A 43,932-nucleotide genomic window follows, 5' to 3' on the forward strand; every position below is an offset into this window, starting at 1 on the left:
CGGTGTGGGACCGGCGCCCTTGAGCTGCAGCTCCCACCGCTCGCCGGCGGCGTTCACGACTTCTCCGAGCGACATGGCCCGCCCGTCGCCCAACTGACCGGCCCAATTGCCGAATTGATGCCCGCCATAGCAGGCGGCGTACGGTGCCATCCCGGGAAGGAGCTCGTTTCCGCTGAACACCCGCGCGAAGCTGGGCGCTAGCACGTCCTGTTCGGCGATACCCAGCAGCTCCGACACTTCGCGCGCGTGGGCGACCAGGCGGGGGTCGGCCACGGGTGTGGGTGCGACCGCGCTCCACGCGGCGCCGAGCACCTGCCGGCGCCGGTTCGTCTGGTCCGGGTCTCCCGGCAGTTCGTTCACGAAGCGATTGTCGAAGCGGAGATTCTGCACGTGTGTAAGATAGGCCACCGCGCCGGTCACGGTACACCGGAAGCGGGCACTTCGGGCACCCATTTCGTGTATATCCTCCACTATGCCTGACTACATCAAGCCTCCTGCAGACGAGCTGGCTCGGACGCTTACGCGCGAGCAGTTCACGGTGACCCAACAGTCGGGAACCGAGCCGCCATTCCGCAATGAATTCTGGGATCACCACGAAGACGGCATCTACGTCGATATCGTGAGTGGCGAACCGCTGTTCTCGTCTCTCGACAAATTCGACTCCGGTTGCGGCTGGCCGAGTTTCACCAAGCCGGTGGCGCCGCAGGTGCTGGAGACGGTAGACAGCACACACGGCATGCGTCGAGTGGAAGTGCGATCGAAAGACGCCGACTCGCACCTCGGTCATGTGTTTCCCGACGGGCCCAGCGATGCTGGTGGGCTCCGCTACTGCATCAACTCCGCTTCATTGCGTTTCATTCCGCTCGAGCAGCTCGAAGCGGAAGGGTATGGCGAGTTCCGCCGGTTGTTCGCATGAACGCGAAGGAGACCGAAGTCGCGATTCTGGCCGGCGGATGCTTCTGGGGAGTGGAGGAGATTCTGCGTGCCGTACCCGGTGTGCTTGAAACCGACGTAGGCTACACCGGCGGCTGGCTCGAGCATCCGGTGTACGACGACACTCACGAAAGCGCGTCGGGACACGCCGAAGCGGTGCGGATCGTGTTCGATCCAACGGTGCTGAGTTTCGAGTCGCTGCTCGAGAACTGGTTCTTCCGATTGCACGATCCGACCACGCTGAACCGACAGGGCAACGACGTCGGTACGCAGTATCGCTCATCGATCTTCTATACGACGCCCGAGCAGCGTGAGACGGCAGAGTTGGTGAAGGCGCGCATGGCGCAGTCGGGGTTGTGGAAGCGACCGATCACGACCGAGATCGCGCCTGAAACCACTTGGTGGACGGCCGAAGGGGAGCACCAGGATTTTCTGCAGAAGAATCCGTACGGGTACAACTGTCACTACATGCGGTAAAAGCCGAGAGCGAAGAGTAAACTGCAACAACAACAGCCGGAACACGGATGACGCCGATCGACAGGAAACAACACGGATAAGCCAAGAGCGTTTTGCTTATCCGTGTTGTTTCGGTGAAATCGGTGGCATCCGTGTTCTGGCTGTTCGCTTTTGCGGCCTCCGCACACACGAGGGGCATGGACGCCACGGGACGGAATCGCCACATTAGCCCACCATATGATCTCCACGGGCAACCGATGGTCGTTCCCCTCCTCCTGCTGATCCTCTCCATGTCCAGGACACTGCACCGACGCGCCGCTTCGCTCATGGCGCTCACGTACCTGTGTGCACCAGTTGCCGGCCAAGCGCAGAACGCGCCTGCGGCTACACCCGTGGCGCAGGAATTCGACAAGTTGCATTTCCGGTCGATCGGACCCGCCACGATGTCGGGGCGCGTATCTGATCTCGCGATCTACGAGGCCAATCCGGCTATCTGGTACGTTGGCACGGCCCACGGTGGCGTGTGGAAGACCACCAGCAACGGAGCCCTCTTCACGCCGCTCTTTCAGGATCAGGGACTGATCGCAATCGGTGATGTGGCCGTGTCGCAGATCAACCCTGATCTGGTGTGGGTGGGCACCGGCGAATCGAACAATCGCCAGAGCACGTCGTGGGGTAGCGGCATCTACAAGTCGACCGACGGTGGCAAGACGTTCGCGTTGATGGGACTGCCACAGTCGAAGCACATCAATCGCGTCGTGATGCACCCCACCAACAACGACGTGGTGCTGGTGGCGGCCACGGGGCCGCTGTTCGGTTCCGGTGGTGAGCGCGGTGTGTACAAGACCACCGACGGCGGCAAGAGTTGGAAGCAGGTACTCAAGGTGGACGACGAGACGGGTGCGAACGAGCTCGTGATGTCGGCGACCGATCCGAACATCCTGTTTGCATCTACGTATCAGCGTCGTCGCACGGCCTGTTGCATGAATGGCGGTGGCCCCGGTAGCGCGCTGTGGAAGTCGACCGACGGCGGCGAGACGTGGATCAAGGTGACCGGCACGGGATTCCCCACTGGTCCCTTGGGGCGCATCGCGGTGGACGTGTTCCGTCAGAGTGCGAACATCGTGTACGCTACGGTGGAAGGTCCGGCGCCGAGTGCGCAGCGTGCGGCGGCCGCCACGGAGAACATGGAAGCGGCACCGGCGGCACCGGCAGCACCGCCGACGCGTGGTGTCGTGGCGGGCGTGTCGGGGCTGTACAAGTCGACCGACGGCGGCGCCACGTGGACCAAACAGAGCAACACCAATGCGCGTCCGATGTACTTCAGCCAGCTGCGCATCGATCCGGTGAATCCGGAGCGGATCTACATGGGTGGCGTGGGCCTGCACCTCTCGGTGGATGGCGGACGCACGTTCGAAACCGATGCGGCCCTCGTGACGCACGACGACGTACACGGCATCTGGATCGATCCGAAGAATCCGGATCATGTGATCCTCGGCAACGACGGTGGTCTGGCCACGTCGTACGACATGGCTCGCACGTGGCAATTCATCGAAAACGTGCCGGTGGGATTGTTCTACCACGTGGCTTTCGACATGGAGACGCCGTACAACGTGTGCGGCGGCATGCAGGACAACTACAACTGGTGTGGACCGAGCGCGTCGCGCATGAACCGCGGCATCTTCAACTACGACTGGTTCCAGATTCTTGGCGGCGACGGCTTCGTGGCCATTCCCGACCTGCGTGACTCGCGCATCGTGTACACCGAGTCGCAGGACGGCAACATGGTCCGTCGGAACAAGGTGACGGGTGAGTCGAAGTCGATCCGCCCCACTCTGCAGAACGTCGTGAACGCGACGGCGGGCGAAGCGTATCGCTTTCATTGGGACACGCCGCTGATGCTCTCACCGAACGATCCCGGTGTGCTGCTCGCGGCGGCCAATCGCGTCTTTCGCAGCACCGATCGCGGTGATTCGTGGACGGTGATCAGCCCCGATCTCACGAAGAACGAGAAGCGCGACAGTCTCGTGACGATGGGCCTCAAGGGCAGCGACATTGCCATCTCGCGCAATGACGGCATTTCTCAGTGGCCGACCATCGTGGCGCTGGCGGAGTCGCCGAAGCAGAAGGGCGTGTTCTACACCGGCACCGACGATGGTACCGTGAGCTTGTCGAAGGACAACGGCATCACATGGCAGAATATCACGAAGAATCTGCCGGGCTTCCCGGCGGGTCACGCGTTCGTGTCGGAAGTGGTGCCGTCGCGCTTCGAGTCGGGCACGGTGTACATCACTGTCGACAATCATCGCTTGAACGACTACGAGCCGTACATCTGGGCGAGCACCGACTTCGGGGCCACGTTCAAGTCACTCACCGCGACGCTCAAGGGCGAAGTGGTGAAGACGCTCACCGAAGACACGCGCAATCCCGACGTGCTGTACATCGGCACGGAAACGGGCATCTTCCTCACGCTCGATCGCGGCAAGACGTGGAAGCGCTTGAAGGCGAACTTCCCGACGGTGCGTGTGGATGAACTCACGATTCATCCGCGCGACAACGCGCTGCTGGTGGCCACGCACGGTCGCGCGCTCTGGATTCTCGATCACCTCGAGCCCATTCAGGAGTTCAACGCGGCGCAAAAGCTCGATGCCGCGCTGTTCACGCCGGGTCCGTCGCTGCAGTGGAAGGCCAAGGACGATCGGAACGACGAGTTCTGGGGACATCAGTTCTTCACCGGTGAAAACCCGCCCACGGAAACGGTGCTGCAGCTGCATCTGAAGAAGGCAGTCACGAATCCGCTGCTGCGCATCAGCGACGCGAATGGTGCGCTGGTGCGTGAACTGGCCCTTCCGGCGGCGAAGAACGTGGCCGGCCTGCAGACCGTGTGTTGGGATCAGCGCGTGGAGCCGATCCGTGATGCGGTCGCTGGCGGCGGCGCACCGGCAGGCGGTCCGCCGGGTGGCGGTGGTAGTGGGTTCCGTGGCCCGATCGCGGGCTTGCCGACGCCGTTGCCAACGGTCGGCTATCGGCCGGAGAATCCGTGCGCGGCGACCGGTGGTGCCGGCGGCGGTGGATTCGGTCGTGGTGGTGGTGGAGCCAATCAGGGGCCGCAGGTGTTGCCTGGCATGTACACGGTGGCGCTGGTGGTCGATGGAAAGTTGGTGGACTCGAAGAAGCTCACGATCGTCATGGATCCGTTGGTGCAGTTCACGCTGGCGGAGCGGGTGGCTTACAACGGCCTGGCTATCGAGCTGCACGCGGCGCAACAAGCAGGCGCAGCGGCGGCGGCTCCCATGACTGCCCTGCTGGCGGAAGTGCGGAAGGCGGCGGCCAAGATGGATTCCACGCCGACACTCGCCGACAGCGTGAAGACGCAATTCGCGGCCTTCCGCAAGGATTTCGACGTGGTTCGCGCCAAGCTCGGCGTTGGGGCACCGGCCGGTGGACTCGGCGGATTTGGTGGCGGTGGTGGCGGCGCGGGCTTCGGTGGCACCGATGCCAACGTCATGGCGCGTCTGGCTTCGGTCAAGAGCGGCATGCTGGGTGTGTGGGAAACGCCGAGCGACGCGGTGCAGAAGCAGGCCACTTCCGCCAAGGCGGCGGTGGAGGCTGCCGTGGCCGAGTCCATGATATTCATGGTTCGGGCACGAACTATAAGTGTGATACTCGCGGCGAACGGCATCACGCTGACAGTGCCGGCCAACTGACCGTTCGGTACAAAACTGATTGAAGACACGAGGGGCCGGCCCGCGACGGACCGACCCCTCGTGACCTATCAAACTGCGAACGCCTTACGGGCGCTTGGCCACCAACTCGATCTCCACCTGCGCGTTCAGCGGCAAGCCGGCCACGGCCACCGTCGTGCGGGCCGGGAACGGGGCCGAGAAACGGGTGGCATAAGCTGCGTTCATGGCTGCAAAGTTGGCCATGTCGGTGAGGTACACGTTGCACTTGATCACGTCGTCCATTGAGAGGCCGGCGTCTTCCACGACCGCCTGCAGGTTGTCGAACACGCGGTGCGTCTGCGCCGTGACGTCGCCGTCGATGAGTCTGGACGTGACCGGGTCGATGGGCGTCTGGCCGGAGCAATACAGCAGGTCGCCGGCCCAGACGGCGTGCGAGTAGGGGCCGATGGCGGCGGGGCCGCGCGGGCTGAAGGCAGCGGAACGGGTCATGGCGGTTCGGGCGAGTGGTGGGCTGATGGAATCCATGGGGTGTGGCGATGCCAGATTGTATCGACCGGCGCAAGACCGGTCTACGAGGTGCCGATACTCCGGGTAATGCCAGCTAACGCCCAGCACCTGCAAAGCGCACCCTCCGACCCTGAGGAATTGCCCGTTCGCGCGCGGATGAGTCGGATTCTCGACGGCAGCGACTTCCCGGCGTTGTCGAAGCAGATCATCGAAACGATCTCGGCGCTGGATGACGATGCCAGCTCGCTGCAGCGTCTGGCCAATGTGGTGCTACGCGAATACAGCCTCACGCTGAGTGTGGTGCGCACGGCCAACAGCGCGCACTATCGGCGCTCGGGACGGTCCATTCAGAGCGCTACGCACGCGATGATGATGCTGGGCGCGAAAACCGTCCGTCAGCTGGCCAGCAGCTTGCTGCTGTTCGAGAACTTTCATCGACGCTCGCCCGCGCTGAAGGAGCTGATGCTGCAATCGCTGCTCACGGCAAATCACGCACGCGAGGTGGCGAAGAGTCTGGGCATGCAGGAGCCTGAGGAAGCGCACCTGTGCGGCATGTTCCGCAACCTGGGTGAAGTACTCATCGCCTGTCACTTCGGCGAAGACTACGCGCGCATCCAGACCATGATGCACGACGAAGGCAAGTCGGAAACGGGCGCCACCAAAGTCGTACTTGGCTTCGGCTATGCCGATCTGGGCGCCGAGGTGTCGCGACATTGGGGCATGCCGGAAACGGTGGTGCAGGGGATGCGCGCGCGGGCGTCCACGTCGGTGTCCCTGTCGGCGGCCGTGACCGCGTTCAGTCACGATCTCACGGTAGCGCTCTACAGCCAGGATCACGCGCCGGAGGGCGTGGGTATGGCGCTGGAAGCGGTGATAGAACAGCACCGTGCGAAGATCAAGCTCAGTCGGGAGCTGCTGCGCGAAGTGATTGCGTCGGCGCTGAACGAAACGCGCGAACTGTTCTCGAGCTTGCACATTCCCAGCGATCGTCAGCGCTTCAAACAGCTTTCCGAATCCGCACGCTCAGCGATCGGTGTGGCCGCGTTCGAAACCGGCGAGTGGATGGCGGTCACGCCGGAGCTCAGTGAAGACACTGCGGTGCAGTTACGCGATCGATTGCGTCAGGAGCTCGAAAGTGCGGCCGACGCGCAGTCGGGCACCGCGCTGGGTGAGGTGTTGCTGCTGGCGCTCGAAGGCGCGTTGCGCGGCGGCCCGTTCGATCGCGTGATCGTCTGCATTCTCGATACCGATCGCGGCCGATTGGTGGCGCGCTCGGGGCTTGGCGAAGGGATCGATGCGTTGCTTCCGCACTTCGATTTTCCGATGAACATTCGCGGTGGTCCGGTGGTTACGGCGACGCAGCAGCGCGCGCCGATTTATCTGCCCAATGATCGCGCCATGAACGCCACCGAAGCCCGGTGGGCGGGCACACTGCGCGTCGCGCAGTTCGGCGTGTTTCCCATCGTGGTCGCGGGAAAGATCGTGGGGTGTCTGTACGTGGATCGCGCGATGGACGGTGCGATGGCGGCTATCAGCCCTGATCGCGCGACGCTGCGTTACGTGAAGTTGCTGAGTGACATCGTGGTCACCGCCATCGCCGCGCGGCGCCGGTTGTCGGCGGTGAATGCCGTGGCTGCGCCTGCGCGGGATACGCCGGCGGGCTCGGTGTGTGCGGCGGCGGTTTCCGCGCCGGTGGCAGAGACGGCTGCACGATCAGGGGCGGACCGCGTGGCGCTGGTGTTGCAGCTGCTGCAGGGCACGTCGAGCGAGCAGGTGTCGCAGGAGAGCGGTGTGCCGGTGGCGCAGCTCGAGACCTGGCGGGCGGAAGTACTGGCGGCAGCGGCGGCGCGGTTGCAGTAGGGGAGCGCGCGCTCCTACCGCGCGCCCTTGTACCGCCGCGCCGCCAGCACCCCGGCAATGAATCCACCCAGATGTGATTGCCAACTGATCCCTACCTGACCTGGGGCAATGCCGAGCACGAGCCCGCCCCACAGGACGGCCACGAGAATGCTGAGCGAGATGCTCATGAAGCTGCGCGCATACCAGCCACCGAGCAGCAGAAAGCCGAAGTAGCCGAACACGACGCCGCTGGCGCCGATGTGCACGGAGCCGGGCGCACCGAGCAGCCACGCCATCAGTCCTGAGCCCAGCATCGCGAACAGCGTGACGGGCAGGAAGTGACGCGCGTCGCGCAGCATGACCAGCCAGCCCATGGCCAGGAACGGAATGGTGTTGGCAATGAGATGCTGCATGTTGGCATGCAGAAACGGCGCGAAGAAAATACCACGAAAGCCCGTGAGCGTTCGCGGAATCACGCCATACTGCATCAGTGCACCACCGGCGAGGCCGTTCACGACGAACGCGGTCCACGTGGCACCGACTGTGGCGGTCAGCGTGGTGACTTGCGCCTTGAAGGTGCGGGTCACGCGCTTCGCACTCTGGACAATCGGTGACTTGGGCATGTCGCGTGTCATACCGGAGACCCGACAAGTTTGCCGATCAGTGCCGTGCACACCATCGCGAGCGCGCCCCAGAACGTGACGCGTGCAGCGCCGCGTAACAGCGAGGCGCCGCCAAGTTGAGCCGCGAGCATGCCGAGCGCACCGAGGGCCACGATGGTAGAGCCGAACACGAGCGGCGTGAGAATCGCCGTGGGTGCCAGGAACACGAAGAGCACGGGAAGCCCGGCGCCCACGGCAAAGGCGGCGGCCGATGCCAGCGCCGCTTGAATGGGACGCGCGCGCGTGTGGTCGAAAATGCCCAGCTCGTCGCGCGCGTGCGCACCGAGGGCGTCGTATGCGGTGAGTTCGACGGCCACTTTCTTCGCCAGCTCCGGGCTGAGTCCGCGCGACACGTAGATGCCGGCCAATTCGGCGAGTTCGTGCTCGGGCTGCGTGGCCAGTTCCATCTTTTCCCGCGCCAGATCCGCCGTTTCCGTATCAGACTGCGAGCTCACCGACACGTATTCGCCGGCGGCCATCGATAGGGCACCGGCTACCAGTCCGGCCAGTGCCGCCACCACCACCGACGCGCGATCCGGCTGTGCGGCGGCGACGCCGACCACGAGGCTACTGGTCGAGATCAGTCCATCGTTCGCACCAAGCACAGCGGCGCGCAGCCAGCCGATGTTCGCGCTCTTGTGCGTTTCCTTATGGAGAGCAGCAGACATGGGCGGACCTGAGAGAGACACGATGAGATTGGCCCAACAGCAACAGCAACAGCTGGAACACGGATAGGACTGATCAACGGAAACTACACGGATAAGCAAACGGCGCTTTGTGCTTATCCGTGCAGTTCCGCGTCATCCGTTGTCATCCGTGTTCTTGCCTTTGAGCGGTGCCGAATAGCGCCCTAGATAATGTTTCGCTCCACCAGCGGGGCATTCGCGGCCAGCCTCTCAAGTCCAAGTGGCGCAAGATCCAGCGTGTGATACGCCCCCGTGGCCATCAGCTCGGCCATGCCACGCCCGATCGCCGGCGCCTGCTGCAGGCCGTGTCCCGAAAAGCCGGTCGTCACGAAGGCGTTGCTGATGCCGGGCAGTCGGCCAACGAGTCCGTTCTGGTCGAAGGTGTTGTACTCGTAGTAGCCCGCCCATGAGCCGGTCACCCGCAGGGCGTCGAACTGCGGCACCCGCTCCGCCAAGCGCGGCCACAGCCACTCGTCGAACAGGCCGTGGTCCACCTGATCGAGTGGGGCATTGTCGAGATCGACGCCACGCGGCGGCGCCCCGCAGAGGAACTGTCCGGTGTCGCCATCGGGACGGAACCAGAAACCGCTGGGGTCGATCACCAGCGGACACCCCGCCAGCGGCGCGCTGGCCTGCAACGAGAACACGTCGCGCTTGCGGGCGCGAACCGGAAGTTCGAAGCCAAGTGCCGCCGCCACGGGTGACGACCAGGCGCCGGCGGCAATGAGGACCGCATCGGCGTCGATGCGCTCGCCCTGCGCCGTGATCACCGACTGCACGGCGCCATTCCGCATGTCGAAGTCGATCGCCTCGGCCTCGACGAAGCGCGCACCGTTCGCGATGGCGTGCTGTCTAAAGGCCTGCAACGCGCGGTATCCGTCGAACCAGCCTTCTCCACTGAGCGCCGACGACAGCCCCAATGCCCCAAGGGCAATTTGCTCGGTGGAAAGCCATGGGAAGCGCTCGCCGAGCTCACGGGGCGAGAGCAGGGCCACCGCTGCGCCGCACTGCGTCTGCAGCGCCTGATTCTCCGTGAGCACTGGCACGCCTGCGTCGGTGGCGAGGAACAGGTATCCAGGCTCCACGAGACCGATCGTCGGCGCGTCGTGACCGACGGCCAGCTGCCGGCCGATGTCGCGATAAAACAACAGACTCTGTTGCGAGATCCGGATGTTGATCTCGGTGGAGAACTGCTGCCTGATGGCGCAGGCCGACAGCGCACTCGAGGCCCGGGTGTAGGACGTGTCTCGCTCGAGGATGGTGGCATGAATGCCGTAGCGCGTGGCGAGAAACGAGGCGGTGGCCGCGCCCATTACTCCACCACCGATGATCACGACTTTCATCAAGGGGTCCGTCTGCTGGTTCCGCAATGCGTCTCGAGACATAGAATCCCAAGATGCTGCCGTACCATTCTGCCGAACAAGTCCACGCGGCCCTGCCGTGGTATTTGCTGGTGTCTGCCTTACGCGACGCCTTCGCGGCCGGGGCCACCGTGCCGCGCCGTCATACACACGCGCTGAGCGAACGGGACTCGCTGTTGCTGATGCCGGCGTGGAGCGATGAGGCCCTTGGTGTGAAGGTCGTGACGGTGATGCCCGACTCCCACTCGGCCCGCACGGTGCAGGCGCTGTACCTCCTGCTCGATCGACACACCGGTGAACCGCGGGCGGTGCTCGATGGCGAGGCGCTCACCGTGCGTCGGACGGCCGCTACCTCGGTGTTGGCCGCCAGGTATCTGGCGCGCCAGGGCGCGAGCGACCTGTTGGTGATCGGCACGGGCACGTTGGCGCCGTACATGGTGCGCGCCTACTGCGCGATGCGCCCGGCAATCGCGCACGTGCGGATCTGGGGACGTTCGGCCTCACGCGCCGCCGCCTTGGCGACCACGTTGGCCGGCGAAGGACTACCGGTACAATCATGTGGTGACGAGCCCGATGCCTTGGCCAACGCCGTCGCGGCCTCGCAGATCGTGTGCGCCGCGACCACGTCACGCACGCCGCTGGTGCAGGGCGCCTGGCTGTCGCCCGGTACGCACGTGGATCTGGTGGGGGGCTTCACGCCGACCATGCGTGAGGCTGATGACGACGTGGTGCGCATGAGTCGCATTGTGGTGGACAGCTATGACGGGGCGCTGACCGAAGCCGGCGATCTGGTGGATCCGCTGGCGCGCGGGGTGATTGAGCGCGGGCAAGTGGTGGCCGAGCTGCGTGAGCTGGTAGCGGGTACTCACGTGGGGCGCACAGATAGTGCGCAGATCACGCTGTTCAAGTCGGTTGGACTCGCGCTGGAAGATCTCGCGGCAGCGACGCTGGTGTGCGGCGCGTAACAGGCATGGTATGACATTCACCACACTCCCACCGATCATGACTTTCTTCTCATCCGCCCGTCGCGCTGCGCTGCTCGGTGCGGTACTCGCTGCGCTTCCCCATGGCGCAGCATTGCACGCGCAAAGCGCCGTCGACGTGCTCATCACCGGTGCGATGGTCTACGACGGCACGGGAGCGCCAGGGCGTGTGACGAACGTGGGCATTCGCGGCGATCGGATCGCCTTTGTCGGTGCCATTCCTGCCGGTACCACCGCCGCACGACGCCTCGATGCCACGGGGCTGATCGTGTCGCCGGGGTTCATCGATCCGCACACGCACGCGCTGGAAGGTTTGCCGCGACTGAACGCCGAGCGTCGGTTGAGCGCGTCGTCGCTCATGCAGGGTGTCACTACCGTCACGATTGGCCCCGACGGGCGTGGGCCGTTCGATGTGAAGCGTGTCTTCGACGAATCGGAGAAGCTGGGTCTTGGCACGAACGCCTATGCTACGGTGGGTTTCGGCACCGTGCGCGCGAACGTGATGGGTGCGTCGTCGGCGCCGGCGTCGAAGGCACAGATCGACTCCATGCGCGCGCTGATCACGAAGGCCATGAAGGAAGGCGCCTTCGGTGTAGGCTCGGGATTGTTCTACGCGCCGCAAAGTTATGCCAGCACCGAGGAAGCGATCGCCGTGATCTCCGCCGCGAAGCCGTTCGGCGGTGTATACGACACGCATCAGCGTGACGAATCGTCGTACACGATCGGCGTGCTGGCGTCGGTGCGCGAGACAATCCGCATTGGCTGCGAGTCGGGGCTGACGGCGAACGTGGGACACATCAAGACGTTGGGTGTCGATGTGTGGGGGAAGGCCGACAGTGTGCTCGGCATCATGCGCGAGGCGCGCGCCAATGGATGCGTGGTCACAGCGGATCAGTATCCGTGGACGGCAAGCGGCACGGGCCTGAGTGCGGCGTTGCTCCCACGCTGGGCGCAGGCCGGCGGCAATGATTCGCTCAAGCTGCGCATTGCCGATGCGGCGCTGCGCGAGAAGATGCTGGTGGAGATGCGCGACAATCTGCGTCGCCGTGGTGGTGACAGCACGTTGCTGCTCACGGGTGGCAGCGCGGCGGCCAAGCCGTACATCGGTCTCACGCTCAAGCAGGCCGCCGAGCAGCGGAAACTGCCGGCGGTGGAGACGGCGCTGGCGATGATCAACGAAGGGCTCGATATGAGTGTGGCATCGTTCAACATGACCGAGGCCGACATCGAGACGTTCATGAAGGATCCGTACGTGATGACCAGCTCCGACGGGTCAGGCGGGCACCCGCGGCTCTATGGCACGTACCCGCGCAAGATCCGTCGTTACGTGCTCGACAAGCCGGTGATCACGATGGAGCGCATGGTGCGGGCGTCGTCGGGGCAGGTGGCGGAGACGTATCGCATTCCTGATCGCGGCGTGCTGCGCGCGGGAGCGTTCGCCGATGTGATCGTGTTCGACCCCAAGACCATCCGCGATGAAGCCACTTACCTCGATCCGACTAAACTGTCGAGCGGGATGGTGTGGGTGTTCGTGAACGGGCAGGCGGCGGTGCAGGACACACAGATGGCGAATGTTTTTGCGGGACGTGCGCTACGTCGGTGAATCGTTTCATGAGCGCACGCTTCTCCAACGTCTCGACCGCCTGTTTCGTATAGTTTGCAGTTCGTCCCGCTCGCATTGCGTGGTGGCAGGCTGTGTCGCACAGGCGATGCTGCCTGCCGCTGTGTTTTGGTCAGCAAGATCCCCTCGGAGGAAAGATGGTCCCTCGCTTCGCCGCGCATCTGATGCTCACGGCTTCACTGGTGTTCGGCCTCGCCGGCACTGCGGCACTTCACGCGCAGGATACGGCCCCGGGCCGCGTCATGGGTGTCGTGTCCGACTCGGTCTCCGGACAGCCGCTGCAGTCGGTCCAGCTCTTTCTATCGCGTGGCACCACGCGTCTCGAAGCGCGCACCAATACAGACGGTCGCTTCACGTTTTCCGCCGTGCCCGCCGGCTCGTATGGCCTCGAGGCTATTCGACTTGGCTATCGCCGTGTCGTCCGCGCGGGCATCGTCGTGTCGGCCGGGGCGACGCTGACGTATGACGTCACGATGAACGTGGCCGCGCTCAACCTGCAGGCCATGGTGACCACCGGTGTGGTGGACCCCGCCTCCGGCACCCGCGTGCCGTTCTCCGTCGGCCGTGTCTCGGCGGAAGACGCGCCGGTGCCCGCAACGAACGCCCTGGAGACGATTCAGGGCAAGATCGCCGGTGTGAGTGTGATCCCCAGCGGACAGGCCGGTAGCGGTACGAACATTCAGCTGCGGACGCCGACATCGATCAGCAAGAGCACCTCGCCACTGGTGGTGGTTGACGGTGTCATCCAGTCCGCGTCGTTCGACGCTGCCAGCGCCGATCTCCAGTCGATGGACATCGAGAGCATAGAAGTCGTGAAGGGCGCGGCCGCCGCCTCACTGTACGGATCCCGCGCAGGGTCCGGTGTGATCCAGATTCGTACACGCCGCGGTACCGGCCTGGCCGAGGGTACCACAAAGTTCACGCTGCGCACGGAGTACGGAAACAACGAACTCGCTCGCAAAGTGAATTGGGCGCAGCAGCATTCATTCCTGTCGAATGAGCAGGGCGAGTTCCTGAACGTCGCAGGCCAAGTGGTTCCCCGCGAGCTGCGCGTGCCGGATCCCATCTACGCGCGCTTTCAGGACAACCCCTTCAAGGCGGGGACGTTCTACGATCAGGTGGATCGCTTTTTCAATCCCGGCGACTTCGCGCGCAACTCGCTGAACATCGCGCAGAACGGTGGCAAGACCAACTGGTTCTTCTCCTACGTGAATCAGAAGGAAGACGGCGTCGTCCTCAACAGCGGCCGCTACGATCAGAACGACTTCCGACTGAATCTCGATCATCGTCCGCGCAGTGATCTCAGCATCGGTGTCAGCGCGTACCATAGTCGCTCGACGCGCCTGAACCTGTACGACGATACGTTTTTCGACCTCATCAATCAGGCGCCCGATGTAGACCTGCGTCAGCCCGATCCGGACGGCACGCCGTTCATTTTCCAGCCCGATTTCGAAGGACGGGAAGAGAATCCGCTGTACGTGCTGTCCACCGAAACGCGCAATCGGAATCGCGCCCGTACGCAGGGGGCCATGGAAGCGCGCTACGCACCGCGGTCGTGGCTCACCGTGGACGGTAACCTCTCCTACGATCGCTCCGATCGTTCCACCGACTTCTTCCTCGACCAAGGTGTGAAGACGGAAGGTTTCGGTAATGGTGGTCCGGGTGAAATCTCGCGCTTCAACGGTGTGACCAATGCGTTCAACGCGTCGCTATCAGCCAACCTGCTCAAGCGCGTCGGCAGCGTCACGTTGCGCAGCACGGTCCGCGGTCTGATGGAACGCGAGACGAACGACCTCGTGAATGCGAGTGGTCAGATCTTCTCGACCCCGGGCGTGAACAGCCTGAATAACGCGACCGTGCGCTTCGTCAATTCGACGAGCGAGACGATCCGGACCAACTCGTTCTTCGCCAGCGCGGCCGCGGACTATCGCGGAAAGCTCATCGTGGACGGTCTCGCACGTATGGACGGCAGTTCGTTGTTCGGTCCCGAGGAGCAGCAGAACTGGTACTATCGCGGTTCCGCCGCGTACCGCCTCTCCGAAGAAACGTGGTTTCCGCTCAAGAACGTCTTCAACGAGTTCAAGCTGCGCGCGTCGCAGGGTACGGCTGGTGGCCGCCCCGACTTCAACGACCAGTACGAGACCTTCAACTTCATCGAAGGCGGCGGCCTAGTGAAGCAGAACCTCGGCAACAAGTTCCTGAAGCCCGAGTACTCGAAGGAGACCGAAATCGGCATCGACGCCATCGTGAAGAATCGCTACTCCATTCAGCTCTCGTATGCCCGGCAGGTGACCTCCGATCAGCTGTTGCTGATTCCGCTGGCCGGCTATTTCGGCTACGCGAACCAGTGGCAGAACGCCGGTACCGTGACGGGCAACACGCTCGAAGGCACGATCGAAGCGCAGATCGTGCGCAAGCCGAATTTCACGTGGCGTGCCGGGCTCGTGACCGATCGGTCGCGCAACAAGATCACTGAGTTCAATCGCCCCTGCTTCACCACCAACACAGTGGGTTTCCGGTGTGCGGGTGAGACGCTCGGCAACATGTACGGGTTCCGATTCATCGGCGACACCAAAGATCTGCCGGCCGGCGCGCAGTTGCGCGCGAACGAATTCGCGCGCAACGACGAAGGCCTGCTCGTGTACGTCGGTGCCGGTAACGCGTACACCGATGGCGAGACGAAGCGCCTGTGGGGTACGCCGGCGGTGACGATCGGCAGCCAGTCATACCAGTGGGGCATGCCGGTCCGCGCCATCGACTCGACGGGCAACGCGGCCGTGACACGGATCGGCGACGGCAACCCGGATTTCCGTTTTGGCCTGTCGAACACGATCGGCTGGCGCGGCGTGCAGTTGTTCATGCTGTGGGACGCGCAGGTTGGCGGCGACGCGTACAACCAGACCAATCAGCGCATGTACCAGTGGCAGCGCAGTCGCGATGTCGACCAGGCCGGTAAGGTGCAGGAACTCAAGAAGCCCATCGAATACTACGTCTCGCTCTACTCGGCCAACGACCCGACGAGCTACTTCGTCGAGGACGCGAGCTTCGTGAAGCTGCGTGAGGTGTCACTCAAGTACCGCTTGCCGACCAGCTTCGCCCGTGCGCTGGCGCGTCTCGGTGCCGAACAGGCTTCGGTGTCGCTCATTGGTCGTAATCTGGTTACGCTCACCAGCTACAAGGGGTACGACCCCGAAGTAGGCAGTGTGCTCAGCCGCCTCGACAGCTTCTCGTATCCGCGCTATCGCACGGTGACGGGCAGCTTCGAAATCACCTTCTGATCGGCGAGTCTCAACACATGAATTCGACTCTCAAGAACATCGCTCTGCCGATTGGCCTCACCCTCCTCGCGGCGTCCTGTCAGGACCTCGATGTGGTGAACCCGAACCGGCCCGATGCCGAGCGCGCCACGGCGCAGCCGGTGACCACCGAATCTTTCGTTGCCACCTCGTTCCGCACGTGGTGGCCTGTGGCGGGCCACGATGACTATCCGTCGTGGGCATTCAGCACGATGGCGCGCGAGATGACGTCCGGCTTCGCGGACTTCGGACAACTCGAGCTCTCTGCCGAGCCACGTCAGTCGTGGAATAACAGTCCGGTGAACGCGCGTCGGCTGGTGAACGAGCAGCCGTGGTTTCAGTTGTACCGCACCATCTCCGCCGCGAACGATGTGGTGGGTGCGATCGATCGCGGACTCGTAATCGTGGATGCGCCGCGTACGGCACGGGCGAAGGCGATGGGCAAGTTCATGCAGGGTATCTCGTACGGTTATCTCGGTCTGTATTTCGACAAGGCCGCGTTGGTTGACGAGACCACCAAGCTGGACACGCTCACTGGTGTGGCGCCGAAGTTCAGCGACTACAAGGTGGTTACGACGTTCGGCATCACGCAGATCGACGTTGCGATCGCGACGTCGAACGCGCAGCCCACGATCACGTTCCCGGTGGACGGGTGGCTGTATCAGGCGCTCACCAAGGACCAGTTCGTGCGACTCGCGAACTCCTTCGCCGCGCGACTGCTGGTGTACTCGGCCCGCACGCGTGAAGAGCGTGCCGCGGTGAATTGGGCGGAAGTGATTCGGCGCGTCGATGCGGGCATTCAGACGGACTTCGCGCCCTCGGCACAGCCCGATGTCTTCTTCGACGACTGGAAGCGTTTGCTCGCGCGCCTGCGCACGGCGGGACGTCCGTCGGATTTCGGTCGCCCGAGCTACTGGCTCGTGGGCCCGTCTGATTCGACGAACGGATGGCGTAGCTGGGTGGCCACGCAGAACGACAGCCGGCTGCCGTTCCGCATCACCACCAAGGACCGTCGCATTCAGGGTCCGACGGGACCGACATCGGTGGGCAAGTACATGGGCTACAACCTGAACAACATCTTTCAGGCCGCCCGCGGTACATACCGATTCTCGCATTACTACTACAAGCGCAACGGTGTCGACCTCACCTACCAGTCGGGACCGCAGGTCGCAATGACGGTGACCGAGATGGATCTGCTCAAGGCCGAAGCACTCATTCGCCTGGGTCGTGCGGCCGAAGCGGTGCTGCTGATCAACAAGTCGCGCATCGCGAACGGCGAACTGCCTGCCGTGACAGTCGATGGCCCGCCGAACGAGGCGGGTTGCGTGCCGCGCAAGGAGAACGGCGACTGTGGCAGTTTGTGGGACGCGCTTCGCTACGAGAAGGGCATCGAAGGCGCCGGTGTGAGCGGCGTGGTCGCGTTCTTCGACGCCCGCGGCTGGCGTACGCTTCCGGAAGGCACGCCCGTCCACTTCCCGATCCCGGGTCGTGAACTGCAGACGCTCCGGTTACCGCTGTACACATTTGGCGGCCCGGGCGGTCAGGGCAGTGCACCGGCACGTGATCCGGAGCGGTGCCCGCTCGCGTTGGCGCGGTGTGCTCCGTAAGTCGATGGAGCGCTTGTTGACGTGATGCTGAACTGATCACGCGGAAACGCAAAGGGCGCAGAGTTCGCAGAGAATCGTTTTCTCTGCGTCCTCTGCGCCCTCTCAGTTCTCTCTGCGTGATCAGTTCAGCGATCTCGCCAACCCACCACGTCACCCACCGTAGTGCTTCCCGATCTTCCGTCCGTAGTACCCACCGACCGCCGCGAGCAGAATGCTCACGACGAAGGCCGTGAATACGCCGAACGGTACGCCTGCGGCCCAGCCAGCGTAGCCACCGATGGTGGCGCCGAGAAAGGCCAGCAGGCGTGTCATGTGAAACGGACTATGCGCCCAGCAGCTGCGTAACAGTCGCCGTTACGTTGTCGGCGCTGATGCCGAACTTCTCGTACAGCGTGGGGGCCGGTGCACTGGCACCGAAGGTTGAGATGCCGACGATCGCGCCCGTGTCGCCTACCCACTGGTACCACGACATCGGATGCGCCGCCTCCACGGCCACGCGCGGAACGCCGGCGGGCAATACACTCGCACGATAGGACGCGTCCTGCTTGGCGAACAGTTCGAGACTCGGGCAGCTCACCACGCGCGCGTTCACACCATTCGCGGCCAGCTGCTCACGCGCCGCCAGCGCGATCTCAACTTCCGAACCGCTCGCCAGCAACACCACGTTCGGGACGCCATTCGTATCGGCCACCACGTAGGAGCCACGCGGCACACCGGCACGTGCCCGTGCCGGCTCGCCAAAGTACGACAGTTTCTGACGCGTGAGCACGATCGCCGACGGACCGGTGCGATGTGCGATCGCCACGCGCCACGCTTCGCTCACTTCATCGGCATCGGCCGGACGCAGCACCAGCAAGTTCGGAATGCAACGCAACGCGGTGAGCTGCTCGACGGGCTGGTGCGTGGGGCCGTCTTCGCCGAGTCCGATGGAATCGTGCGTGAACACGTAGATCGCCTGCAGGCCCATCAGCGCCGCCAGGCGGATCGCCGGACGCATGTAATCGCTGAACACGAGAAACGTGCCGCCGTACGGGATGATGCCGCCGTGCAACCCCATGCCGTTCATGATCGCGCCCATCGCGTGCTCGCGAACGCCGAAATGAAAGTTGCGACCGGCGGCTGCGGTGGGCGCGTAGTACGTGGCGCCCTTCACGTTGGTGAGGTTCGAACCGGTGAGGTCGGCGCTGCCACCAACCAACTCGGGCGCCGCCAAAGCGATGGCGTTGATGACGACACCACTCGCGGCGCGGCTGGCTACGTTACCGCTCTTCGTATCAAATACAGGAAAGGCGCTGTCGAGCGCGGCGGTCAGCTGGTTCGCGTTGCGACGCAGCAGCTCGGCGGCGAGCTCGGGGTGCGCGGCTTGGTACGCCGCCCACCTGACTTTCCACTCACCGTGCAACGCGGCGCGCGTGGCCACACGCTCGGTCCAATGCGCGCGCGCCTCATCGGGTACGAAGAATGGCTCCGTGCTCGGCCAGCCGTACGCAGCCTTCGTAAGCACGATCTCGGCGGCGCCCAACGGTTCACCGTGCGCCTTGGCTGTGTCCTGTTTGTGGGGAGAGCCGAAGCCGATGTGGGTTTTCGTGATGATCATCGTGGGACGCTGCGCGTCGGCCTTCGCCGCGGCGATGGCGGCGTCGATCTCGTCGAGATCGTTCACGTCATGCACATGCAACACCTGCCAACCGTACGCGGCGAAGCGCTGCTCGGCGTTGTCGCTGCACGAGAGATCGGTGCTGCCGTCGATTGTGATGCCGTTGTCGTCGAAGAAGCCGATCAGCTTGCCGAGCTTGAAGTGACCGGCGTAGCTGGCCGCTTCGTGCGAGATGCCTTCCATGAGGCAGCCGTCACCCGCCACGAAATACGTGTAGTGATCGACGATGTCGTGACCGGGGCGGTTGAACGTGGCCGCGAGATGCGATTCGGCGACGGCGAAACCGACGGCGTTGGCGACGCCCTGTCCAAGCGGACCCGTAGTCGTTTCCACACCCGGCGTGTGGTGCACTTCGGGATGGCCCGGCGTGAGACTCTGCCATTGACGGAAGCGCTTGATCTCGGCCAGTGGGAGGTCGTAGCCCGCCATGTGCAACGTGCCGTACAGCAGCATGGACGCGTGGCCGACCGACAGCACGAAGCGGTCGCGGTCGGCCCACAATGGTGCCGATGGGTCGTGGCGCAGATGACGCGTGTACAGCGCGTACGCCAGCGGCGCGAGCGCCATTGGCGTCCCCGGGTGTCCAGACTCGGCGGCCTGGACCGCGTCCATGGCGAGGGTACGGATCGTATCGATCGCGAGACGCTCGGTCTCGGTTACGGCAGCAGCAGCAGAGGGCACAGCGGACACGGACATCGCTCCGGAATTTCGGTCAGGTGAGGCGCGCCACTGGCGTGGGCGCCGCAGATCTGAAATCTAGCGAATTCCGGGGGCCGAAATCGGACCGTACGATCAGCGCACCAGATACCGCTCGCGGGTGAGATCGAGGTGGTGCGCGAAGTGCCCGGCAATCATCCACGCCAGCGCTCGTGCGGAGACTGGATGTCCACTGGCGACACCGACTTGGCTCCACGCCTGTTCGTCCAGCGACTTCACCAGCGACAGCGTGGCCGCGCGCACGGTCTGAATTTCGGTCAGAATGTCGTTAAGCGGGCGTCCGGCTGTGCGACTTTCCGGCACCCAGGTATCCTGGTCGAACCCCGGAAGCGGTGTTATGTCGCCGCGGGCGATCCGCATCAGGCGGTATGAAAACACCCGCTCCGTGTCGGCCACGTGTACCAGCGACTCGCCCAGCGTCCACTTTCCAGAGCCATACGAGTAGTCGGCCAGCGACGGGTCGACGGCGTCGAGCAGTTCCAGCAGCGCCGTGGGCTGCGCGACCAGTAGCGACCAGAGCTGGTCCGTGCCCGTCGCGGTGAGGGCGTTGGCGGTGGCGTCGATATAGGTCGAGGCGAACGGCGCGTGTTCCGAGAGCGAGGGTCGCGTGATCTTCATGCGGACAATTCCTGTGTGGTTGCGAGAAAGCCAAGGGACGCGAGTACGACCGGCAGCTGCGACGGATCGGGGACAGCGCCCTGTGCGAGACGGGGCGAGCCGCCGCCACGACCACCAACGGCTTGCAGGGCGGCACGGAGTCGCTGTCCCGCATCGATGCCGGTGTCTTCCGCGGTGGCCATCAACACACCGCCCACGACGGCATTGGTCACCAGTATCGCGCAACACCCGAGGGCCACCAGCTGCTGGGCGAGCGGTTCGGAGTCCTTCACCGCGCCAGCGGTTGACACGACGATGCGCCGCACGCCGTCGCCGTCGGGGATACACGCCGTCCACATGGCCGTGGCTTCATAGCACGCCAACTCACCGGCCAGACGTTTCCGCTCACGTTCTCCCTCGGCGAGTCGCTGCTGCTGCTGTTCCACGAGTCCTGGCAGCTCATGTGGTGCGGCCGACAGGGTGCGTGCCGCCTTCGTAAGCAGTTCGGCGTCGAGTCTGGCACGGGACACGGCGCGATGGCCGCACACGAACTCGATGCGCGTGTGGCCCTTGGTCTTCTCGGCGCGACGCAGCAGCATCGCGCCAATCTCGCCGGTGAAGTGGACGTGGGTACCGCCGCAGGCACTGCGGTCTATACCGTCGATGGTCACGATACGCAGCTCGCCCGCACGGTCGCTCGGCTTGCGGAGTCTGGTGGCCTCGGCGGCGTCTTCGAAGGACACGGTGACGCGCCGATTCTGCACGATCAGGGCATTGGCGCGGCGCTCGAGGGATGCGAGCATCGTGGGGTCGAAGTCATCGCAAGCCACGTCGACGGTGTTGCTGTCATCACCGAAGTGCACGCTCAGCGTAAGCCAGCCGAATTCGTCGGCGAGGAAGCCTGAGAGCAGGTGCTGGCCGGTGTGCTGCTGCATGTGATCGAAGCGACGCGTGGTATCGATCTGTCCCACCAACATCGACTCTACGGAAACGCCGATCGGTTCTGCGAGGCAGTGCGCGATCCGCTCTTCCTCGTCGATCACGTCGACCACCGCGATGCCGCCCAAGGTGCCCAGGTCGTGTGGCTGTCCGCCCGAGGTGGGATAGAACGCGGTGCGGTCGAGCACCACGCGACGACCATCGTCGGCGATATCGAGCACCACGGCGGTAAACCGGTCTAGGCGCGCGTCAGTGTAATACAGGCGTTCGGTCATGCGGAGGCGAGTCAGTATATGGGAAGCGTTGTGCAACAAGGAGGGGCGCCGATGGTATCTTGTGCAATATGCTGATTTCGCCAACTCCCCGGATGCTCGGGCGTGTCGCCGCACGTGCGTCGCTGGCGATTCTCGCATCGGCGAGTGCCGGCTGCAGCAGCAGCTTCTTCAGGATGACTCCGGATTCGGGTGTTGGTGCGCCGGCGCCGGGGGGGAGTACGCCGAAGGCGTCGCCCAAGGCATCTCGACCGGCGCGTCACGCAGCAGCGGCACCGACAATGGCGGCGCCAGTTCTGGCGGCACCGGCGGTGGTTGATACGCAGCTCCCTGAGCCGGACCCTGCCCCCTCTGATTCGGCGGGCGTGGCCCGGTTGCGTCAGTTGCTGCAGGTGTGGCATCTGGCGTCGCTCTATCACCCCGCCGTGATCGAACGTGGCGCACCGTGGGATTCCGCGTTCATCCGCGCGGCGACGGTCGTACGTTCTGCGAACGATCCAGAGCAGCTGGCCAGTGCGTATCGTCGCATGCTGTCGGTGCTGCAGGACCCGCTGACGCGCGTCGAACTCACGGACAGCGCGGGGACGACGGCCACGGTCGTGAACGATGCCGTCGGATATGAGCACGGCAGTGAGCGTACGCGTGACAGTGTGCTGATCCTGCGCGTGCCGTTGGGTGCGGCACAGCGTGCGCTGTTGACCGACAGCGCCGCCGCGATGGTGAATCGTTTGCTTTCCACGGCGCCCGGGCGCGTGGTGCTCGACCTGCGTGGATCGGGAGTGCCGCAACACACGACGGTCGACCGCATTGGTGATGATCGCATCGATACCGTGGTCGATCGGTTTGCGATCAGCGCCGGACTTGCGACGCAGTTGAACAGCATGCTCACGATCGCGAGTTCGGAGCGGACGCGTCGTGTAGGTGGCGCGCGGTATGTCGATGGGCAATGGCAGCCCGATGACGCCTGGACGGTTCGCACCGGACGCCCGGTGTTCGCCGGTTCGTCGTCACCACGTCGCGTGATGGTGCTGGCAAATCGTGCCACGGTGCTTCCGCGCGCGCTGTTGTCACTGGTAGCCAGTGGGCGCGCCACGCTGCTTGCTGAAGAGGGCGTGGACGATACCCCGTTGGTGTCGAGTGTGGTGCTGCCGATCACCGATCGCACGGCGGTGCGCATTCGCACGGGTGAGCTGGTGCATGCCGACGGCACTACCGGGCTTGTCGCCGACACGGTGCTGCCGCGTGCGGCACAGCCGCTGGATAGCGCGCCGGTGTTGCGCGCGGCGCTGTCGCTGCTGCGCACACATCGCGTGGTGCGCGTATCTCGTGAGCCCGTGCGTCGTCTGCCAGCGGTGTTGCCGAATTACTACGGCCGCGATCCGTATCCGTTCATGGGCGCTCGATTGTTGGCGGCGGCGCAGCTGTGGAGCGCCATTCGCGTACGTCACGTGCATCGCGACCTCTACGATGAGGATATGGATGCGTTGCTCGTGCGCACGATCCCGAAGCTCGAGGCGGCGCGTGTAGCCAGCGAATACGCGGCGGCATTGACGCCGATGGTATCGGCACTCGATGACGCTCCCGCAAACTTGCGAGGGCAATCGGCCGACACAGTGCGCGGTACGGCATCGGTTCCGTTTCGCCTACGCTGGATCGAGGACCGCGCCATCATCACCGATGTGGTGCGCGATTCGGTCACGAAGGCACTCGGTATCGAAACGGGTATGGAAGTCACGGCCGCTGACGGCTTCCCGATGCCGGCGTGGATCATCGACCATCGTACGGCGGTGTCCGCGCCGAACACGTGGTCGCGCCTGCGCGCGCTGATGCCACAAGTCGCACTTGGCCCAGGCGGCGGTGCACTGTTTCGCTTGCGCGACCTGACCAATCGTGAATGGCAGTTGAACATTCCGCGCAGTGCGGCGTATGTGGCGCCACTGGTGTTGGCGGAACGACCGGGCATGAGCGCCGTGCGTACGTTGCCGGGTGACATCGTATACCTGGATGTAGAGCGCCTGCCGCACGACTCGATCGCGGTGATCCTCGCGCGCTCGCGCGGCGCACGAGCATGGATGCTCGATCTGCGCGGCACGCTCGGCACGGGTCGCGCCGAAGCCATCATCGCCGCCGTACGCAGCGTCCCCGAAGCGGTCACGGCGCGTGAGGTGCGGCGCTACGAGAGCGAACCCTGTGTCACGCCTACGCTGCGTGAGGCGCGACATTTGTGTGCACAAACACGGGAAGCCCGATCGCGCGTGAGTCGCGGCGACACGGCGGGTCATTATGCCGGACGTCTCGTGGCGTTGATCGATGAACGCACCGAAGGCGACATGGAACGACTGGCGATCGCGCTCGATGCCGTGGCGCGCATCACGTTCATCGGCTCGTCGAGCGCGGGTGCTCCCGGAGAGGTTATGGATATCGCGTTGCCCGGTCTGCTATATGTCGCACTTCCCATCGTGGAGCTCCGCCAGTCGGATGACGGTCAGTTGCAGCGCGTAGGGATCACGCCGAGCGTAGAGGTACGACTCACAGTGCGCGGCGTGCGCAGTGGCTTCGATGATGTGATCGAGCGCACGCAGCAGTGGCTTGTGCAGCAGCTCGATCCGCCGTCGCGTCGCCGCCGATGACTCGCCGCCGATAGCCCGTCGCTGTGCCAGACACCACCACTCTTCCCATCGACGAGATCATCCCGTCGTTGCGCGCGGCGCTGGCCACGCGCACGGTCGCGGTGCTCGAAGCGCCCCCGGGCGCCGGTAAGACCACGCGCGTGCCGCTTGCCTTGGTGCACGAGCCATGGCTGGCGGGCGCGAAGCTGGTGATGCTGGAGCCACGGCGGCTCGCGGCACGCGCCGCGGCGTCGTACATGGCGTCGATCCTCGGCGAAGATGTCGGTCAGACGGTGGGCTATCGCGTACGCGGCGAGACGCGCATTTCCAAGCGCACGCGCATTGAAGTGGTCACCGAGGGCGTGCTGGCGCGCATGCTGAGCAGCGATGCGGCACTCGAGGATGTCGGGATGGTAATCTTCGACGAGTATCACGAGCGGTCCCTGCACGCCGACCTGGGGCTGGCGTTGGTGCTCGAAACGCAGCGGCATCTGCGCGAGGAGTTGCGTGTCCTGGTGATGTCGGCGACGCTGGATGGTGTGGCGGTGTCGGCGTTGTTGGCCGACGAGGGCGGGCCGGCGCCTGTGCTACGAAGTGAGGGTCGGATGTTTCCGATCGAGACGCACTATCGCGCACCGCGCCGCGACGAGCGAGTAGAGGTCACCACGGCACGCGTGATTCGCGAAGCGCTCGAGGCCACGGAAGGCGATGTGTTGGTATTCTTGCCGGGTGCGGGCGAACAGCGTCGTGTGGCGGAACGTCTCACCGGCGACGTCATGAGCGGCGTGCGCGTGCACACGTTACATGGCAGCATGCCACTGGCTGAACAGGATGCCGCACTGGCGCTGGCGCGCCCGGGCACGCGGAAGGTGGTGCTGAGCACGAGTGTAGCCGAGACGAGCCTGACGGTGGCCGGTGTGCGCGTGGTGGTGGATTGCGGACTATCGCGCGTTCCGCGCTACGATGCATCGGCTGGGCTGACCCAACTGTATACGGTGCGTGTGAGCCGCGCGTCGGCCGATCAGCGTCGTGGGCGCGCCGGTCGAACGGCACCCGGTGTGAGCTATCGGTTGTGGGATCAGCATGAGGATCACACGCTGCTGCCTAGCACGCGTCCTGAGATCGTAGACGCTGATTTGTCATCGTTGGCACTCGAACTCGCTGACGCAGGGGTCAGCGATCCGACCACGCTGCGTTGGTTGGATGTGCCGCGCGCGGGCCCGTTCGCGCAGGCGCGCTCCCTGTTGGCGCAGCTCGGGGCGCTCGATGCGACCGGTCGTATTACGTCGCACGGTCGTCGCATGGCGGCACTCCCGTTACAGCCGCGATTGGCGCATCTCGCACTCACGGCGGTCGAACGCAACGCTTTGCCACTGGGAGCCGCGATCGCCGCACTACTGGAAGAACGCGATATCGTGCGCTACGACGGCTTGCCGCCGCAATCGGACATGCGACTGCGCACGGAGCTGCTGCGCCGCGACGGAGCGCAGGGGGCGGTGGGCGTGGCGGTCGATCGCGATGGCGTGCGTCGTGTGCGACAGACGGCCGACGACCTCGCACGTCGCACTGCGGCGGATGGTCAGGGTTCCGCCCCGTCGCGCACCTCGCGGGACGATGCCTCATGGGACGATGCCGACACGGGTTCGCTGCTGGCGTTGGCGTATCCCGATCGCGTGGCACAGCGACGCAGTGGCGGCGCGCCGCGCTATGTGCTGCGCAACGGGAGCGGTGCGGTGCTGGCGAAGCATGATGCGCTGCACGACGCGCCGTATCTGGCGATCGCCGATCTCGAAGGCACGTCGCCTGAAGCGCGGATCGTGCGTGCGGCGCCGATCACGCTGGAGGAACTGCGCGAAGATTTTGGCGAACAGTTCGTGCGCGTCCGACTGGTGGAGTGGGACGAGCGCACCAAGTCCGTACGCGCGCGGAAGCGCACGATGCTGGGCGCGATCGTCATCGACGACGTGGTGTGGTCGGACGCCGATGCAGCGGTCGTGCTGCACACGATGCTGGAAGCCATCCGTGCACAGCTGCAGCGTTGCGGTATCGAGGCGTTGCCCTTTTCCCAAGCCGCCACGCGGTTGCGCGAGCGGATGGCGTTCGTGCACGCGCACGACGAGAGCTGGCTGGATGTATCGGTCACGGCGTTGTCGGTCTCACTCGAAGCGTGGGCGGGTCCGTATCTGGACGGTGTTCGTACGTGGGCGCAACTGGCATCGGTCGACTGGCACGAGGCGCTGCACTCGTTGATGCCGTGGGCGCAGCGCTCGGCGTTGGAGCGCTTGGCACCGACACATATCGAGGTGCCGAGTGGGTCGCGGATCGCGCTGGACTACAGCGACGCAATGGCGCCGGTTCTGGCGGTGAAGCTGCAGGAGGTGTTCGGCTGGACGAGCACGCCGATGGTGATGGATGGCCGCGTATCCCTCACCCTGCAGCTTTTGTCGCCGGCGCAGCGGCCGGTGCAGGTTACACGCGACCTCGCCGGATTCTGGCGCAGCTCGTACTTCGAGGTGAGGAAGGAGCTACGCGGGCGTTATCCACGGCATCCCTGGCCTGACGATCCGCTTACTGCAGTCGCGACTCGGCGAGCGAAACCGCGAGGGACGTGAGGGGGTGAGAGTACTGCGGTTTTGGGCTGTGGGCTTGGGGTTCTGGGTTGTGAGTAATGGGTTTTGGGTTCAAGAGACGTCGGATGCGAGCGATCAGAAATGCGCTGGCACCCACTACCCAGAACTCATTGCCCAGCACCCCAAGCCAACAGCCCAACACGCGCCGCCGAGTTTACGCCAACGCCCCGGGAATCAACTGCACAAATTGCTTCATTTCTTCCGGAGTTCCGATGCTGATGCGGCACCAATCGCCGTACGGCTGAAACGCCCGTCCTACCCGGAAGCCGCTGGCGAGGAAGTGCTTCTGCAGCTGTTCGACCGGGCGACCAGCGTGGAAGAATACGAAGTTCGTTTGCGACGGCGCGACGCGACGGCCGGCTTTGGTGAGCGCGGCGGTGAGCAGGGCGCGGCTTTCCCGGTTCCTGGCCTTCACGAACTCCTGGTACTCCGTGTCCTGCACCGACGCCAGAGCTGCGCGCATGCCGAACGTGTTCGGGCTGCCCGTCGCGAATACCGCCATCTTCTTGATGACGTCCGGATGCGCGATCGCGAAGCCGATGCGGAGACCGGCGAGGGCGTGAATCTTGGAGGCTGTGCGTGACACGATGATGTTGTGGCCGGCCGTCACCAGATCCGTCATTGACCGATAGCTCGGATCGTCCACGAAGTCGTGATACGCCTCGTCGACCACCACGAGGCATTTCTTCGCGGTGCTGATCACGAAGTCGCGCATCGTGGCCTGATGGTCGAGCACCGCGGTGGGATTATTCGGGTTGCACACGAACACCAGTTTCGTGTCGGCGCCGATCTTCGCGGTCATGGCGGCGAAGTCGTGATGCAGGTCGGCGTTGAGCGGCACCTTGTGCACGGTTACACCCATCGACGCGGCGTAGTCCGGCAGTTGCTCGAAGGTAGGCCACGGCAGCACCATCTCACCGCCTTGCATCTCCGTGGTCAGCGCGGCGAGTGACAGTACTTCGCTCGAACCTTGCGTGACCAGCACCTGCTCGGGCTTCACCCCCTCGTGTTTCGCATACGCCCCCGTGAGCTCCTTCATGACGGGCGGATCGTAGTGCGGATGCTCGCCCCACGCGTTCATGATCGCGTCTTTGGCCTTGGGGGACATGCCGAACGGATTCTCGTTGTAGCAGAGGCGAATCGGGCCGGCGGCGCGACGCTGCGTGGTGATGTCGCGCTCGAGCTGCTTCAGCACCTCGCCGTACGACGCGCCTCCGAGTGCGCGAGAGGCTTCGAGAGCGGGCAAGAGTCCCGGGAGTGCCACGCTGGCCCCGACACCGATACCGGTCTTGATCAGCCATTGACGACGGGAAACGCTGTCGGACATGCAAACCTCGCGTGGTGCTGGTGGGTGGAGAACGTCGCGCGACGGGTGGTGGTCTGCGACGTGGGTCTACGATACCGCGCGAACTATCTTTCCGCGATGTCTGCTGTTCGATGGCTGTTCACGGCCTTGTCGTTCGCCGCCATGCTGGGGGTGTCGGCATGGGTGGTGGCCTCGCATTGGCCGGCGGGGGGCATGCCTTGGCTGGGCTGGCCGGTGCACGTGGCGGCGCTGGCCACCGTAACGGCCGAGATCGTCACGCGGGCGCTCAAGATCCAGGCGTCGGCGCGGGCGTGTGGGATTCCGCTGCGTTTCGGGACCGCCGTGCGGGTCTGTCTGGCCGGCGACTTCGCCGCCGCCATCACGCCGGCGCGCTCGGGGGCAGAGCCGTCGCGCTTTCTGGTGTTGGCCGAAAGTGGAACCGGCGCCGCCGCGCGGGTGCTTATCCTCTTTCTCGAACTGTTTCTCGAGATGTGGTCGCTGGTGCTGGTGTGCAGCGTGTTGGCCGTGCTGTTCGCCGGGCGTGGCGCCTCTGCAACGGGGCTCCTCAGTTTGGTGGGCGGCTATAGCAGCTTCGTGCTCGGGGTCGGCGCGGCTGGATGGGTGCTCTCGAAACGGAACGCCAACGGGCCGCCGCCAAGGTGGGCGCGTCGCGTGGGGTTGCATGCCGCGCGGTGGCGCGTGGTGCAGCGCACGTTGCGCGCGCTGCGGGGATCGGTGCAGTCGCTGCGCCGCGCCGATCCCGGGCTGATGCTGCTGGCCTTCGCGGGCTCGGTGCTGCACGTGATGTTCAAAGTGGCCACGTTGCCGATCCTGGTGTTCATGGGCGATCCGTCGTTCCCGCTCACAATGGACGCGCTGGCACCCTTGGTGCTCTGGCCGTTGGCGCTCTTTTACGGGGGGGTGGTGGTGCCGGCACCGGGCGGCGGCGGTTTTATCGAAGGCGCCTTTGCGGCCACACTCAGTTCGGCGATCCCGGCCGGTATCTTTGCGGCCACGCTGCTCTGGTGGCGGTTCTACACATTCTATTTCTATCTTCTCGTTGGCGGGGCGGCGGCGGGTGATGCAGCGCTGCGTGCCCTGCGGCGCCCGACCTGATGCGATGACCGCTACGAAACGCCCAACCTCCAGCACCGACGCCGGTTCCGCGGCTGCCTCCCTCGCTGCCGGAACCATGGCTTCGGCCACCCAATGGCAGTTGGTTGCCGGCTTTCTGGTGGTCTACATCGTCTGGGGATCGACGTACCTGGCGATCCACTGGGGTGTGGAATCGATCCCTCCGTTCGGCATGGGAGCGGTTCGATTTCTGTTTGCTGGCTCTATATTGTACGTATGGTGCCGCGCTCATGGCGCGGAAAAGCCGACTGCAAGTCAGTGGAAAGCTTCAGCCGTCATCGGCACGCTGTTGCTCTTCGTCGGCAACGGCGCTGTCTCCTGGGCCAGCCAGCGCGTCCCGTCGGGACTGACGTCGGTCCTCGTGGCCACGGTGCCTCTCTGGCTCGTGCTCTGTGAACTCTGGCAAGGCAAGCGCCCGGACCTCCTCAAAGTGCTGGGGGTCCTCATCGGCCTCGCCGGCGTCGCCCTGCTGGTCATGCCCACCGGCGCCGCCACGGCCACCGTCGACCCCGTCGGCGCCGTCGTGCTCGCGTGCGGCTCCCTCTCCTGGACCATCGGCTCGCTCTATTCGCGCACCGCCCGTCAGTCTGCCTCGCCCGCGCTGGCGATCGCCATGCAGATGCTGGTGGGTGGATCCCTGCTGCTCACGTTGTCGCTCGCGCTTGGCGAGTGGACGCCGGAGCTGCACGTCACCGCGAGGTCGGCGGCCTCGCTACTCTATCTGATCGTGTTCGGATCGCTGATCGGATTCAGCACCTATATGTGGCTGCTAAAGGTGGCGAGCCCGGCGGCGGTGGGGACGTATGCCTACGTGAATCCGGCAGTCGCTGTGATGTTGGGAGTGCTGCTGGCTGGTGAGCGGGTTCCGGCGCGCGCGGTCGCTGCCATGACGGTCATTTTGGGTGGTGTCGCGATGGTCAGCATCGCCGGCGGCGGTGCCCGGCGCATGGTCACGGCCATGTGGCGCGCTCGCCGCTGAATCCTCAACAGGCCGGGCTTCGTACGCAGCGATATACCACCTTCTCCGGAGCGGTCCTGTGCGCACTCACATCAAAATCGTCGGCATCGTCAACCTGATCTACAGCGCGATCGGCATCCTGGCCGCGGCGGGTGTGCTGCTGGGCGGCATCTTCAGTTCGCTGGCCACGCTCAATCCCATCGTCCTGGTCGTGGGCACAGTGACCAGTGCGCTGATCGCCATCGTGATCGGCGCCATCAGTGTTTTCGGATTGCTCGCCGGTTTTGCGCTGCTCAATCACCAGCAGTGGGCGCGCTACGTGATTCTGTTCGTTTCGGCGTTACGCCTGTTCCGGTGGCCGTGGGGCACGCTCTTCGGCGGCTATTCGATCTGGGTGTTGACGCACGACGACACGCGGCAGTTGTTCGCGATGCGCTCGTAGTGGCAAATTGGTTTGAGTTCGCGGAACCGACAGTGTTCGACAGTACGCCGTGGTAAGCGCTCGAGACCATGTGATAAAGGTTGGCTCTGTTCCGTAATTGCGTTGGCTTTACGCTTCAGATCCTGCGGTTCGCGCGTCGGCGCGTCTGCATCCAAGCTCGCCGCGCTCGCGAACTCTTGGCTGTTCACTCCTCTGCCGGAGTCAGTTCCATGCCCCTCGCATCGCTTGCACTTGTGGCTCTATCCCTCCACCCCCCGGCGCTCGTGCGACCGTCTCCCGCGCCTGACTCAAGCCGCCAAATTGCACTCGTCAACTATGCGTTCGATGGGCTGCCTACCGATGCCAGCAGTCTGACGGCCCGAACCGAAGAGTGGACCGTACGAAATGCAGGCCGCGCGCTGCATCATGTCCTGATGTTGCGCCTGCGTGACTCAAGTAGCCTCGCGTCAGTCGAGGCATGGAAGCGTCAGGGAGCATCTGAGCTCTTGGCACCAGCGCCGATTGCGCTCAAGGTGGACGCGATGCTTCCGGGCGCCAGCATCGTTCGACGCGTGCGATTGGAACCCGGACTGTACGTCGTGTTGTGCCTCGTTCCGCAGGGACGTGGTGCCGACGGAGCGATTGTCGATCACGCACATCTCGGCATGCAGCAGACTTTCGTGGTAAGCCCGTGATCGCCTGATCTCGGCGCGGCGGCTACGCTGGGCTGATCATGGCCCCGCAGTTGGCGCAGCATTGCACGGGGTTGAGCTCAGCCGTGTTTCCCACGAGGACGGCCCGCGCCTTCGCCGCGGTCAGCCGCTGGACTCGCTCGTCGATGATGTGCCACGACAGGTAGCGGTCGAGGTACTTGGTCGCCACGCCACGGAACCGGGCGATCCACGCCTTCAAGCGGCCCTGGTAGCTGTTGACGGTCTGGACGTGGTAGATGCCCCGCTTGCGCTGGTTGCGGGCCGTCACGAGGGCGACGTGCTTCACGCCGACCGCCTGCGCCGCCAGCCGCATCGCCGAGGAGCCGTCCGTGCACAGCGTGACGTCGCGGGTCAGCATGGGGCGAAACACCGCGGTCAGGGCCGTAGCGTTCGACGTGCCGGGCAGCACGACGGCCCGCGTGTCCCCCACGCGGGCACGGGCCACCACCACGGGGACCTTGTCCTTGCCCAGGCCTCGCTTCGATCCGTTCTTGGTCCCACGCCGGCGGGGTCGGCGGCCCACGGGCTTCGAGCCCTTGAAGTTGCGGCGGAAGTAGGTCTCGTCCGCCTCGACGATGCCGCCCAGCGGCGGGGCCTCCGTCGGCGTCAGGAAGGCCATCACCTTGTGCCGCCACCGCCAGGCCGTCTTGTGGTTCATGTCGACCCGTGCGGCGGCGCGCCGAGTCGACAGCCCGTCGCGCATCGTGTCGGCGAACGCGCGCCACTTCTGCGGCATGTGCGTCCCGGCCATGGCCGTCCGCGTCAGGTCGTTAAACGTCCGGGCGCAGGGGAGGCAGCGGTAGCGCTGGATGCCCGTTCGTTCACGGCCCCAGCGCTGGACGCGCGCACTCTGACACCGCGGGCAGACGTACCCGTGGTGGAACCGCCGCTCTCGAGCCTTCTGGGTGCCAAGCATACCAGAAAGAGTAGCGGAGCCGGGCGAATTCGCGACCGCCGTGCCACGATACCAACGCAGCTACGGAACAGAGCCTAAAGGTTTCTCTCTCTTCAGAGCGGGTTTGACACGATTGCGGTGGCCTCACGTGGGTAACCCCATATGCGGCAACCATTGCGTGTGCTTCGGAGGGCGTTTTCGCTGCGCTCCGTTGCATGACTTTTGCGCAGACGGATTGATGGTTGATCATTGCGGGGTCGCTGCCTAACGGGTGTAAATTCGCCGCGCGTGAGCACCAAGCGTTTCGAAAGGCGCGGTACAGGAACCCGCATGGCGAGCTCTTTCGCCTGTTGTTGCCGCATGCGGTGAACGGGAGCGGGCTGCGCGAGACAGCGGCCCAAGCGAAGGCGGCCGAGATGGGATCGATGTCGGCCGTGATGCTGTTCAAGGGCATGCAGATCTTGGGGTGGTGGCTGGAGTAGATCGTGGGCCGAGTGGCTGAGCAGGTCCGCGCCGTGCCCCCACCCTCGGGAGTAGAAGACTCGACGTGATCGACAGCACCACCATCCAACGATCGGCGAGCACGGGAACAGATTGGCGTCTGCACGACACAGTCGACCTGTGCACGCTCCGTTGTGACTGACGGCAGTGCACGGACGCGAGCGCCGCCGATCTGCCCGAGCGTGCCCGCATTGAACACCGCGACGTCCTGCATAATCGCAGTCAGCGCGAGGCGAATCGCGATGCGCCGAGCAGCATCGCGATTCGCCTTCTACCCTCGGCGCGACGTCGCGCTGGTGTGCACCTGGTTGAGCCGAGGGTCGACGCACGTTGCGGAGTCATCGGCACGTAGCACGCCGCCGCCTAAGCCGCGTGTCTCTATCCAGTTGGAGCCTGCCCGCGAGAGACTCGCTGTATTGCTTTCGCAAGTTCCTCCTGGCTCGGCGGTCTGCTCAGCCGCCACCCATCAATGTAAATCGTCGGCGTTGCTCTGACTCTGAGTCGAAGACCAAGAAGCCTGTTGCGCTCGATTCGTGACGTTTCGATTTTTAGGGTATCGGTGCAGTGGGAGAACGCTGCAGTGTCACGGACGCCTACAGATCGCGCTAACGAGGTAAATGACTCGAGCCCGTATCGCGCCTGTCTGGAGAAGAGCGTATCCAGCATTTGCCCGTATACCCCATGTGTACGCGTGCACTCGAGCGCGATCGCGGCAGGGATCGCAAATCGGTGTCCGGCGATCGGGAAGTGTACGTGTTCAACGGATAGTGTGATCGGGTTCCTTTGTACTTCTTCTCGAAGGTGTGCGTGCAGTATCGCACAGAAGGGACACTCTAAATCGTTAAACACTACGATACTGACCAGTCCACCTCGTCCGCCGACTGGCACGGCGGCACGCCTTAGATCTGCCCACGCCGTATCGCGTTCCGCTGTCAGTGCGGCGAGCGAGCCGCTTGGCGGGAGAGACGAGCGAGGCTGAAAGCGTAGCACAATGGCCGCGGCAACAACGAGAAGTACGCAGACATCAACCAGACGTTTCACGCGGAAGCCCTCGTGGATAGGCGGCTACGCACCACAGTTGGCGAGTAGCAGATTGAAAGGGCAATACCCAGCAGGTGCGGGCTCGCATGAGCGAACCTCGCAGCCCATGTCCTCGCATTCATTCTGTGCAATGACGCATGAGTCGACGCAGATTGGTCCACAAATCCGTTCCGGCACTGGAGCTGCTGCGGTTGCGCGGGAGGTGGCAATCAGGCCTGTGGCAGCTAGGAGGCGTATCCGTTGCGTGATGTTCATGTTGAAATATCCTCGTGTTGTGGGTTGCTACATGCTAGAGTTGTTTGCTCAATGCGAGTTCTGTTCGGCGCGAGTAATTGCTCTGGCGCAAACGTCGTTTCACCTCCGCTAGCGTCGATTTGACCGTTCCTCTGGTGATTCCCAACGACAACGCTATTTGGGCGTGCGGGGCGCGTTGGAGCCAAGCGGTTTCTGCGATCAGTCGTTGCCGCAGCGTTAGCGATTGGCACCGACGAATCTCCTCTGCGATCGATACTCCACGGCCGCAGTCGTCGACTCCGTCCGCATCCTCATCGAGTACCTCGGCAGCGATCGTCAGGGCGGCGATCGCCTGCTGCTCGCGCCGTACTCGCCTAAGCGCATCGAGTCCACATCGACGGCAAACCGTGAACAACCAGGCCTCAGGGCTGCCGGCGGCACGTTCGCCGTCGACCAGCGCGAGCGAGCGAAGCAGGCCTTCATGAAAGACGTCTTCAGCCGCATCTCGGTCGCCTAGCAGCCGGACCAGCATGGGAAGCACTTTTCGTTGAAGAGTGGCGTAGGTTGTCGGAAGCACGGCAATGGAGTCCTCGATGTCGCGAGTCCGGTTAAGTATCGAAACCGTTGACGCATCCCTTCTTCTTAACAAGCTTGTAGAAAGAGACGGCCCCAAAGCTCGGAGGTTCAGTGATCGTTATCACGGCAGTGCTCCGGCAACTGACAATGGTTGCGTTAACAACGGAGCTCTTGATCGTACCGCGAGCGGAAGCGGACTCGCCGCGCAATACTGCCAGTCGGCGTCAGGAGTCGGCATCGCTAGCCGTCAGGCTAACGTCCCAGTCGGCGGCGCTCGTAGCCACCGCGTCCGTTCGCGTGCGACACGCCGGTGGACTACGAGAGGCCCGCTTCGACTCCGCGGGTGTGGTGCTCCTCCTAGACCTGCGAGCGGGTGTCGTCGAGGTGGACGTGCGTGCTGTTGGCGCCCAGCCGCGGAGCGCGCGAATGGTATTGGAGCGCGGAGCGAATGTGGTGGACTTCGTGCTCAGGGATCAGCGGGTCGAACTCTCGACGGTGTCGGTGCTCGGCGATCGCCCGGTGCCGTCTCGACTGCAGGGATATGAGCGCCGCCGTATGCTCGGGGAACCGAATGGTGTCGTCGACCGTAGCGAGATCGAGCGCGTTCGACCGATTGGTGTCTCTGTGCTGCTCGCTCGCCTCCCGGGGGTGCGTGTCATGGACTCACTTGGAATCAAGAAGCCCGTGTCGCGACGCGGCTCGCTGATGCGAGGAGGGCAGATGATGCCGTGTCAGATGCGCGTGATGCTCGACGGTGTGCTCTTGCCCCTAGACTTCAATCTTGATCAGATACCGCCTATGGACGTGCACGGCATCGAGGTGTACGCAGGTGCGGCGCGCCTCCCGCCGCAGTTCGGTAGCTCGCGGGAGAACTCCCAATGTGGCGTTGTCCTGATCTGGACGCGAGGCGGCTGACTTGCGATCCCACCACAGCGCGTTCAGTTGGTGGGCAGACCGATGATGCACGGCGGTCGTCGCGCGATACCCTCGCGCTAGTGGCGTGATCCCGCGATAGTCGATACCGTTCGGGAGTGAACGAACCACCTGCCTTCATCGCATGACCGTCGCGACTCCTGTCAGCCCAGAACTCCGTACGCCGCCTCGCGTCGTGCTGCCGCACTTGTCTCGCGCGCAGCGTACGTCGCTGGCGGCGCTTGCGCCGTGCGTGCTACGCGGGGCGCCGCCAAGCACCGAGTCTGCCGACGAGTTCGTTGCCCGATGTGATGCGCGACTGGAACTGCTTCCCGCGCATCGTCGCGCCCAGTTGGGGTTGGCCCTCGATGTGCTTGCGGGCCGCACGTCCGCGCTCCTGGCTATCGGCAAGCCCACGCGTTTCGCCGCCCTGAGCGCCGCCGATCAGACGCGCTGCTTCGACGGCTGGCTCAATTCGACGTTTGCCCCGCTGCGTTCGGCGTCGCATTCCGTGCGTCGACTGCTCATGGCCGTGCACTACGCGCGTTCGGAGGTCACCCAGGCGATCGGCTATGCGGGGCCGATGCATCTGCGTTCGCCGCGGGTGTCATGGGAAGGTCCGATGTCCGGTGTCAGTCGCGCCGACGAGCCGGTGGCGCGCGGTCACGTGGAGCTGCCCGTGCATATTGCGCCGGCCCCGCTGCCCCGCGGGGTGATTCCCGCCGTGGCCATGCGTGCCGACGTGCATCGCACCGCAGACGTGGTGGTGATTGGCACCGGCGCCGGCGGTGCCGTGACCGCCGCCCGACTGGCCGAGGCCGGCTTCGACGTGGTGGTGCTGGAATCAGGTGCCTATCGTACGCGCGCCGATTTCGACGAACGGGAGGCCGAGCTCACCGAGCAGCTGTATGCCGATGGCGCGCTGCGGACGACCGATGATGCGTCGGTGGCGCTGGTGCAGGGCAACACGGTCGGTGGATCGACCACGGTGAATTGGATGATCATGCTGCGCACGCCGGACTTCGTGCTCGATCAATGGGCGTCGGAGTCGGGCGTGTATGGCATGACGCCGCGGGAAATGGGCCCCGTGTTCGAGCGGGTGGAGCGCGAGGTACACGCTAGCGCGGTCCCGGAGGACGCGCATTCGGCCAACAATCGCCTTCTGCTGGACGGCGCGCGTACTTTGGGATGGAAGGTGTCCACGGCGCAGATCAACGCCACCAACTGCGTGCGGTGCGGCTTTTGTGGCGTGGGCTGTCGGCATGATGCCAAACAATCCACATTGGTGACGTTCGTGCCGCGCGCACTTGCCGCGGGTGCGACGCTGCACGCCGACACGCTCGTCGTTCGTATCGAGGTGCGAGAGCGGGACACGGGTGCGGGCACGCCGCCGCTCAAGCGTGTGCATGCCACGGTGTGCGATCCGTATTCCGGACGTCCGGCACGCTCTCTTACCATCGACGCCCCGATCGTGGTCGTGGCCGGCGGCGCGATCGGTACTCCGGCGCTGCTGCTGCGCTCGGGACTGGGTGGCGGCGGGGTCGGTCAGTGGTTGCGCCTGCACCCCACGACGGCCGTCTGGGGGCGCTACGACCGCGAGATCGTGACCAGCACCGGCATTCCGCTCACCACCATGTGCGACGAGCATCTGCGTTGGCGCGGCACCGACTTCGGCTTCTGGATCGAAACGCCGCCGATGCACCCGTCGTTCACCGCGGCGGCAATGCCGGGGTTCGGCCAATCGCACCATGCATTGATGTCGTCGTTCAATCAGCTCGGCGTCCTGATCGGCCTTACCCGCGACGGGGCCGAGCGTACGCGGTCGAGTGGACGCGTGCGGGTCAACCGTCGCGGCGAGACGTCGATCGCGTATGCGCTGACCGCAGAAGACCGGCGCCGGGTGCGCGCGTCACTGTCGGCCACGGCACAGGTGCATTTTGCGGCGGGCGCCCGTGAAGTCGGTACTATGCATTCCAGGCCGATCGTCGTGCGTTCGGCGGCCGATGTGGGCCGGTTGGAGGAGGGGTCGGTCGGTCCGAATCGTATCGGGCTCTTCTCGGCCCATGTGAACGGCACCTGTCGCATGGGGACCGATCCCGCGACGTCGGGCGCGACGCCGGAAGGCGAGCGGCACGGCGTGCGCGGGCTGTACATTTCCGATGGGTCGTTGCTTCCCACATCGCTCGGTGTGAACCCACAGGAGACGATCATGGCGATCGCGACTGTGCTTGCCGAGCGCATGGCGATGCGACACGCCGGTGTGAACCGCAACTAGCGCGCGTTTTCCTTCTCCCGCTGTACCCGTCCTCCGACCACCAACGCCCGCATGAGTAAAGGAGATAGGAAGCGCCGCCGCGCCCTCGATGCCTACTCGACATTGCAGCGCGCCGCCTCGATGGCGGCCGCGCAGGTCGAGCAAGCAGTGCATCCGTTCGGGCTTTCGGCGTCGCAGTTCGGTGTGCTGGAAACGCTGCAGTCGCGCGGTCCCGTGCATCAGCAGGAGCTGGCCGAGGCGCTGGGACGCAGCAAAGCGCAGATGACCGCGATCATCGACGCGCTCGAAGCGCGTGGTTGGGTGCGTCGGGAGCGGCACGCGACCGACCGGCGTTTCATCTCGGTGTATCTCACTGACATCGGGCGCGAGGTGCTGGCGAGCACCACCCCGGCACGCGGTGATGCGATCGTGGCGATCATGCGCGAACTGAGCGGCGAACAGCGGGCGCGGTTGGCGCGACTCTGCCGGCGGTTGCTGCGTGTGCTCGATCCGGATCAGTCGATTGAGCCGGACAGCGACGCCACCGCAGACGCGCAGGACGATGCCGAAGACGATGACCACGCGGACACGCAGGACGACGAACACGAAGATGATTCCGACGAAGAACCGGCCGCCCCGGCCGTCGCGACCACGCTTCCTTCTCCAACATAATCGATGGCCGGACGCCACTTTCTTCAGATCCCGGGACCCACACCGGTTCCCGACCGACTGCTCCGCGTCATGCACCGAGCGATGGAAGATCATCGCTCGTCTGCATTCCCGGCGCTGACGCGATCGATCCTGTCGCGACTGCCACAGGTTGTGCAGCAGACGAAGGGCGAGCCGTTCGTTTTCCCTGCCACCGGTACGGCGATGTGGGAAGCAGCGCTGGTGAACACGGTGAATCCGGGTGGGCGACTGCTGGCGGTGCGGTTCGGACAGTTCTCGCACCTGTTCATCCAGACGGCCCGCGCGTTGGGCTATCAGGTGGACGTGATCGAGGAGCCGTGGGGTGACGTGGCCGATCCGGCGCGCATCGAAGCGGCGCTGGCCGCTGATACGGCGCACGAGATCCAAGGTGTGCTGCTGGTGCACAATGAAACGGCTACCGGCGTCACGAGCGACGTCGCAGCGGTGCGCGCGGCGATCGATCGCGCGAAGCATCCCGCGTTGCTGTTGGTCGACGGCGTGAGTTCGATTGCCAGTCTCGAGTTCCAGTTCGACGCGTGGGGAGTGGACTGTGCGATCACCGGCACGCAGAAGGGCTTCATGCTTCCGGCGGGACTCGGTATTCTCTACCTGAGCGAGAAGGCGCTGGCGCGTGTCGATTCATGCACCATGCCGCGTGCGTACTTCGATTTGCGCGCGATGCGCGCGAACAACGCCCAAGGGTACTTCCCGAGCACGCCGGCGCTGTCGTTGTTGTTCGGTCTCGACGAAGCGCTCACAATGCTGCTCGAGGAAGGCATGGATGCCGTGGCTGCACGTCACCGCCTCCTGGCCAACGGGGTGCGGGCGGCGGTCAATGCGTGGGGACTACGTCAGTGCGCGAAGCGCCCCGAGATTGCGTCGAACTCGCTGACGGCGGTGATGGTGCCCGAGGGTCATGATGCGCGCCGCGTGATCGAGATCGCGTTCACGCGTTACGACATGTCGCTGGGTTCGGGATTGAACGAACTGGCCGGCAAGGTGTTCCGCATCGGTCACCTCGGTGACACCAACCGCCTCACGCTGGCCGGGGCGTTGGCGGGCGTGGAGATGGCACTGTGTGATGCCGGTATTCCGGTCACGCTCGGCAGCGGCGTGGGTGCCGCGCTTCAGCAGTGGCGCGTGTCGGCATGAGCGCGCTGTCGACAAACTCGAAGGATATCCGCGTGGTGGTCACGCGGAAAATGCCGGCCGCCGTGGAAGCGGAGATCGCGGCGCGTTACGACGCCTTGTTCAACAAGACCGACGTGGCGCTGGCGCCGGATCAACTGAAGCAGGTGCTGCAGCAGGCGGACATCGTGATGACCACGGTGACCGACCGTTGGACCGAAGAGATCTTCAACACGCCGGGCATCCGCACGCGTATGCTGTGTAACGTGGGTGTGGGGGTGAATCACATCAACGTCGCGCCTGCGAAGCGGGCTGGCATCACGATCAGCAACACCCCCGATGTGGTGACCGACGACACGGCGGATATTGCGATTGCGCTGATCCTGATGACGATGCGTCGTTTGGGTGAGGGCGAGCGCCACGTCCGCAGCGGCGCGTGGGGCGGACTGCGTCCGACGTTCATGCTGGGGCGCACGTTGCGCGGGAAGACGTTGGGGATCGTGGGCTACGGTCGCATCGGGCGTGCGGTGGCGCGTCAGGCGGCGGCCGCATTCGACATGAAGATCATCTATCATGCGCCGCGTGATCCGCGCATTGATGATCCGGCCACGGACGGACCCGCTGGCGCCGAACGTATCGAGTCACTGGACGCGTTACTGGCACGGGCCGATGTGGTCTCACTGCATTGCCCCGCTACGCCGGAAACGCGTCATCTGATGAACGCCCGCACGCTCGCGCTGATGCCCGAGCACGCGTACCTCGTGAACACCGCGCGTGGAGATGTGATCGACGAAGGTGCGCTCACGTCGGTGTTGAAGGAGCGGAAAATCGCCGGCGCCGGCCTCGATGTGTACGAGTTCGAGCCCAGCGTCACCGCCGAACTCAAGGAGCTCGAGAATGTCGTGCTGATACCGCACCTCGGCAGCGCCACGATCGAAACGCGCACCAACATGGGCATGCGCGCCCTCAAGAATCTCGACCAGTTCGTGACGACAGGAACCGTCACCGACCAAGTGTAGCCCACGCGGGCGGTACGGAGTGCGCGCCACCCCCCTCCCAGCTTAGCTTGCCCACACAGTGGTCCCCAGGCCCCCGGTACTCCCGGTAGCCCGCCCACGTTCGCCTCCAAACGGCTTCCCCAGCCCCTCACACGTTCGCCACCGTGGTCCATGCCGGTCTCTCCGACGAGTTACACCCCACGCCGCCGCTCCCCCGCATGGTGGGTTCTTTGTTGCACTTCACGGAGATCCGGTCGCGGTTCCTACCGCATCCGCACGATGTCATCGTCTGTCTGCCGCCCGACTACGAGCTGAACAGCGACCGTCGCTACCCCGTGCTGTATCTGCACGACGGGCAGAACGTATTCGATGATCTCGCGATGTCGCCGTTCGGTGTGCAGTGGGGCATCGACACTACCGCACGCGCGCTCATGCATGCGCAGGTCATCGAGCCGATGATCATCGTGGCGATCGGCAATGCGGGGCGCGATCGGATCGACGAGTATACCCCCACGCGCGACAACGTCCATGACGCGGGCGGTCTGGCGGATCGTTACGGGCAGATGCTGGTCTATGAGCTCAAGCCGTGGGTAGATCACAACTGGCGCACGCGTCGCGGCGCGCGCGACACGGGACTGGCCGGCAGCTCGCTGGGCGGATTGCTCACGCTGCATCTGGGGCTTACGCACTCGGCGGTGTTCGGGAAGATCGGATTGTTGTCGCCGAGTGTGTGGTGGGACGACCGTTGGATCGTGCGTCAGTTGGTGGCCAACAACGGCATGCGTCCGGAGCTCAAGATCTGGCTCGACGTGGGGACGGGTGAGGCGCGCATGCTGAAGGGAACGCGGTTGCTGTATCGTATGTTGTTGCGGAAGGGGTGGCAACCCGGTCACGACCTGCTGTACATGGAGGCGGATGGCGCGCTGCATGACGAGCGGGCGTGGGGTGAGCGCTCCGGTCTCTTTCTGCGCTTTCTTTTTCCTGCCATGACGTCGTCGATCGACGCCATAGCAACGTCGATGTCGGCGGGGATGTCATGAGTGTAGTGATCGGCGACTACTTCACGCAGTTCACGCCAAAAGCGTTCACGTTCCTGCGCGGTATCGCGAAGCACAATCGCAAGGAATGGTTCGAGGAGCATCGCGCCGACTACGAACACGAAATCAAGCGGCCGCTGGCGCTGCTGGTGGAAGAGGTCGACGTGCATCTCGCCACGATCGCACCGGAGATCGTGGGGTCACCGAAGAAGTCGGTGTTTCGTATTCACCGCGACGTGCGTTTTTCGAAGAACAAGGCGCCGTACAAGACGCACGCGGCTTGCTGGTTCTTTCATCGCGATGCGGGGCGAGGCGTGGGCACCGAAGCGGTGCACGGTGGAGCGGGATTCTACTTCCACATCGAGCCCGGCAAATCGTTCTGCGGCGGCGGTATTTGGATGCCTCCGAGGTCGGCGGTGAACAAGATTCGCCAATCGCTCACCGACGATCTCGAAGGATTCGAGGAGATCGTGAAAGGACGCGCCTTCCGGCGTCGCTTTGGCGATCTGGATACCGACGGCATGCTGACGCGCTTGCCACGAGGATTCGCCGCCGACCATCCGGCGGCCGCCTGGCTGCGGTATCAGTCGTACACGGCGTGGACGGATGTCACGACTGACGAGGTTACGAGCGCTACGCTGCCACAGACGCTGGCGAAGCATTTTGCGGCGATGACGCCGTTCGTGCGGTGGTTGAATGGGGCGTTGGGGTTGGGTCGGGCTTTGACTCGTTGATTGCGAGATTTTGAACAGCAAACTCCCTAGGGGGCAGGGGGAGGGCTTCAGGAAGCAGGGAGAAGCAACAACGCGCCGTTCACCTGCTTTGTGCCCCCTGAAACCCTCCCCCCTCTCTCTTGGGGAGTTTGCAGTTATCGCCCCCAAAGAGTTCGCAGTTCCCCCCCCGCCGGTACCGCCCACCCCCGCCCGCGGTGAGATTCCACGTTCATGCCGAAAACGCTCAAGCTCGCCCTGGATATCCTGATCGGTGCCGTCGCTCCGGTGGTGATCCTGAAATACGGCACCGCTCCGCTCGGGACGCTCAATGCGTACCTCCTGGCGGCGTTCGTACCGGTGGTATGGGTGATGCTCGACCTGTTCGTGATCACCCGCCGATTCAACTTCATCACCACATTCGTCGGTTTGTCGGCAGTGATGCGTGGGGCACTGGCGTTCTGGTACGTGGACGGCGCGCTGTTCGCGTTCAAGGACAGCACCAGCTATCTGCTGTCGTTCTTCGTGTTCGGCGTGACGGCGCTGATCGGCATTCCTGTGACGCGCTCGATTGCGCTGCAGGGGCTCGGGCCCGATACGCCCGAGCGCGAGAAGCAGATGGATCGACTGCTCGACGAGCCGACTGTGCGGACGGTCATGAAGCGCGCCGGGTTGTTAATCGGTGTGACGAATCTCGGCGCGGGCGCGGTGAACTATGTGATCAACTTCCGCATGGTCGTCGCCCCCTTCAATACGCCGGCATTCAATGATCAGGTCGCGAACGTGAACGCGATCACGCGGCTCGTACTCGTACTCCCCGACATGATTGCGATCTTCTTTGCCTTTTCCATGATGTACAAGGCGATGTACGCGCTGCTCCCGGCCGATGAAGGGACCGGTCGCGATGCGGGCGAGTTCTGGACGCTGCTGGCGCGACGGGACGACGCCTTGGCGCTGGCGAAGGCGGGTAATTCCAGTGGCGCCGCACTCGGTGGTGACGACGCGCAACAGCGGGCGGCGCGTCAGGCGCGGGAAGATTTTGGCCTGAGCTGAGGCACGCTGCTGCGGTGGCCCAAGCTGCTTCCCCGCGGATCGCGCGAACAACAGACGGATGATGTTTCGCGCGACGACGCCCCCGCGTTCGATACAACCCACTGAATCGTCGTCCTTGCTGCTTACTGACCAGGCCGCTAATTAGTGCATAGTGCTGTCATGCGGCATACAACACGTGCTGCTCGTGGAACAGGTTCTGCATGATCTGCGGGTGCTTCTGGCAGCGGACGAGATGTCGGCGCACGGGAGCCCTCATCTCGGCCACAGCATCACGCGAACGTCCGCCTTGTTCTCTGCCACGAACAGTTTCACG

Annotated in this window: 36 protein-coding genes and 1 pseudogene; 23 read left to right on the top strand and 14 right to left on the bottom strand. The window is 64.5% G+C overall.

The window, feature by feature from the left end; all coding sequences use genetic code 11:
• Window positions 1-390: protein adenylyltransferase SelO family protein (locus ACESNG_RS08205; protein WP_373068537.1), on the bottom strand; the 390-nt coding region annotated here is incomplete at its 3' end.
• A gap of 82 nt (window positions 391-472) precedes the next feature.
• Between ACESNG_RS08205 and msrB the strand changes: the two genes are divergently transcribed.
• From msrB to ACESNG_RS08220, 3 genes are all read left to right on the top strand, one after another.
• Entirely contained in the window at window positions 473-916 is a 444-nt protein-coding gene (gene msrB / locus ACESNG_RS08210; protein ID WP_373058861.1) for a peptide-methionine (R)-S-oxide reductase MsrB, read from the top strand.
• Window positions 913-1,410: a peptide-methionine (S)-S-oxide reductase MsrA gene (gene msrA, locus ACESNG_RS08215; RefSeq protein WP_373058859.1), complete on the top strand. Its 498-nt coding sequence runs from the start codon at window positions 913-915 to the stop codon at window positions 1,408-1,410. The genes msrB and msrA overlap by 4 nt, the downstream gene beginning before the upstream one ends.
• A 269-nt stretch (window positions 1,411-1,679) precedes the next feature.
• Window positions 1,680-5,096, top strand: coding sequence for a WD40/YVTN/BNR-like repeat-containing protein (locus tag ACESNG_RS08220; RefSeq protein WP_373068513.1), 3,417 nt, complete (start codon window positions 1,680-1,682; stop codon window positions 5,094-5,096).
• A gap of 84 nt (window positions 5,097-5,180) precedes the next feature.
• Here ACESNG_RS08220 and ACESNG_RS08225 read toward each other — a convergent pair whose 3' ends face one another.
• Entirely contained in the window at window positions 5,181-5,564 is a 384-nt protein-coding gene (locus ACESNG_RS08225; protein WP_373058855.1) for a Rid family detoxifying hydrolase, read from the bottom strand.
• 105 nt (window positions 5,565-5,669) lie between these two features.
• Between ACESNG_RS08225 and ACESNG_RS08230 the strand changes: the two genes are divergently transcribed.
• Window positions 5,670-7,442, top strand: coding sequence for an HDOD domain-containing protein (locus ACESNG_RS08230; RefSeq protein WP_373068515.1), 1,773 nt, complete (start codon window positions 5,670-5,672; stop codon window positions 7,440-7,442).
• Window positions 7,443-7,456: 14 nt separating this feature from the next.
• Here ACESNG_RS08230 and ACESNG_RS08235 read toward each other — a convergent pair whose 3' ends face one another.
• The 3 genes from ACESNG_RS08235 to ACESNG_RS08245 form a co-directional block, all read right to left on the bottom strand.
• Window positions 7,457-8,044, bottom strand: coding sequence for a rhomboid family intramembrane serine protease (locus tag ACESNG_RS08235; RefSeq protein ID WP_373058851.1), 588 nt, complete (start codon window positions 8,042-8,044; stop codon window positions 7,457-7,459).
• A gap of 8 nt (window positions 8,045-8,052) precedes the next feature.
• A complete protein-coding gene (locus tag ACESNG_RS08240; RefSeq protein ID WP_373058849.1) occupies window positions 8,053-8,751 on the bottom strand; it encodes a VIT family protein in 699 nt (232 codons plus the stop codon).
• A gap of 182 nt (window positions 8,752-8,933) precedes the next feature.
• Window positions 8,934-10,112 (bottom strand): NAD(P)/FAD-dependent oxidoreductase, encoded by a 1,179-nt coding sequence (locus ACESNG_RS08245; RefSeq protein ID WP_373058847.1) that lies wholly within the window; start codon window positions 10,110-10,112, stop codon window positions 8,934-8,936.
• A 53-nt stretch (window positions 10,113-10,165) separates the two neighbouring features.
• On the opposite strand from ACESNG_RS08245, the gene ACESNG_RS08250 reads away from it, so the two are divergent.
• The 4 genes from ACESNG_RS08250 to ACESNG_RS08265 all read left to right on the top strand — a co-directional run bounded on the left by ACESNG_RS08250 (window position 10,166) and on the right by ACESNG_RS08265 (window position 17,637).
• Window positions 10,166-11,095, top strand: coding sequence for an ornithine cyclodeaminase family protein (locus tag ACESNG_RS08250; RefSeq protein ID WP_373068517.1), 930 nt, complete (start codon window positions 10,166-10,168; stop codon window positions 11,093-11,095).
• A 37-nt stretch (window positions 11,096-11,132) separates the two neighbouring features.
• Window positions 11,133-12,716, top strand: a complete 1,584-nt coding sequence (locus tag ACESNG_RS08255; protein WP_373058843.1) for an amidohydrolase family protein — start codon at window positions 11,133-11,135, stop codon at window positions 12,714-12,716.
• A 155-nt stretch (window positions 12,717-12,871) separates the two neighbouring features.
• A complete protein-coding gene (locus ACESNG_RS08260) occupies window positions 12,872-16,012 on the top strand; it encodes a SusC/RagA family TonB-linked outer membrane protein (RefSeq protein WP_373058841.1) in 3,141 nt (1,046 codons plus the stop codon).
• A 17-nt stretch (window positions 16,013-16,029) separates the two neighbouring features.
• Complete coding sequence (locus ACESNG_RS08265; protein ID WP_373068519.1) at window positions 16,030-17,637, top strand: hypothetical protein; 1,608 nt, start codon at window positions 16,030-16,032, stop codon at window positions 17,635-17,637.
• A gap of 150 nt (window positions 17,638-17,787) precedes the next feature.
• Here ACESNG_RS08265 and ACESNG_RS08270 read toward each other — a convergent pair whose 3' ends face one another.
• From ACESNG_RS08270 to ACESNG_RS08285, 4 genes are all read right to left on the bottom strand, one after another.
• Entirely contained in the window at window positions 17,788-17,949 is a 162-nt protein-coding gene (locus ACESNG_RS08270) for a hypothetical protein (RefSeq protein WP_373058837.1), read from the bottom strand.
• Between the two features lie 10 nt (window positions 17,950-17,959).
• Window positions 17,960-19,990 carry a transketolase gene (tkt, locus tag ACESNG_RS08275; protein WP_373068521.1) on the bottom strand — a complete coding sequence of 677 codons (2,031 nt, stop codon included), beginning with the start codon at window positions 19,988-19,990 and terminating at the stop codon, window positions 17,960-17,962.
• Window positions 19,991-20,086: 96 nt separating this feature from the next.
• Entirely contained in the window at window positions 20,087-20,629 is a 543-nt protein-coding gene (locus tag ACESNG_RS08280) for a DinB family protein (protein ID WP_373058833.1), read from the bottom strand.
• Window positions 20,626-21,822, bottom strand: a complete 1,197-nt coding sequence (locus ACESNG_RS08285; RefSeq protein WP_373058831.1) for a DHHA1 domain-containing protein — start codon at window positions 21,820-21,822, stop codon at window positions 20,626-20,628. The genes ACESNG_RS08280 and ACESNG_RS08285 overlap by 4 nt, the downstream gene beginning before the upstream one ends.
• A gap of 92 nt (window positions 21,823-21,914) precedes the next feature.
• Here ACESNG_RS08285 and ACESNG_RS08290 point away from each other — a divergent pair, with 92 nt between their 5' ends.
• Entirely contained in the window at window positions 21,915-24,449 is a 2,535-nt protein-coding gene (locus tag ACESNG_RS08290; RefSeq protein WP_373068523.1) for a S41 family peptidase, read from the top strand.
• A gap of 23 nt (window positions 24,450-24,472) precedes the next feature.
• Window positions 24,473-27,040 carry an ATP-dependent helicase HrpB gene (gene hrpB, locus ACESNG_RS08295; protein WP_373068525.1) on the top strand — a complete coding sequence of 856 codons (2,568 nt, stop codon included), beginning with the start codon at window positions 24,473-24,475 and terminating at the stop codon, window positions 27,038-27,040.
• 172 nt (window positions 27,041-27,212) lie between these two features.
• On the opposite strand, the gene ACESNG_RS08300 is transcribed toward hrpB, so the two are convergent.
• Entirely contained in the window at window positions 27,213-28,385 is a 1,173-nt protein-coding gene (locus tag ACESNG_RS08300) for a histidinol-phosphate transaminase (RefSeq protein WP_373058825.1), read from the bottom strand.
• A 96-nt stretch (window positions 28,386-28,481) separates the two neighbouring features.
• Between ACESNG_RS08300 and ACESNG_RS08305 the strand changes: the two genes are divergently transcribed.
• The 4 genes from ACESNG_RS08305 to ACESNG_RS08320 all read left to right on the top strand — a co-directional run bounded on the left by ACESNG_RS08305 (window position 28,482) and on the right by ACESNG_RS08320 (window position 31,572).
• A complete protein-coding gene (locus tag ACESNG_RS08305; protein WP_373058823.1) occupies window positions 28,482-29,480 on the top strand; it encodes a YbhN family protein in 999 nt (332 codons plus the stop codon).
• A gap of 4 nt (window positions 29,481-29,484) precedes the next feature.
• Window positions 29,485-30,477: a drug/metabolite exporter YedA gene (gene yedA, locus ACESNG_RS08310; RefSeq protein ID WP_373068527.1), complete on the top strand. Its 993-nt coding sequence runs from the start codon at window positions 29,485-29,487 to the stop codon at window positions 30,475-30,477.
• A 58-nt stretch (window positions 30,478-30,535) separates the two neighbouring features.
• Window positions 30,536-30,898, top strand: a complete 363-nt coding sequence (locus tag ACESNG_RS08315) for a hypothetical protein (protein WP_373058819.1) — start codon at window positions 30,536-30,538, stop codon at window positions 30,896-30,898.
• Between the two features lie 413 nt (window positions 30,899-31,311).
• Entirely contained in the window at window positions 31,312-31,572 is a 261-nt protein-coding gene (locus ACESNG_RS08320; RefSeq protein ID WP_373068529.1) for a hypothetical protein, read from the top strand.
• 22 nt (window positions 31,573-31,594) lie between these two features.
• Here ACESNG_RS08320 and ACESNG_RS08325 read toward each other — a convergent pair whose 3' ends face one another.
• Together ACESNG_RS08325 and ACESNG_RS08330 are read right to left on the bottom strand one after the other, a co-directional pair.
• Window positions 31,595-32,341 (bottom strand): IS1595 family transposase, encoded by a 747-nt coding sequence (locus ACESNG_RS08325; protein WP_373068539.1) that lies wholly within the window; start codon window positions 32,339-32,341, stop codon window positions 31,595-31,597.
• 45 nt (window positions 32,342-32,386) lie between these two features.
• Window positions 32,387-32,506 (bottom strand): annotated as a pseudogene (locus ACESNG_RS08330) (hypothetical protein); the annotation flags it as partial.
• 329 nt (window positions 32,507-32,835) lie between these two features.
• Here ACESNG_RS08330 and ACESNG_RS08335 point away from each other — a divergent pair.
• Complete coding sequence (locus tag ACESNG_RS08335) at window positions 32,836-32,967, top strand: hypothetical protein (RefSeq protein ID WP_373058815.1); 132 nt, start codon at window positions 32,836-32,838, stop codon at window positions 32,965-32,967.
• Between the two features lie 397 nt (window positions 32,968-33,364).
• On the opposite strand, the gene ACESNG_RS08340 is transcribed toward ACESNG_RS08335, so the two are convergent.
• Together ACESNG_RS08340 and ACESNG_RS08345 are read right to left on the bottom strand one after the other, a co-directional pair.
• Window positions 33,365-34,027 (bottom strand): DsbA family protein, encoded by a 663-nt coding sequence (locus ACESNG_RS08340; RefSeq protein WP_373068531.1) that lies wholly within the window; start codon window positions 34,025-34,027, stop codon window positions 33,365-33,367.
• 289 nt (window positions 34,028-34,316) lie between these two features.
• Complete coding sequence (locus ACESNG_RS08345) at window positions 34,317-34,793, bottom strand: RNA polymerase sigma factor (protein WP_373058887.1); 477 nt, start codon at window positions 34,791-34,793, stop codon at window positions 34,317-34,319.
• A gap of 341 nt (window positions 34,794-35,134) precedes the next feature.
• Here ACESNG_RS08345 and ACESNG_RS08350 point away from each other — a divergent pair, with 341 nt between their 5' ends.
• From ACESNG_RS08350 to ACESNG_RS08385, 8 genes are all read left to right on the top strand, one after another.
• The gene (locus ACESNG_RS08350; protein ID WP_373058813.1) at window positions 35,135-35,752 is read left to right on the top strand and encodes a TonB-dependent receptor plug domain-containing protein; all 618 of its coding nucleotides are present in this window, start codon (window positions 35,135-35,137) and stop codon (window positions 35,750-35,752) included.
• Window positions 35,753-35,894: 142 nt separating this feature from the next.
• Window positions 35,895-38,024 (top strand): GMC family oxidoreductase N-terminal domain-containing protein, encoded by a 2,130-nt coding sequence (locus ACESNG_RS08355; RefSeq protein ID WP_373058811.1) that lies wholly within the window; start codon window positions 35,895-35,897, stop codon window positions 38,022-38,024.
• Window positions 38,025-38,075: 51 nt separating this feature from the next.
• Window positions 38,076-38,675 (top strand): MarR family winged helix-turn-helix transcriptional regulator, encoded by a 600-nt coding sequence (locus ACESNG_RS08360; RefSeq protein ID WP_373058809.1) that lies wholly within the window; start codon window positions 38,076-38,078, stop codon window positions 38,673-38,675.
• A 3-nt stretch (window positions 38,676-38,678) separates the two neighbouring features.
• Window positions 38,679-39,845, top strand: a complete 1,167-nt coding sequence (locus tag ACESNG_RS08365; RefSeq protein WP_373068533.1) for an alanine--glyoxylate aminotransferase family protein — start codon at window positions 38,679-38,681, stop codon at window positions 39,843-39,845.
• Entirely contained in the window at window positions 39,842-40,840 is a 999-nt protein-coding gene (locus ACESNG_RS08370) for a 2-hydroxyacid dehydrogenase (RefSeq protein ID WP_373068535.1), read from the top strand. The genes ACESNG_RS08365 and ACESNG_RS08370 overlap by 4 nt, the downstream gene beginning before the upstream one ends.
• Before the next feature lie 143 nt (window positions 40,841-40,983).
• Window positions 40,984-41,859 carry an alpha/beta hydrolase gene (locus ACESNG_RS08375; RefSeq protein ID WP_373058802.1) on the top strand — a complete coding sequence of 292 codons (876 nt, stop codon included), beginning with the start codon at window positions 40,984-40,986 and terminating at the stop codon, window positions 41,857-41,859.
• On the top strand, window positions 41,856-42,590 hold the full coding sequence (locus ACESNG_RS08380) for a DUF2461 domain-containing protein (protein ID WP_373058800.1): 735 nt from the start codon (window positions 41,856-41,858) through the stop codon (window positions 42,588-42,590). Before ACESNG_RS08375 ends, ACESNG_RS08380 begins: the two co-directional genes overlap by 4 nt.
• A 210-nt stretch (window positions 42,591-42,800) precedes the next feature.
• Entirely contained in the window at window positions 42,801-43,619 is an 819-nt protein-coding gene (locus tag ACESNG_RS08385; protein ID WP_373058798.1) for a VC0807 family protein, read from the top strand.
• Window positions 43,620-43,932 lie beyond the last annotated feature (313 nt).

The sequence above is a fragment of the Gemmatimonas sp. genome, assembly GCF_041689975.1.
In the GTDB taxonomy this organism is placed as follows: domain Bacteria; phylum Gemmatimonadota; class Gemmatimonadetes; order Gemmatimonadales; family Gemmatimonadaceae; genus Gemmatimonas.

Coding starts and splice junctions, on each gene's coding strand:
- ACESNG_RS08370 (WP_373068535.1), top strand. CDS start 39,842: ATGAGCGCGCTGTCGACAAACTCGAAGGATATCCGCGTGGTGGTCACG.
- ACESNG_RS08360 (WP_373058809.1), top strand. CDS start 38,076: ATGAGTAAAGGAGATAGGAAGCGCCGCCGCGCCCTCGATGCCTACTCG.
- ACESNG_RS08305 (WP_373058823.1), top strand. CDS start 28,482: ATGTCTGCTGTTCGATGGCTGTTCACGGCCTTGTCGTTCGCCGCCATG.
- ACESNG_RS08270 (WP_373058837.1), bottom strand. CDS start 17,949: ATGACACGCCTGCTGGCCTTTCTCGGCGCCACCATCGGTGGCTACGCT.
- ACESNG_RS08265 (WP_373068519.1), top strand. CDS start 16,030: ATGAATTCGACTCTCAAGAACATCGCTCTGCCGATTGGCCTCACCCTC.
- ACESNG_RS08255 (WP_373058843.1), top strand. CDS start 11,133: ATGACTTTCTTCTCATCCGCCCGTCGCGCTGCGCTGCTCGGTGCGGTA.
- ACESNG_RS08345 (WP_373058887.1), bottom strand. CDS start 34,793: ATGCTGGTCCGGCTGCTAGGCGACCGAGATGCGGCTGAAGACGTCTTT.
- ACESNG_RS08355 (WP_373058811.1), top strand. CDS start 35,895: ATGACCGTCGCGACTCCTGTCAGCCCAGAACTCCGTACGCCGCCTCGC.
- ACESNG_RS08245 (WP_373058847.1), bottom strand. CDS start 10,112: ATGAAAGTCGTGATCATCGGTGGTGGAGTAATGGGCGCGGCCACCGCC.
- yedA (WP_373068527.1), top strand. CDS start 29,485: ATGACCGCTACGAAACGCCCAACCTCCAGCACCGACGCCGGTTCCGCG.
- ACESNG_RS08285 (WP_373058831.1), bottom strand. CDS start 21,822: ATGACCGAACGCCTGTATTACACTGACGCGCGCCTAGACCGGTTTACC.
- ACESNG_RS08280 (WP_373058833.1), bottom strand. CDS start 20,629: ATGAAGATCACGCGACCCTCGCTCTCGGAACACGCGCCGTTCGCCTCG.
- tkt (WP_373068521.1), bottom strand. CDS start 19,990: ATGTCCGTGTCCGCTGTGCCCTCTGCTGCTGCTGCCGTAACCGAGACC.
- ACESNG_RS08250 (WP_373068517.1), top strand. CDS start 10,166: ATGCTGCCGTACCATTCTGCCGAACAAGTCCACGCGGCCCTGCCGTGG.
- ACESNG_RS08300 (WP_373058825.1), bottom strand. CDS start 28,385: ATGTCCGACAGCGTTTCCCGTCGTCAATGGCTGATCAAGACCGGTATC.
- ACESNG_RS08385 (WP_373058798.1), top strand. CDS start 42,801: ATGCCGAAAACGCTCAAGCTCGCCCTGGATATCCTGATCGGTGCCGTC.
- ACESNG_RS08230 (WP_373068515.1), top strand. CDS start 5,670: ATGCCAGCTAACGCCCAGCACCTGCAAAGCGCACCCTCCGACCCTGAG.
- ACESNG_RS08290 (WP_373068523.1), top strand. CDS start 21,915: ATGCTCGGGCGTGTCGCCGCACGTGCGTCGCTGGCGATTCTCGCATCG.
- ACESNG_RS08365 (WP_373068533.1), top strand. CDS start 38,679: ATGGCCGGACGCCACTTTCTTCAGATCCCGGGACCCACACCGGTTCCC.
- ACESNG_RS08325 (WP_373068539.1), bottom strand. CDS start 32,341: ATGGCCGGGACGCACATGCCGCAGAAGTGGCGCGCGTTCGCCGACACG.
- ACESNG_RS08225 (WP_373058855.1), bottom strand. CDS start 5,564: ATGACCCGTTCCGCTGCCTTCAGCCCGCGCGGCCCCGCCGCCATCGGC.
- ACESNG_RS08235 (WP_373058851.1), bottom strand. CDS start 8,044: ATGCCCAAGTCACCGATTGTCCAGAGTGCGAAGCGCGTGACCCGCACC.
- ACESNG_RS08260 (WP_373058841.1), top strand. CDS start 12,872: ATGGTCCCTCGCTTCGCCGCGCATCTGATGCTCACGGCTTCACTGGTG.
- ACESNG_RS08240 (WP_373058849.1), bottom strand. CDS start 8,751: ATGTCTGCTGCTCTCCATAAGGAAACGCACAAGAGCGCGAACATCGGC.
- msrB (WP_373058861.1), top strand. CDS start 473: ATGCCTGACTACATCAAGCCTCCTGCAGACGAGCTGGCTCGGACGCTT.
- ACESNG_RS08380 (WP_373058800.1), top strand. CDS start 41,856: ATGAGTGTAGTGATCGGCGACTACTTCACGCAGTTCACGCCAAAAGCG.
- msrA (WP_373058859.1), top strand. CDS start 913: ATGAACGCGAAGGAGACCGAAGTCGCGATTCTGGCCGGCGGATGCTTC.
- ACESNG_RS08320 (WP_373068529.1), top strand. CDS start 31,312: ATGTTGCGCCTGCGTGACTCAAGTAGCCTCGCGTCAGTCGAGGCATGG.
- ACESNG_RS08220 (WP_373068513.1), top strand. CDS start 1,680: ATGTCCAGGACACTGCACCGACGCGCCGCTTCGCTCATGGCGCTCACG.